General features: G+C 61.2%; 54 protein-coding genes and 1 pseudogene. 36 read left to right on the top strand and 19 right to left on the bottom strand.

The window, feature by feature from the left end; all coding sequences use genetic code 11:
• From DNK89_RS24655 to DNK89_RS00015, 4 genes and pseudogenes are all read left to right on the top strand, one after another.
• Positions 1 to 131, top strand: a pseudogene (locus DNK89_RS24655) (enoyl-CoA hydratase/isomerase family protein); the annotation flags it as partial.
• A 109-nt stretch (positions 132 to 240) separates the two neighbouring features.
• Positions 241 to 1224, top strand: coding sequence for a Bug family tripartite tricarboxylate transporter substrate binding protein (locus DNK89_RS00010; protein ID WP_238990634.1), 984 nt, complete (start codon positions 241 to 243; stop codon positions 1222 to 1224).
• Between the two features lie 107 nt (positions 1225 to 1331).
• Positions 1332 to 1868, top strand: a complete 537-nt coding sequence (locus DNK89_RS24120) for a carboxymuconolactone decarboxylase family protein (RefSeq protein WP_153064223.1) — start codon at positions 1332 to 1334, stop codon at positions 1866 to 1868.
• Positions 1869 to 1961: 93 nt separating this feature from the next.
• Positions 1962 to 2768 carry an MBL fold metallo-hydrolase gene (locus tag DNK89_RS00015; protein WP_110958402.1) on the top strand — a complete coding sequence of 269 codons (807 nt, stop codon included), beginning with the start codon at positions 1962 to 1964 and terminating at the stop codon, positions 2766 to 2768.
• A gap of 57 nt (positions 2769 to 2825) precedes the next feature.
• Here DNK89_RS00015 and DNK89_RS00020 read toward each other — a convergent pair whose 3' ends face one another.
• The 14 genes from DNK89_RS00020 to DNK89_RS00085 all read right to left on the bottom strand — a co-directional run bounded on the left by DNK89_RS00020 (position 2826) and on the right by DNK89_RS00085 (position 15812).
• Positions 2826 to 3662 (bottom strand): LysR substrate-binding domain-containing protein, encoded by an 837-nt coding sequence (locus tag DNK89_RS00020; RefSeq protein ID WP_238990635.1) that lies wholly within the window; start codon positions 3660 to 3662, stop codon positions 2826 to 2828.
• Between the two features lie 138 nt (positions 3663 to 3800).
• Positions 3801 to 5012 carry an iron-containing alcohol dehydrogenase gene (locus DNK89_RS00025; protein WP_238990636.1) on the bottom strand — a complete coding sequence of 404 codons (1212 nt, stop codon included), beginning with the start codon at positions 5010 to 5012 and terminating at the stop codon, positions 3801 to 3803.
• Between the two features lie 48 nt (positions 5013 to 5060).
• Complete coding sequence (locus tag DNK89_RS00030; RefSeq protein ID WP_110959116.1) at positions 5061 to 5783, bottom strand: ABC transporter ATP-binding protein; 723 nt, start codon at positions 5781 to 5783, stop codon at positions 5061 to 5063.
• On the bottom strand, positions 5776 to 6528 hold the full coding sequence (locus DNK89_RS00035) for an ABC transporter ATP-binding protein (protein ID WP_110958404.1): 753 nt from the start codon (positions 6526 to 6528) through the stop codon (positions 5776 to 5778). Before DNK89_RS00035 ends, DNK89_RS00030 begins: the two co-directional genes overlap by 8 nt.
• Entirely contained in the window at positions 6525 to 7538 is a 1014-nt protein-coding gene (locus tag DNK89_RS00040; protein ID WP_110958405.1) for a branched-chain amino acid ABC transporter permease, read from the bottom strand. Before DNK89_RS00040 ends, DNK89_RS00035 begins: the two co-directional genes overlap by 4 nt.
• Entirely contained in the window at positions 7535 to 8404 is an 870-nt protein-coding gene (locus DNK89_RS00045; protein ID WP_110959117.1) for a branched-chain amino acid ABC transporter permease, read from the bottom strand. Before DNK89_RS00045 ends, DNK89_RS00040 begins: the two co-directional genes overlap by 4 nt.
• 14 nt (positions 8405 to 8418) lie before the next feature.
• Complete coding sequence (locus tag DNK89_RS00050) at positions 8419 to 9597, bottom strand: ABC transporter substrate-binding protein (protein ID WP_110958406.1); 1179 nt, start codon at positions 9595 to 9597, stop codon at positions 8419 to 8421.
• Positions 9598 to 9675: 78 nt separating this feature from the next.
• Positions 9676 to 10317: an isochorismatase family protein gene (locus DNK89_RS00055; protein ID WP_110958407.1), complete on the bottom strand. Its 642-nt coding sequence runs from the start codon at positions 10315 to 10317 to the stop codon at positions 9676 to 9678.
• Positions 10314 to 11357: a 2,5-dihydroxypyridine 5,6-dioxygenase gene (locus DNK89_RS00060; protein ID WP_110958408.1), complete on the bottom strand. Its 1044-nt coding sequence runs from the start codon at positions 11355 to 11357 to the stop codon at positions 10314 to 10316. Before DNK89_RS00060 ends, DNK89_RS00055 begins: the two co-directional genes overlap by 4 nt.
• Positions 11358 to 11381: 24 nt before the next feature.
• Positions 11382 to 12377 carry an amidohydrolase family protein gene (locus DNK89_RS00065; protein WP_110959118.1) on the bottom strand — a complete coding sequence of 332 codons (996 nt, stop codon included), beginning with the start codon at positions 12375 to 12377 and terminating at the stop codon, positions 11382 to 11384.
• A 17-nt stretch (positions 12378 to 12394) separates the two neighbouring features.
• Positions 12395 to 12910, bottom strand: coding sequence for a nuclear transport factor 2 family protein (locus tag DNK89_RS00070; protein WP_110958409.1), 516 nt, complete (start codon positions 12908 to 12910; stop codon positions 12395 to 12397).
• Positions 12907 to 14217 (bottom strand): Rieske 2Fe-2S domain-containing protein, encoded by a 1311-nt coding sequence (locus DNK89_RS00075; protein ID WP_110958410.1) that lies wholly within the window; start codon positions 14215 to 14217, stop codon positions 12907 to 12909. The genes DNK89_RS00070 and DNK89_RS00075 overlap by 4 nt, the downstream gene beginning before the upstream one ends.
• A 27-nt stretch (positions 14218 to 14244) precedes the next feature.
• A complete protein-coding gene (locus tag DNK89_RS00080; RefSeq protein WP_110958411.1) occupies positions 14245 to 15498 on the bottom strand; it encodes an NAD(P)/FAD-dependent oxidoreductase in 1254 nt (417 codons plus the stop codon).
• Positions 15495 to 15812 (bottom strand): non-heme iron oxygenase ferredoxin subunit, encoded by a 318-nt coding sequence (locus DNK89_RS00085; protein ID WP_110958412.1) that lies wholly within the window; start codon positions 15810 to 15812, stop codon positions 15495 to 15497. The genes DNK89_RS00080 and DNK89_RS00085 overlap by 4 nt, the downstream gene beginning before the upstream one ends.
• Before the next feature lie 453 nt (positions 15813 to 16265).
• Between DNK89_RS00085 and DNK89_RS00090 the strand changes: the two genes are divergently transcribed.
• The 21 genes from DNK89_RS00090 to DNK89_RS24660 all read left to right on the top strand — a co-directional run bounded on the left by DNK89_RS00090 (position 16266) and on the right by DNK89_RS24660 (position 38250).
• Positions 16266 to 18647 (top strand): xanthine dehydrogenase family protein molybdopterin-binding subunit, encoded by a 2382-nt coding sequence (locus DNK89_RS00090; protein ID WP_110958413.1) that lies wholly within the window; start codon positions 16266 to 16268, stop codon positions 18645 to 18647.
• Positions 18644 to 19495 (top strand): xanthine dehydrogenase family protein subunit M, encoded by an 852-nt coding sequence (locus tag DNK89_RS00095; protein ID WP_110958414.1) that lies wholly within the window; start codon positions 18644 to 18646, stop codon positions 19493 to 19495. The genes DNK89_RS00090 and DNK89_RS00095 overlap by 4 nt, the downstream gene beginning before the upstream one ends.
• A gap of 65 nt (positions 19496 to 19560) precedes the next feature.
• Positions 19561 to 20709, top strand: a complete 1149-nt coding sequence (locus DNK89_RS00100) for a 2Fe-2S iron-sulfur cluster-binding protein (protein WP_238990686.1) — start codon at positions 19561 to 19563, stop codon at positions 20707 to 20709.
• A 129-nt stretch (positions 20710 to 20838) separates the two neighbouring features.
• Positions 20839 to 21645: an alpha/beta fold hydrolase gene (locus tag DNK89_RS00105; protein ID WP_110958416.1), complete on the top strand. Its 807-nt coding sequence runs from the start codon at positions 20839 to 20841 to the stop codon at positions 21643 to 21645.
• A gap of 82 nt (positions 21646 to 21727) precedes the next feature.
• The gene (locus tag DNK89_RS00110) at positions 21728 to 22258 is read left to right on the top strand and encodes a MarR family transcriptional regulator (protein WP_110958417.1); all 531 of its coding nucleotides are present in this window, start codon (positions 21728 to 21730) and stop codon (positions 22256 to 22258) included.
• 126 nt (positions 22259 to 22384) lie between these two features.
• Positions 22385 to 24175 carry an acyl-CoA dehydrogenase gene (locus tag DNK89_RS00115; RefSeq protein ID WP_110958418.1) on the top strand — a complete coding sequence of 597 codons (1791 nt, stop codon included), beginning with the start codon at positions 22385 to 22387 and terminating at the stop codon, positions 24173 to 24175.
• 155 nt (positions 24176 to 24330) lie between these two features.
• Positions 24331 to 25227, top strand: a complete 897-nt coding sequence (locus tag DNK89_RS00120) for a LysR family transcriptional regulator (RefSeq protein WP_238990637.1) — start codon at positions 24331 to 24333, stop codon at positions 25225 to 25227.
• Between the two features lie 348 nt (positions 25228 to 25575).
• Positions 25576 to 27612, top strand: coding sequence for a conjugal transfer protein TraG (locus tag DNK89_RS00125; RefSeq protein ID WP_110958419.1), 2037 nt, complete (start codon positions 25576 to 25578; stop codon positions 27610 to 27612).
• Positions 27609 to 28079: a CopG family transcriptional regulator gene (locus DNK89_RS00130; RefSeq protein ID WP_110958420.1), complete on the top strand. Its 471-nt coding sequence runs from the start codon at positions 27609 to 27611 to the stop codon at positions 28077 to 28079. Before DNK89_RS00125 ends, DNK89_RS00130 begins: the two co-directional genes overlap by 4 nt.
• Positions 28063 to 29112 (top strand): P-type conjugative transfer ATPase TrbB, encoded by a 1050-nt coding sequence (gene trbB / locus DNK89_RS00135; RefSeq protein ID WP_238990638.1) that lies wholly within the window; start codon positions 28063 to 28065, stop codon positions 29110 to 29112. Before DNK89_RS00130 ends, trbB begins: the two co-directional genes overlap by 17 nt.
• Positions 29109 to 29441, top strand: a complete 333-nt coding sequence (locus DNK89_RS00140; protein ID WP_110958421.1) for a TrbC/VirB2 family protein — start codon at positions 29109 to 29111, stop codon at positions 29439 to 29441. Before trbB ends, DNK89_RS00140 begins: the two co-directional genes overlap by 4 nt.
• Positions 29438 to 29716, top strand: coding sequence for a VirB3 family type IV secretion system protein (locus tag DNK89_RS00145; protein ID WP_110958422.1), 279 nt, complete (start codon positions 29438 to 29440; stop codon positions 29714 to 29716). Before DNK89_RS00140 ends, DNK89_RS00145 begins: the two co-directional genes overlap by 4 nt.
• A 22-nt stretch (positions 29717 to 29738) precedes the next feature.
• Entirely contained in the window at positions 29739 to 32165 is a 2427-nt protein-coding gene (trbE, locus tag DNK89_RS00150; RefSeq protein ID WP_110958423.1) for a conjugal transfer protein TrbE, read from the top strand.
• Between the two features lie 23 nt (positions 32166 to 32188).
• Positions 32189 to 32920, top strand: a complete 732-nt coding sequence (gene trbJ / locus DNK89_RS00155; RefSeq protein WP_203422164.1) for a P-type conjugative transfer protein TrbJ — start codon at positions 32189 to 32191, stop codon at positions 32918 to 32920.
• 13 nt (positions 32921 to 32933) lie between these two features.
• On the top strand, positions 32934 to 33224 hold the full coding sequence (locus DNK89_RS00160; RefSeq protein ID WP_110959121.1) for an EexN family lipoprotein: 291 nt from the start codon (positions 32934 to 32936) through the stop codon (positions 33222 to 33224).
• 5 nt (positions 33225 to 33229) lie between these two features.
• Positions 33230 to 34603 carry a P-type conjugative transfer protein TrbL gene (gene trbL, locus DNK89_RS00165; protein ID WP_110958425.1) on the top strand — a complete coding sequence of 458 codons (1374 nt, stop codon included), beginning with the start codon at positions 33230 to 33232 and terminating at the stop codon, positions 34601 to 34603.
• 11 nt (positions 34604 to 34614) lie between these two features.
• Positions 34615 to 35322, top strand: a complete 708-nt coding sequence (gene trbF / locus DNK89_RS00170; protein WP_110958426.1) for a conjugal transfer protein TrbF — start codon at positions 34615 to 34617, stop codon at positions 35320 to 35322.
• The gene (trbG, locus tag DNK89_RS00175; protein ID WP_110958427.1) at positions 35319 to 36329 is read left to right on the top strand and encodes a P-type conjugative transfer protein TrbG; all 1011 of its coding nucleotides are present in this window, start codon (positions 35319 to 35321) and stop codon (positions 36327 to 36329) included. The genes trbF and trbG overlap by 4 nt, the downstream gene beginning before the upstream one ends.
• Before the next feature lies 1 nt (position 36330).
• Entirely contained in the window at positions 36331 to 37590 is a 1260-nt protein-coding gene (locus DNK89_RS00180; RefSeq protein ID WP_110958428.1) for a TrbI/VirB10 family protein, read from the top strand.
• Positions 37587 to 37823 (top strand): DUF2274 domain-containing protein, encoded by a 237-nt coding sequence (locus tag DNK89_RS00185; RefSeq protein WP_110958429.1) that lies wholly within the window; start codon positions 37587 to 37589, stop codon positions 37821 to 37823. The genes DNK89_RS00180 and DNK89_RS00185 overlap by 4 nt, the downstream gene beginning before the upstream one ends.
• A gap of 235 nt (positions 37824 to 38058) precedes the next feature.
• A complete protein-coding gene (locus DNK89_RS24660) occupies positions 38059 to 38250 on the top strand; it encodes a hypothetical protein (RefSeq protein WP_238990639.1) in 192 nt (63 codons plus the stop codon).
• Positions 38251 to 38338: 88 nt separating this feature from the next.
• On the opposite strand, the gene DNK89_RS00200 is transcribed toward DNK89_RS24660, so the two are convergent.
• The 5 genes from DNK89_RS00200 to DNK89_RS00220 form a co-directional block, all read right to left on the bottom strand.
• Positions 38339 to 38755 carry a RidA family protein gene (locus DNK89_RS00200; RefSeq protein WP_110958430.1) on the bottom strand — a complete coding sequence of 139 codons (417 nt, stop codon included), beginning with the start codon at positions 38753 to 38755 and terminating at the stop codon, positions 38339 to 38341.
• A gap of 26 nt (positions 38756 to 38781) precedes the next feature.
• Complete coding sequence (locus DNK89_RS00205) at positions 38782 to 40206, bottom strand: NAD(P)/FAD-dependent oxidoreductase (protein WP_110958431.1); 1425 nt, start codon at positions 40204 to 40206, stop codon at positions 38782 to 38784.
• Positions 40203 to 40541 (bottom strand): (2Fe-2S)-binding protein, encoded by a 339-nt coding sequence (locus DNK89_RS00210; RefSeq protein WP_110958432.1) that lies wholly within the window; start codon positions 40539 to 40541, stop codon positions 40203 to 40205. Before DNK89_RS00210 ends, DNK89_RS00205 begins: the two co-directional genes overlap by 4 nt.
• The gene (locus DNK89_RS00215; protein ID WP_255575816.1) at positions 40525 to 41664 is read right to left on the bottom strand and encodes an FAD-binding oxidoreductase; all 1140 of its coding nucleotides are present in this window, start codon (positions 41662 to 41664) and stop codon (positions 40525 to 40527) included. Before DNK89_RS00215 ends, DNK89_RS00210 begins: the two co-directional genes overlap by 17 nt.
• A 183-nt stretch (positions 41665 to 41847) precedes the next feature.
• Positions 41848 to 42894, bottom strand: coding sequence for a tripartite tricarboxylate transporter substrate binding protein (locus tag DNK89_RS00220; RefSeq protein WP_238990640.1), 1047 nt, complete (start codon positions 42892 to 42894; stop codon positions 41848 to 41850).
• A 109-nt stretch (positions 42895 to 43003) separates the two neighbouring features.
• On the opposite strand from DNK89_RS00220, the gene DNK89_RS00225 reads away from it, so the two are divergent.
• The 11 genes from DNK89_RS00225 to DNK89_RS00275 all read left to right on the top strand — a co-directional run bounded on the left by DNK89_RS00225 (position 43004) and on the right by DNK89_RS00275 (position 56699).
• On the top strand, positions 43004 to 43909 hold the full coding sequence (locus tag DNK89_RS00225) for a LysR family transcriptional regulator (protein WP_238990641.1): 906 nt from the start codon (positions 43004 to 43006) through the stop codon (positions 43907 to 43909).
• Positions 43910 to 43979: 70 nt separating this feature from the next.
• Positions 43980 to 44465 (top strand): LysR substrate-binding domain-containing protein, encoded by a 486-nt coding sequence (locus DNK89_RS00230; RefSeq protein WP_203422165.1) that lies wholly within the window; start codon positions 43980 to 43982, stop codon positions 44463 to 44465.
• 497 nt (positions 44466 to 44962) lie between these two features.
• Positions 44963 to 46996, top strand: coding sequence for a hydantoinase/oxoprolinase family protein (locus tag DNK89_RS00235; protein WP_110959122.1), 2034 nt, complete (start codon positions 44963 to 44965; stop codon positions 46994 to 46996).
• 10 nt (positions 46997 to 47006) lie between these two features.
• Positions 47007 to 48782 carry a hydantoinase B/oxoprolinase family protein gene (locus tag DNK89_RS00240; RefSeq protein WP_110958437.1) on the top strand — a complete coding sequence of 592 codons (1776 nt, stop codon included), beginning with the start codon at positions 47007 to 47009 and terminating at the stop codon, positions 48780 to 48782.
• A 94-nt stretch (positions 48783 to 48876) separates the two neighbouring features.
• A complete protein-coding gene (locus DNK89_RS00245) occupies positions 48877 to 49845 on the top strand; it encodes a tripartite tricarboxylate transporter substrate binding protein (protein ID WP_161958917.1) in 969 nt (322 codons plus the stop codon).
• A 307-nt stretch (positions 49846 to 50152) separates the two neighbouring features.
• A complete protein-coding gene (locus DNK89_RS00250) occupies positions 50153 to 51220 on the top strand; it encodes a porin (RefSeq protein WP_110958439.1) in 1068 nt (355 codons plus the stop codon).
• A 169-nt stretch (positions 51221 to 51389) separates the two neighbouring features.
• A complete protein-coding gene (locus DNK89_RS00255; RefSeq protein WP_110958440.1) occupies positions 51390 to 52301 on the top strand; it encodes a LysR family transcriptional regulator in 912 nt (303 codons plus the stop codon).
• Positions 52302 to 52594: 293 nt separating this feature from the next.
• The gene (locus DNK89_RS00260; protein WP_203422166.1) at positions 52595 to 52957 is read left to right on the top strand and encodes a (2Fe-2S)-binding protein; all 363 of its coding nucleotides are present in this window, start codon (positions 52595 to 52597) and stop codon (positions 52955 to 52957) included.
• Positions 52954 to 54354, top strand: a complete 1401-nt coding sequence (locus DNK89_RS00265; RefSeq protein WP_110958441.1) for an NAD(P)/FAD-dependent oxidoreductase — start codon at positions 52954 to 52956, stop codon at positions 54352 to 54354. The genes DNK89_RS00260 and DNK89_RS00265 overlap by 4 nt, the downstream gene beginning before the upstream one ends.
• Positions 54351 to 55493 carry an FAD-binding oxidoreductase gene (locus DNK89_RS00270; protein ID WP_110958442.1) on the top strand — a complete coding sequence of 381 codons (1143 nt, stop codon included), beginning with the start codon at positions 54351 to 54353 and terminating at the stop codon, positions 55491 to 55493. Before DNK89_RS00265 ends, DNK89_RS00270 begins: the two co-directional genes overlap by 4 nt.
• A 132-nt stretch (positions 55494 to 55625) precedes the next feature.
• Positions 55626 to 56699 carry an NAD/NADP octopine/nopaline dehydrogenase family protein gene (locus tag DNK89_RS00275; protein WP_110958443.1) on the top strand — a complete coding sequence of 358 codons (1074 nt, stop codon included), beginning with the start codon at positions 55626 to 55628 and terminating at the stop codon, positions 56697 to 56699.
• Positions 56700 to 56789: the final 90 nt, after the last annotated feature.

Consider the following 56789-nt stretch of genomic DNA (forward strand, 5'->3'; position numbering starts at 1 on the left):
GGGAATTGCCGCTAGCCGGCGGGCTGGAATTGGAACGCCAAGCCTTCGGTGTGCTGAGGGACAGTGAGGACCGGCTGGAAGGACGCAGGGCCTTCGCTGAGAAGCGCTCTCCGACATTCCGCGGCCGTTGAGTGTTTCGCGTGGGGATTGCCGCGGTATCGACAGCTTTTCCCACGGAATCGTCTCCTCCTCCCCAAGTCAACTTACTTTGAGCGTTGTGCATTTAACATGGAGCAGCCTGTGAACATCAATCGTCCCATCTGGTTAATTAACCTCTTCGTTATACTGGCATCCTTCATCTGCGCGCCTCAAGCTGTTGCACAACCGAGCAGCAGACCCCCGGCGAAAATCTTGGTAGGGTTCTCGCCCGGCGGGACGCTGGACGTGGTGACTCGAGCACTTGCGGATCAGCTAAGTACCCCGCTGAATCGTGCGGTCGTGGTTGAGAACAAGCCAGGCGCCGGCGGGAAGATTGCGATCGATACGTTGCGGGCCGCGCCAGCCGATGGAAGCGTTGCGATGTTGTGTCCGGACTTCCTCGGATCCATTTACCCGTTCGTCTTCAATAAACTCAACTACGACCCTCAAAGGGACATATTGCCGGTATCAACGGTGGTCGAGTTTGCGATGGCGCTGGCGGTACCTGCTTCCTCAACTTCTAAGAGCTTTGCCGAGTACGCTGATTGGGTTAGGAGCCACCCGGAGAAGGCCAATTTCGGTCATGCCGCATCAGGGGGGCCAACGCATTTCCTAGGGTTGCAGATTGCCAAGGCTATTGGTGTTCCGCTACAAGACGTGCCGTTCCAAGGGGCCGCCCCCATGATCTCAAACCTAATGGGAGGCATTGTTGCTGCGGGAACCTCCACCGTTGGAGATTTTGCGCAGCACCACAATGCCGGCAAACTGCGGGTTCTTGCAGTCACTTCTGCGCAGCGTTCCCCACTTCTGCCTGATGTACCGACCTTCAGCGAACTCGGGCGGAAGGATCTCACCGCAGTGGGATTATTGGCCATATGCCTGGCCCCCGGCACACCTGCGCCCGTCATAGCTGAATGGAGCGATGCCGTTCGCAAGGCCGCTGCGACAGAACAGTTCGCGAGCAAGATTCGCACGCTCGGTTTTGTGAACGCAGGGAGCTCGCCAGATGAAGCGCGAGCCAGATTCAAAGACATGCGCAACTTCTGGGAGCCGGTAGTCAAGGCATCGGGATTCAAGGCGGACTAAACACTCTTGAAATGTCCGACATGTCGCCCACTGAGGGCGAACGGTCACTGCCCTTGGGACGCCGCGTCCAGTGCGTTGTTTCATATTTGAATAGTCCACACACAAATATGGCCCATATTGACTATCCCCCAGTTGATTCCCTCCCGCCTGCGCTTCAGGAAGTTCTCCGGAAGAAGAAGTCAAATGTCTTCCGAATGTTGATGCATTCACCGGGGATAGCACCCGGTCTTCTGGCATTTGCGGAGACTGTCAAGAAGGAAAACTCATTGCCTGCGGACTTGATGGAGCTGGCGATTCTGCGCGTGGGCTACGCGTGCGAAGCAACGTATGAAACGTCACGGCATGAGCACTATGGCAGAGCGGCAGGCTTGTCAGGAGCGTCGATCGAAGCAGCAAGATCTAACGAAGGTATCGCCGCGATTCGGTCGATTGACCGCACAGTCATTGCCTTGACCGATGACATTCTGAAAAACGATGGATTGTCTTCAGCAGGGCGCGAGCGTGCTTTGCAAACTTTTGGGACGGGGCAGGTTTCTGACCTTGTCTTAACCGTAGGACTCTACAAATGCGTTTGTTACTTCCTTCGCAGTTTTGGGGTGGACATTGAGTCTTCGAAAGATCGGCCACCTTCACTGATGGGATAAATACGTCAAATTCGCTTCGAAATTTCACACAATTCTTCGCGCGCTTCCGTACGAGGAAGGCATTGTGTCACCACGTGTGTTTAGGAAAATACCATGCAGAAATACATTTGCACGACCTGCGGAACCCAATACGCGGAATCTGAAAAACCGCCACTCCACTGCCCCATATGTGAGGATGATCGTCAGTACGTCGGGTGGGGAGGTCAGAATTGGACCACGCACGATGCCCTGGTGGAGAAGTACAAACTTCGAATCGAGGACGACTGTGGGTTGCTGGGTATTGGTATGCCGAGTGGGTTTGCTATTCCACAGCGGGCGCTTCTCTTGCCGACGGACGACGGTAATGTTCTTTGGGAATGCGTGAGCATGGTTACAGACGAAGCAGTTGCTGAAATCAAGTCGCGCGGGGGTGTCAGAAGGATCGTTATTTCACATCCTCATTTCTACACATCTATGATCGAGTGGAGCGAAGCTCTGGGCGGTGTACCTATCCTGCTGAATGCGGCAGACAAAGCTTGGATTCAGCGACATGCTCCCCAGATCGAGTTCTGGGATGGGGATGTTCACAGACTCTCCGATCAGATGACACTCCTTCGCGTTGGCGGCCATTTCCCAGGGAGCTCTGTGCTTCATTGGAAGCAAGGGCCACGCGCGGGCGGTGCACTTTTCCCGGGTGACGCATTGCAGGTTGTGTACGACCGGCGGCACGTCTCGTTTATGTACAGCTACCCGAATTTTGTGCCGATGAAGACCAGTGACATTAGAGCGATACGCGAGCGGTTAGTTGGCTATGATTTTGCTGACGTTTTCGGATTTACCTGGGGCTTGAATATCATCGGCGGGGGAAGGGCTGCAGTAGATGCCTCCTTTGATCGATTCCTCGCTGCTGTCGAGGGCTAAGAATGGCCTGCTGAGTCCGCGTCCTTGGTCTGGATGCTCAGCCGTTGGACAATCTGTCTAACGGACGGTTCGTATCCAGTCTCGAAACAACCTGACTGTTGGTGTTTTTGCCTTGATAGGGTCGCAGACAAGGTAGTAGCCGAGTTCCGTTTTGGCAACATGTTCCGCAGCGGCGACCAGACGCCCAACGCGCAAGTCTTCCTCTACGTAGGCTCGTTGGGCCATTGCTATCCCAAGACCGTCGGCCGCAGCTTGATAGCACAAAGCGGCATTCGCCAGCGTGAGGCCTCGCTGCTGCGGCGGATTCTCGAAGCCGCTTGATTTAAACCAGAGCGGCCAGGCTTGCGGTCGCAGCATGGAGTGCAGGAGGTTGGCCTGCAGCAGATCCTGAGGTGCACGCACCTGCATAGCTAGGCTGGGCGCACAAACAGGTAGAAACTCATCATCAAACAGGTGATCCAGTTCGACATCGGTCCACTCGCCCATACCATGCCGAATTGCACAATCAGCCCCTTCAAGGCGGATGTCGTCAGCTATCGCAATCGTGGCAATCTCCAGATCCATGTCGGGATGTTGTGCGTAGAAGCCGTGCAGGCGAGGGACGAGCCATCGAATCGCCAGAGTGGGTGTTACTTTCAGGCGCAGCAGTTTCTCCGCCTTTTCGTCGGCCACCTCATCCAACGCGTCGTTCAGGCGATCAAACGCATCCGATACGCGGTAAGCGAGTCGTTCACCAACGGAGGTAAGCTGGATTTCACGCCCAGACTTTTGGAAAAGCTGGGTGCCCAGCCCCGCTTCCAAATGCTTGATCTGTTGACTAACGGCGCCCGGAGTCACATGAAGCACCTCAGCGGCGCGCGAAACGCCCTTGGCACGACAGACGGCATCGAACACCCTTAGTGCGCCCAGAAGTGTACGGAGGCCTTGCATTGATTCGATCTGAAGGCTAGGCGGGCTCCGCTCATGCATGAGTCCGCGGTGTTGATATGGATTTGGTGAAAGAACGACAAGAAAAGACGCTGATGAAGCATTTCAAGTCCGTACAAGACTAAGGACTTCACGCACGTCTGCAGCTGTCGAAATTGGACGAAGGTTGTTCCGCGTGACTTGCGGGTGTTCAAGTGCAGGTTGGATGAAAGACTCCACCTGATCAAAATTCAGACCCAAATCTTGCAGACTTCGAGGCATGTTGAGCTCAGTCAGCAAGTTGAAAAGCACTTCGGAGAAGGGACCGGTACGCCCTAATAGACGTCGCACATTGTCGTGTTGAGGAACTGCGTGGCCTTCCAACCACCGCGCCTGGGCCAGCATCAGGACGCAAGCCGCCTCGCTGTGAGGAACGGATGCGAGAGGCCCGACGATGTGTACCATCCAGTGGCTGAAGCCGTGCGGCACAGACATCTGCCCCATGCCTGTATACCAAGTGGCCAATTGGCAGTTCGAGAATGCCTCAGAGTCTGTACGATATCTCAGGCGCGGTAAGTTCTCGACGTAGAGCTGGATCGCTTTTTCCGCCATCAAACTGGTAAAGGGATGAGGCTGGGTCGAGCATGCCGTGTTGATGGCGTGGTCCAACCCGCGAATGCCCGTAGCCAGTAGCAGCGAAAGAGGCGTGCGAGCCAAAAGATCCGGGTCATAGACAATTCCGCGCGGAGCTCCATCAGTGACCAGGAAGCGTGCCTTCAGATGGGTCTGGTCATCGATGGGCGTGCCAGCTGGGGTCCACTCCGAGGTGGAAAGGGTTGTCGGTACCGCTATTTGCCTGATCCGCGGCGGCTGAGATGACGTGGCGATCATCTCCGTTCCGTCCGCAGACATCCTCATTTGAAGTTTCAGCAGGGCATCGCGGTCGAAAGTCCGTTCGGTGACGCACAACTGGATGACCTTGCACATATCCATAACCGAACCGCCGCCCACAGACACAATGACGTCGGCCTCGCAAGCAACCACCTGACGAGCGCCGGAAAGCACGTTCGACAGCGGCGAATGCTCGCCAACCGCATCGGTGACACCGACACATCGCTTACCCAATGACGCAACAAGTTGGCGAATTGTGTCAGTGCGCTCATTGAGCGTGCGGGAGCAGACAATGAATGCGCGCTGATATCCAAACCAGTCCAGCAGCTCTGGCACGCCCGTGTGTATGGACGTTCGATGCAGGATTCGGTCGTGACCTGAAAAGAGATAGCGCGTGCCCTCCCTTTGCGCCGACTTCGCTTCTGACAGTTCTTCGTCGCTTGTCACACAGAGTCTCCGTTCAGTTCTTTTTCGCAGTTTGCACAGGCATAGTTCTTAGCACTTTTGGATTCCGATGGTGCGGTTGAGGAGCTCCTCTTCGTCGCGCAGCGCCGCTGCTGAACCAGAGTAGGCAGCGATGCCACGCTCCAGGACAATGACGTTAGTAGAAAACTCGAGAACCACGTCCACGTGTTGCTCAACGAGGATACAGCCCACGCCCAACTGATCGCTCATCCGAACAATCGCGTCCATCAACTCCTCCCGCACCATCGGTGCCAGCCCCTCGAGGGGTTCATCGAGTAGAAGAATGCGTGGCTGTCCAACGAGTGCTCTGGCCACGGACAACATCTGCTGCTCGCCGCCAGAAAGCTGAGTGCCCCCATTGCGACGTCGCTCCTTAAGTCGAGGGAAAAGGGCATAGATCGGTGGCAATGCAACGCTTGCCGATCTGCCCTGTAGACCCGATAGTAGGTTTTCCTCCACCGTCAGCGATGGAAAGATATCGCGACTCTGCGGCACATAGCCAAGTCCAGCGCGCGCGCGCGCATACGTGCTAGCGCTGCTGATGTCGCGCCCTCCGAACTCGACGCGTCCCTTCATCAGATCGGCAAGACCCATCGCCGTTGCGAGCGTCGTTGTCTTACCTGCACCATTGCGCCCAATCAGCCCAAGACGTTCGCCTTCGCGGACTTTGAAGCTGAGATTCTCGACGACCGGAATGCTGCCATAGCCTGTCGTAACGTTGTCGAACCGAAGTTCAATAGTTGGCTTAGGCATGACCATCCCGTCCGAAGTAAATTTGTTTGACTTGCTCGTTGGCGGCAACTTCCTTTGGAGAGCCTTCCACCAATATTGCACCTGCAACCAGAACGATGATGTGCGAAGCAAACCTGAAGACCAGGTCCATGTCGTGCTCGATAAGCAGGACAGACAGGTCCTTCGGAAGACTTTCGACAGCGTCCATGATGCGGCCACCTTCGCCTTGCGGAACGCCTGCACCTGGTTCGTCCAAGAGCAGTACTTCGGGTTTCATTGCGAGAGCCAGAGCGATCTCTGCTAACCGCTGCTCGCCGAGAGCCAGCTGCCCTACAACCCGCCGCGCGAAAGGCTGTAGACCCAGCATGCCCAGTGTTTCGAAGACCTCTTCGCGAACTTGCGCGGAGCGCGCGCTCGAGGGCCACCACTGCATCGATGCGCGATGCCGTTGCAGCACGGCGACCTTGACGTTCTCCTCAACCGTGAGATCTTTGAAGAGGCGGCTGATCTGGAATGTACGGACGATGCCGTTGCGGACGCGTGCGTACTGCGGCAGTTGCACGATGGAGCGGCCGTCAAGCAGGATATCTCCTGACTTAGGGCGTAGCGCTCCACTCAGCAAGTTCACCAAGGTCGTTTTGCCGGCGCCATTCGGTCCGATCAATGCAGTGCGTGCCCCTTTGGGAAGCGCGAGCGAGACATTCTGTGTGACGGCCAGTCCACCAAAGGAATGGCTGAGATTCTGAGTTTGTAATCGATAAGTCATTTGGCTGCCCTGTCCGTGCCCAACCGCTTCGCATAAGCCATAGCGCGATCTAGAAGACCGATCAGTCCTTCCGGCAGTACGATGAGTACGACGATCAACATCGATCCAATAAAGAACAGCCAGTGATACGGATTCAAGGTTGAGGCGATGTGGTGAATGGTCATGTATGCGATCGTGCCTAGCACAGCGCCCGACAGGCGACGGGTACCACCCAGTACGATCATGACCACGACACCTGCCGATGTCGAAAAGTCCAGCATGAAAAGATTTGCTACCTTGCTAGTTTGCGCAGTCAATGCACCAGCAAGCCCAGCGACAATTCCGCCGACGGTGTAGATAGCCAGCAGATGCAAGTACACACGGCCCCCTAAGGCCTGTACTCGGCCCGAGTCCTGGCGGATGGCTTTGGCCGTCAGACCAAAAGGAGAATCCACCAGATTTCGGACTAGGAAGTACACAAGAACCAAGGCTCCAAGCGCATAGAAGTAGCCGGTTTGGCCTATGAAATTGAATTCCCATATGCCGAACAGAGGGCCGATATTGAAGCCCGCTAGGCCGTCGTCGCCGCCGGTGAGCCATCTAGCCCAGTTGGCCAGTTCCAACAGCAGTTGAGCCACTGCAATGGTCAGCATGACCAGCGTGAGTTTGGTCGTCCGCAGCATGACGGCACCGCTCAGCAATGCAATCAACCCACCACCCAGCGCACCTAGCAACAGCCCCACAAGGGGATCCGTCGTCAGATACAAAGCAGTCCAGCCAGCTACGTATGCACCGCTGCCATAAAGCGCGGCCTGACCTAGGGTTGCAATGCCTGCTTGGCCAAGCACTAGACTCAACGACAGCGCAAAAATGGACATAGTTGCCATGTTGGTCAGCAATCCGAGATCTTGCGGGAAAAGCACGAAGGCCAGCAATCCCACCAACGTCAGCACGATCTCGACACGCAATTGCCTCCAAGGACTGATTGGGCGCGAATCGACCACCGCCAGAGAGGGAATTACCGCGCTCATGTCTGCCTCCCGAAAAGCCCCTGCGGCCGCACCAGCAGGACGATGATCATCGTCAGAAAAAACGCAGCCGATGCGAGCTGCGGAACCATATATTTCATGGATGTCTCCACAATGCCAAGCAGCAGCGCTGCAAAGAATGAGCCAAAAAGATTTCCGTTGCCCCCAACGGCAACAACCGCCAAGAGGACCACAAGATACTTGGAAGCGTAGGTAGGTTCCATGGGCAACAACTCCGCACCAGCGATACCTCCCAACGCCGCAAGCACTGCGCCGATGGCGAAGGTGGCTGCATAGATCTTCGTCGTGTCGATGCCAATGGACCGTGCGATGGGTGCGTTGTCGACGGCTGCGCGCACGCGAATACCGAAGGACGAGCGATCTACCGTCAGCCAGAGAACAATCACGACGAGCAGACCGCAGGCAACGACGATGAGCCGATGTCTGGGAATTGAACGAAATCCCAGATCGACTGACCCCGTGAATGCTTCGGGTAACGCGACTGATGTCACCGAAGATCCGAACAACAGATTCACTGCGGCAGTCGCTACGAACATCAGACCAATCGTCACCAGCATCTGATCGAGATCGTCGCGCCGGTAGAAGCGTCGCAGAAGAAGGCGCTCAAACACCAAGGCGATGAGTCCGACCAGAAGGATCGCAAGCACGAAGCCTGCGCCGATCGGGATGCCAAGGCGCTGAGGCAGGCTGGCGGCGAGAAAGCCGCCCAGCATTGCGAACGCACCATGGGCGAGATTCACGACCCGCATGAGACCCATGGTCATGGACAGCCCCACGGTGATCATGAACAGGATCATCGCGTAGGTGATCCCATCGATCAGAATGCTGCTAAGAAGAGCAACAGACATGTTGAAGTCCTGGATCACTTGGCCGTGTTCTGGATGCGTCCGTAGTCGGGTTGCATCTCGAAAGTCCGGAATTCTCTGTTCACATAACGGCCGGACGCATCCTTCTCGACGATGCGCATGTAGACGTTTTGCACAAATTCGCGCGAGACGGGGTCGATCTTCACAGGGCCACGTGGGCTTTCCCATGAAAAGCCCTTGGCCGCCGCCATGGCCTTGGGGCCATCACGCTTGCCGTCAGTTGCTTTGACCATGTGATAGATAACATGCAGACCGTCAAAAGCGTTCGCCAACTGGACGGTTGGGATGGCTTTAGGTGCCACTTCACTCAGGGTTTTCGTGACGGATTTGTTCAAGGGCGAGTCGTGTGACGCCGAATAGAACATGCCGGTCTCGATACCCAAAAGATCCGGTCCGATTGCGCGCAGCTGATCTTCATCCGTTTCGCCTGTGCCCAGAAAGCGAATGCCCGCTGCACGCAATCCTGCCTCGTTGTACGCCTTGATCATGGCGTAGGTCGCGGGACCACCTGGGCCAAATACATACAGCGCATCTGGCTTGAGCGCCTTCACGCGCTGCATCAGCGGTCCGAAGTCAGTCGTCTTCAGCGGTGCGCGAATCGCTTCAAGCAGTTTTCCTCCACTACCAACGAACTCAGTGGTGAAACCCTTCTCTGCATCTAGGCCAGGACCGAAATCACTGACTAGCGTAACGACATTCTTAACGTTCTTTTCCTTGGCGTACTTTGCGACCGGGACGGCCATCTGCGGCAACGTGTACGAAGTACGCAGTAGATAGTCCGACTTTTCGAGGAGCGAAGAGGTTGACGCGTTGAAGATGACGACGGGCACCTTAGCCTCCTGTGCGAGTGCGGCGACTGCGAGGGTGTCGGGCGTGAAGTAAAGACCGCCGATGTACTGGGCGCCTTCTTTGATGATCAGTTCCTGTGCAAGTGCTTTGGCCTGCGCAGGGTTGATTTCTGGGAGGTCGCGGAAAATGACTTGGATGGTGTGGCCACCAGATGTCGTGCCGTTCAGCTTTTGATAGGCCTTGATCGATCCTTCCCAAGTTTGACCTACCGCAGAGAACGGTCCTGACATGGGCGCGATAATTCCTACTTTGATAACGTCGGCGAGGACTGGGTTTGCAATTGTTGCAAGTGATACGGCTATTGCGGCGGCGAATTTGAGGATCATTTTTTTCTCCAGGTGGTGGGGGACTGGCGCGGGTTGCGCAGAGGCTGACTGACGTGAAATATGAGTTGGCGACGTGGATCAGGGGAGTGCGGTCGGAGCTTTCTCGGCGGTTGCTTCCAGGGCTTTATCGCGGGGCATCAAGGTTGCATATTTCTGATTCATGTCGAAGAGATTTGCATCGTGCGCATGCAATGAACGATCTCCGACGCAGTCGGTGACCACAAGCGGGCGGAAACCGTGGCACATGGCATCAACGACGCTGGCACGAACGCATCCACTGGTTGTGCAGCCAGCAATCAGCAAGGTTTGTACGCCGCGTTGAGAAAGCCAAGCCGCTAGCGGCGTACCAAAGAATGCCGAGGGATTTGTCTTACGCAGGACATACTCGCCGCCGATAGGTTCAAGTTGCGAGACGATTTGACTTTCTGGCGCTTGCTCGCGCAGGGCGAGCAGGGACGGGACTTTGAGCGCCATGATGGTTGCGTCCGTCCCATCATCTTGGTACACAACTCGCGTATGAACGACCGGCCAGTTGCGATTTCGTGCTGCCGATAAGAGGCCGCGGGTGCATTCAATAGCCGGGCCTATGTTGCCGCCGCCGAACGTGCGCGGGTCAGCAAATCCATTGACGAAATCGACTATCAACAGGCCGAACGGTGCTTTGGGCGCGAGCTCATTGCCGAACCCTTGCCTTTGGTAGATGTCCTGATCGGAGCTCATTGAAAAGCCTCGTCAATCACTTTGCCATCTTGAACCACGACGATGTCGTCGAGCTTCACTGTGCAGTTGCGCAAGGGAATGTCGAGGTGACAAGGTGTTGTGCGAGGTCCACCTGCCTCGTTGTTTGGACCTAATGAGAACAGGAAGTTGCCTTCAAAAGCGCGTGCATCCTGACCTGTTGTCGCCTCCCGGTCCATGAGCGACAGTGTGTGCCAGTAGCACCGTGGCTGCATGCCCCATCCGATGTGCGCGATAGCATAGGCCTCTGGATCCTTGTAGGCCTCCATGAACTCGCGCAGCATGGCGGCATCGACATCACCTTCAATGCTGCGAACGAAGCCGTCGCGCAAATTCAATGTGATCTTGTCAGAGACATAGTTTCTCTGCGGCAGAAGGATGTCCCCGTGATCGACCACGATAGTGCCGTCGCTGCCGCCTTCATTGGCGAAGGTAAAAAGGAATCCGCTTGGCCAGTGATCCCAACGTCCAGGTTCCTCGCAAAACCCATATTCGCAAATGGTTGGGAATTCACCGAGTTTGAAAGTCACGTTCGTGCCGGCCGGAGACGTGACGTACATCTTTTTCGCCTTCTTGAGGAGCTTCGATGCATTCAACACGCGTTTGCGATCGTCCTCGGTCGGAATCGCCCGCACCAGTACTTCGGGTGGCTCCGCGACCAAAAGTATCTTCGTTCCAGACTCCAGAATTTCCAGTTGTTCGGGAGAAAACAACAGCACCATCAGGTCAAGAACAAGATCGCTATTCTTCATTGCCGCAAGTGCGACCGGATTATTCGTTAGGGGTGTTTCGCCCAAATAATTCATGCGGTCGCGGCTAGTTGCTTTCTCCGCGTTGATGGGCTGCAGCTCGATCTTGGTGACGATCGCGCCTGCTGCCTGTGCTGCGATGGTCGCCGTCTGCAGCGTTTGTGGATGGGTGTGGGGACCACACAGGATCGATACTTTTTGTCCACGTTCCACCTTGCTGAGCTTAAGAACTTCGTTCCATGCGTTGATCAATTGATAATCGCTGACTGGCATTTTTTGGTCCTTTGGTTTGGATTGTTAGATCTGCAGGAGCTGGAGCTCCTCCGTGCTGCCCATCTTGAAGAGCCTGCGCGCATTGCCGTGGCAGACCATTGCACGGACACTGTCGGTGAGGGGCGCTTCTTCGATGAAGGTGCAGGCCTCGGCGGTCGACTCATACGGGTAGTCGACTGAGAAGAGAACTGCCTCGGCACCGAGCTCGCCGACTGCGCCCAGCAAGGCGGGTGCAGAGCACACGCCAGAGGTGGTTATGAGAATGTTGCTGCCGATGTACTCGCTAGGCTTACGTGCCAGCTTGATGCCCGATGGGTAGGCGGCAAAGCGGCTGTCAATGCGCCAACGCTGGAAAGGCAAGGCCTCCCCCATGTGACCCAGAATGAGATTCAGACGAGGGAAGCGGTCGAACACTCCTCCGAACAGCAGGCGCAATGCATGGCCTGCCGTTTCTACGCCCCAACCCCACGCGGCGCCCTGAAGCACTGGCATACCCTCTAGTAGCGCCGGCGGCTGGCTGAATGCGTTGGGATGCAGGTAGATGGGTACGCCGAGCGCCTGCGCTCGTTCCCAAAACACGTCAAACTCCGCGGCTTCGTAGTAGCGTCCTAGAGTGTGCCCATTGATCATCGCGCCTTTAAAGCCGTACTCGACGACAGTACGCTCCAATTCGTTGGCTGCGGCGGTGGGATCCTGCAACGCCACATGGGCGAAAGCACCAAAACGTTGCGGGTGGCGTGCCACACGTTCCACCAGGAACTCATTGTTCTCCCGTGCTCGGCGCACAGCGATGTCGCGATCTGTCTCGGCCTGTACGCCGGGCATCGTTTGGGAAAGAACGACGTATTCGATGTTTCCTGCATCCATCTCTTGAAGACGCTGGTCATCGAAATCGGTCAGTTTGGCATCTAGCTTTGCGACGAAATCCGTCGGCAGCGCTCGGGTGTACTTCGCAGAGTACTCATCGAACCCTGGTGCGGAGAAGTGCTCTTCCAGTGCGATCTTTGGGGTTGTTTTCATGTTCGTCATAGGTAGCCTCAAACTGGATACGCCAGGGCGGTATCAAGAATTTCCGTGTCATGGACCACTTGGCGACTAGCGATGAGCAGTTGGTCGCCCTCGCGCACGAAACGGTCGTGATACACACCCGCCAGATGGACCGTAGAAGGGCCTTCGACGAGGGTCTGCATTAGGATGAAAGGTGTCTGCGAACTCACCGTGTTGTCGGCTTCCTTTAGTACACGCGTGATTCCAAGCACATGCAGCATGTGTCGCGGTGCGAACATTTGGGAGTGCGCTATCGCCAAGGCGCGGTCGATGATCATGTCCAAGCCCTCGCAGTACATGAGGCCTACGGGCATGTTCAGCAGCGCGTTGTGGCGCGAGGTGATGCGGTAGGTGGCATCCTTGCTAAAGAATCCAGGCCAGCGTTCGACATCGTTCGCGTCAAGGGCAGCACAGTACTCGACATGGAATGAGTCAATTTCTGCGCGCAACTCGACAGCGCGTTGCGGTGACATCGAGGTCTTGATGTAGGCGAGTTGCTCTTTCATGCTGCCTTCTCCGCGACACGGATGTCCATGACTTCCCGGTAATACTGGTACATGGATCTGATGCAGGACTCCGAGATCAGGTTGCGCGCCGAGCCTTCGTGACCCGCATCGAGTTTGACGACGTTGTTGTCTGTGGACGAGTTGCGCAGCCCCTCTTGCACGAACTTCAATGCTTCGTTGTCCTCGAGGCCGAGGAAGCCAGAGGGCCCCATTAAGTTACCCTGACGCAGGCGGTGCCGTGTCATGTCTGGCGTGTCATCTTCGTAGCCGAACATGGTCCACTGCATCACCATGCTGTTGGGACCGTTCGGAATGATCTGGCGCACGCCCAGGGTGTTCATCTGACGCTGCACGATCATGCTCGGCCACAGAGTCATCATGTTGGCCGACCAAGGCGAATCGAATTCGCGCACGTAATCCAAGAAACGTTCGTCCCGCAACCGAAGGTCATCGCTGAACGACCGCATCTCCGCTTTGTCTTCTGCGGCAACCGTGGCATAGACTTGGTCGGGTTTAGAAGAGGCCATGAAGCCGTGGCGACCGTGAACTTTGTCAGCAACTACGGTCGACTTGATGCCTGGAACCAGCAGGCCGAACACCACGAGAAACGAATGAAGCAGCGTCGCGTGGTAAGGGTCCTTCAGGTTCTCGTGGTACATCTTCCAATTGCACGGAAGTTCGTTGCGGCAATATCCGAGGATCTTGAGCTTCTTGCCCGAGAACGTGACATCGAACTCATCCACGATCTCTTTGGTCATGTACTCCTCCAGCGGTGGGGTCTTGTCGGAGTACGTAGCAAACACCACACCATTCCGTGTTGTCACGCGCAACTGGCGGGTACCATGCTCAGCGTTTTTGAAGTCCGGCGGCATCCCACCCACCTTATTGATACCCCGTTTGAATGGAACGCCTTGAAGGTTCCCCTTGAGGTCATAAGACCACTGGTGATAGGGGCAGACAAACTCCTTCGTGTTACCTTGGCTGGAACGGCAGAACTCAGCTCCACGGTGAGCGCAGCGGTTTTCGAAGACAGATATCGTGTTGTCCTCCGCCCGTGCAATGACGACAGGCGTGGCGCCGACGTAGCCGCGCTTGTAGTCGCCTGGGTTGGGAATCTCCGCTTCCAGAGCTACGAAGTTCCATGTGTCACCGCGAAAGATGCGTTCGATCTCCTGGTCATATATGGCTTGGCTGGTGTAGACCCAGTCGGGAATGTTGTTCATAGCGTCTGCAGGCCAGACACACTGATCCAATGGCGGGTTCTTTCGGGCATTGGTAATGCCGATGACCGCCTGCGATTGATACATGGAAGCTCCTTTGCGATGAGGGGGGGGTTAAACGGTCGGGCTGGCTTGGGCATGCATTTGCTTGACCCATGCGCGTAGGTTGGTTTTTTCTAATGGAAAGTCCTCCCACTGAACGGGCTGGCCGCGTTCGAAAATAGGGCGGATGGCTCGAAGGTCTGAGCCGGCATTGATGGCAACGCCGTGCAGCGGAACACCGTCCCGATGGCCAATCCACATCACTCTGTCGCTGCTCGGGTCGCCGCGGCGGACGTATTCGAGATCGGCAGCGGGCAGGCCTAGAACCTGGATGTTGTGTCGCCCTTGGTCAGTCCAGAACCAGGGAACTGCGGGCATAGGAAGAGGGGCGCCGAGCATCGCTGCCGCAGCAATACGAGCCTGTTCGTTCGCGTTTTGCCAAGACTCCAGTCTCGTTGGAGCCGTGTCACCAGAGCGTCTTTGGCTGGTGCAGTCACCACAAGCGAACACATGTTCGTTGCTAGTACGACAAGATGAGTCGACGAGAATCCCACCTCCTGCTGCTATCTCTAGTCCAGCTCCGCTTGCTAGCGAGTCATTGGGGGAGAGACCAATCGCTACGACTAGTTCGTCCAACTCGAGTTCGCCAGCGTTTGTAGAGAGGCGCATGCGGCCGCTCGACAACACATGGACTTCATTGAGGGAGGCTGCGAGCAATAGCTTCGTACCTGCGTTCCTCATCCAGGCTTCCAGCCAAGCTGACGCCTCGCTCGGCAGAAATCGGTCGAGCAGAGTGGCCGCACGTTCGATAACCGTGACCGATGCACCTGATGAGAGTGCGGAGTTGGCGATCTCCAGCCCGAGAAAGCCGCCACCCAGGACGGCGATCTGGGGCTTTGCAAGCAGAGAAGCACGCAGCCGCCTAGCGTCATCCAGGGTGCGGATGTAGTGCACGCTACCGTCGGCAGCAGGAGGCAACGAAAGTTTTCGTGCATCACCACCCGTGGCAATCAGACACTTTTCATAGTCGAGCACCCGGCCATTCGCCAATCGGACCTGACGACGCGGCAGATCCAGAGCAACCGCTTCATTGTTGCTCAGCAGTTCAATGTCGCTGTGCGTCCAGACATCCTCTGAGAGCACCTCCAGCCTGGGCTCTTCAGCGGCAGTCAGAACTGCCTTTGACAAAGGCGGGCGTTCGTACGGTCGATAGCGTTCGCGACCGATCATAGTGATACTGCCGCGGTAGCCCTTCTCGCGAAGGGCCTGCGCAGCGATGGCCGCAGATTGACCCGCGCCAACGATGACAACGCCAGGCGACGTCATTTGCTCGCGGGCGACAAGACGTAGATGTCGTCGCCTTCTCGCTTAACTGCGTGGACCCGAAGGTCCACAGTAGCCGGCGCGCACATGGCCCTACCGGTGCGGATGTCAAAGCGAGCTTGGTGTAGAGGGCATTCCACACAGCCGTCTTCAACATATCCCTCTGACAGCAATGCCGTGGCATGCGTGCACATGCTGTCTGTTGCGAAGAACTCATCGTCAATCCGGTACAGCGCAACGCCGTGACCAGCCACACTGACAGTCTTGGCTTCGTCGTTGCTGAGTTCCTGCGCCGAAGCGACCTTTATCCAATCCATGGCTCTTTTCCTGAAATTTTTGGCACCGAAAAAATTACTCAGTGAACTGTCATATTAAAGAGATTTTTCGACCTTTTCAAGTGCGGGTTTGTACTGTGCTGCAGTGCACCATTATGAATTGCTTAGTTCTCTCATGTGGTGCAAAAGATGCGGTTTTCATAGGGAAAATGCACCAACATGAGGACCTTCTTAGGTGCTGATCCTTCATCAGCGTTTACCCGCTTCTCAGGTTGTTTGGTTAGACATATACTTGTGCAAGTGAACTTACATAAGTTGAGTTTTTCTAGAGCAAAACTTGATTGAGCGATGGGATGGCTCCAAGGGCGAAACAGCTTCGCGTTTGCGGCCTGAATCTTCTAGAAGGCGTTTCAATGTCGCGTTGGAGATGCCCAGCAAGATGAGCTCACGGGTGCTCGTTCGGCGTATAGACATTGGTGAAGGAAAAGGAAACGTATGGACCAAGCAGACATACCGGCGAGGCTGTTGAAGCGAGAGGGCATTGGCGCCCGAGTACCTCGCAAAGAAGATGCGCGTCATTTGGTGGGCAAGGGCAACTTCGTTGGGGACTTCGTGCTCCCTGGCATGCAAGAGGTGGCATTCCTACGCAGCTCTTTGGCTCACGCCTCCATCACTGGCGTCGAGATTCCGGAAGAGCTCGCAGGGAAGGTGTTCCTGCGCGAGATGATGTCGGACGCAGCGGACATTGGCTCCCCATCTTCTATACCTACCTACCAGTACTCAGCGTTGCCTCCGCTGGCATCAGGCAGAGTTCGCCACGTCGGGGAGGCCATCGCGATGGCTGTGGCCCCTACCCGTGCAGTGGCGGAGGACCTGCTCGAGGATGTGCAGGTTTCGTATGAGGAGTTGCCGGTCTATCACGATGTTGAGTCGGCACTCGGAGCCACCGGAGATTTCATGCACCCAGGGTGGAAGGACAACCGCTTCCTCACGCTGCGAGCCAATCGCGACTTCGATGAATTGGCGGCACAAGCTGAGGTAAAGGTTTCACGTACAGTGGAACTGTCACGCCAATGCATCGTCCCTTTAGAGGGCAAGTCAGTGCTGGCTTATTGGGACTTTCAGACTGATCAACTGGTGGTGGTGAGTGCGACTCAAGTGCCGCACTTGCTACGCGTGGGCATCGCCCAGCACCTCGCGATGAATGAAGAGGCGGTTCGAGTCATTTCGCCAGACGTGGGCGGAGCTTTTGGATACAAGGGGCAGCTCTACCCAGAAGATCTTTGCGTCGCTTGGCTTGCCAAGACGTATCGCACGCCGTTTCGCTATCTCGAAGATCGCCGTGAGCATCTGATAGTTGGAGCTAACACCCGGCAGCATCACTATCAGCTTACGGCGTACGCGGACCGGGCGGGAAAGCTCTTGGCGCTAGATGCCATCATCACCATCGACGGCGGGGCGTATTCCTACTATCCCTTCTTTGTGGGCTTGGAGCCCGGGCAGGCCATCGGAAATCTGCCGGGGCCGTATTCGTTTCGTGGTTACCGTTGCGAAACCCTGTGTGTGGCGACCAACAAGCCAGGGTTCATGGCCTATCGCGGCGTGGCGCGCACCGGTGTCTGTTTCGCGATTGAACTGCTCATGGATGCGGTGGCACGTGAAGTTGGTCGCGAGCCATGGGAAGTTCGGATGGAGAATCTGGTCCCAGCCGCGGCCATGCCCTACGTCAACGTAGCCAACAAGCACTTTGACAGTGGCGATTTTCCTGCGAGCCTCCGACGCGCGGTAGAGATGATCGGTTTGGAGGCTGTCCGCGAGCGCCAGGCGCGTGGCGAGCCCGACGGACGGCGCATCGGCTTTGGCACCGCAACGTACACCGAGCAGTCTGCTCACGGCACCACTGTTTTCGCCAATTGGGGGCTGCCTGTGGTGCCTGGTTTTGACCAGGCGATGGTCAGGATGACCGCGGATGGTGGGCTTGAAGTGCGAGTCGGCGTGCATTCGCATGGGCAAGGCATGGAGACCAGCTTCGCGCAGATTGCCCATGACGTGCTCGGCATTCCTGTCGCCCGCATCCGGGTGGTGCATGGGGATACTGCGCTGACGCCATTCTCATCGGGAACCTATGCCTCTCGTGCGACGGTCATGTCCGGCGGAGCCATCTCAACGGCATGCAAAGAACTGTTGCCACGCATTCAATCAATAGCCGCTTACCTCATGGGCGTAGACCCAAAGGCGGTCGCATTGATCGAAGGGCGAGCAGTCGCAGGGGAGAAATCGATTCCTCTTTCTGAGGTAGGGAGTGTTTGGTACCTGACACCCCAAGACCTGCCTGCTGACGTACATCTGGGTGGATTGGAAGTTTCCCGAGCCTACAAGCCGAAAGTCGATACGGGTACTTTCACGTACGCGACGCACGCCGTAGTGGTTGCAGTCGACCCTGAGACAGGCGAGGTGGAAATCCTGGACTACGTCGTGGTCGAGGACTGCGGGACCATGGTCAACCCGATGATTGTTGAGGGGCAAACCATTGGTGGCATCGCCCAGGGTATCGGCACGGCAATGTATGAGGAGAGCCCATACGATGAGCAAGGACAGCCGTTGGCTTCAACACTGGCCGACTACATCTTGCCGGGCGCTACAGAAGTCCCACGCATTCGTATCGAACACTTCGAGACTCCTTCGCCCCACACGGATTTCGGTGCAAAGGGTGTCGGTGAGGGGGGCGCTATCGCTCCACCTGCCGTGATCTTCAATGCTGTGAACGACGCATTGCGTGGCACCGGTGCTGACGAGGTCCTGATGACGCCCTTGACACCACGACGCTTGCTAAAAGCGCTTGAAAAATCGACGCTTGGACAGGAGCGCGCTCAATGAAAGCTCCTCGTTTTGCATACACGCGCGTTCTTGAAGTGGGCGATGCCTTGGCGGTGCTGGCTGCGGGCGGTGGCGCCGCCAAAGCTATGAGCGGAAGTCAGTCGTTAGGGCCCATGCTTAATCTTAGGTTGGCTCGCCCAGCGCACGTGGTCGACGTTGCTGGCATTTCCGGTCTGCGCACCGTCCGCCGCAAGGAGGGCTGGGTGGAGATCGGCGCTGCCATTACGCACGCTGAGATCGAAGACGGAGTGTACGAGCCGCTGATAGCTCACCCCATGCGGGAGGTCGCTCGCGGCATCGCCTATCGCGCGATCCGCACCCGTGGCACTGTGGGCGGAAGTCTGGCGCACGCCGATCCCGCCGCGGACTGGGTGGTCACGCTTGCGGCACTCGGGGCACGCATCGTAGCCAAGTCGCCGCGCGGTGAGCGCACGATCGAGGCCGATGCGCTGATGCTCGGAGCGTACACGACAGTGCTGGAGAGCGATGAGCTGATCGTCTCTGTAGTCGTACCGTCTGAGACACCTACGTCTTATTGGGGCTATCACAAAGTCTGTCGCAAGCCAGGCGAATTTGCCGAAGCAAGTGCGGCGGTCTATTTCGATTCAACGCACTCGCGCGCGCGGATCGTGTTGGGAGCTGCAGACGGTCCTCCTATTCTGTTGGAAGAACTAGCAGCCGACATCGCGGCCAGGGGGACCGGGGCCGCGGGGCGTGAGCAACTGCGGGCCGCTGTCCGGACAGCTCTGCCCGAACGCGATGCTCTTGATCTGAAGCTTTTCACGGCCTGTGTGGCGCGAGCTCTCGATCAGTGCGGCATCTTTGCCGATCTCAAAAAAGCGGAGTAAGAGACTTGGAACCGATTTCCATTCAAGTAAACGGCCGCAGTTTCCGTCGGGATGCCGAGCCAAGGATGCACTTGGGCGACTTCCTGCGCGACGAATTGCGGTTGACCGGTACCCACCTTGGTTGCGAGCACGGCGTCTGCGGCGCGTGCACAGTGCTGGTCGACGGCCAGCCCACGCGGTCGTGTATCACTTTCGCGGTCGCATGCGATGGCAGAGAGGTCACCACGATCGAGGGCTATGACGACGATGCTGTCATGCGACTTCTCAGGCCGGCGTTCACCCGTCACCATGCGTTGCAGTGCGGCTTCTGCACCCCCGGGATGCTGACCACTGCCCGCGACATCGTGCTCCGCTTGCCCAACGCCGACGAAGCGCAAGTACGCTTAGAACTGTCCGGGAACCTGTGCCGTTGCACTGGATACCAAGGCATCGTGGATGCGATTTTGGACGTGTTGCAGCAGCAGCGTGACGCACCAGACGTGCAAATCGAACAGCTACGTCAGGTTTTGAGTGCGCCGCGAACTGTTGCGATGAAGCCAGTCTCCGCTGCTTTGCCAAAAGACGTGCTTGCGCACGCTCCTGGTAAGACGCCTGCGGTGAGTGGCGCCACTTTGCCTGACTTGGCAGAAGTCGATCCGGTGGCGATGGCCAAGGCCAAAGCCAAGGGCAACGCACTAGAAGTTCATTTCGACGTGCCTCATCCCATGGATCGAGTCTGGGCATTCATGGGTGACTTGCCTGCGGTCGCGTCTTGTCTGCCAGGTGCAATTGTCGATTCGCACGAGGGGGAGAAAGTCCGGGGCAGCATTTCCATTAAGTTTGGACCGATGTCAGCGGCTTTTGTTGGCGCCGCCCGTCTGGAGCGCGACGACACAGCCAAACGCGCAGTCCTTCGTGGCGCGGGCCAAGACAGTCTGAGTAAGTCGCGCACCCAGGGCGACATCACCTATCGACTGGAGGCTCTGTCGGCTGACAGCACGCGGGTCCACGTGGACATGGTGTATGCATTGCAAGGGCCGCTGGCGCAGTTCTCCCGTTCTGGACTCGTGAAGGACTTCGTGCGTCGCATGGTGGCGGACTTTGGCAAGCAGATCACCCGTAGGCTGGGCGGAGACGCCATTGTTTCTAGTGAGCCGCAATCTACGGTATCGGTCGCGGAAATGATGTGGAGCGTCGTCTGGAATCGCATCCGAGGCTGGTTTCGGAAGTCTTAACGAGCCTGACGCCGCGAGTGCCATATGTTGGACGAATCCTTGGTGCGGAAGTCCAACGTTCTTTGGCACGTTTCCAAATGATCGCCTGAAATCAAAAGATCCGTGCGAACGGATCAGCTCGGAGTTTTGATGAGTCTTTTTCTTCATGGGTATCACGTACGCGCCAACGGTGTGCGTCTGCACCTCTTGCGCTATGGCGGGAAGGGTCCCCGTTTTCTGCTACTGCCGGGGATCACGAGCCCTGCAGTCACCTGGGGTTTCGTTGCGGAGAGGTTGGCACGTCACTTTGACGTACATGTGCTTGACTTTCGTGGACGTGGTCTGTCATTCAGCGCACCAGGAATGGACGCAAGTCTCGACACGATGGCGGCCGACGTGCTTGATTTGATGAACGTTCTAGGATGGTCGTCCGTGATAGTGCTAGGGCACTCCATGGGTGCTCGCGTTGCAATTCGCGCTGCGGCTCATGATCCACAACGCATGGATAGGCTGTTGCTAATCGATCCTCCCATGTCGGGTCCAGGCCGGAGGCCTTACCCCGTGCCGCTGTCTTGGTATACAGAATCGATTCAGTTGGCTATCAAGGGAGTCACGGCAGAGGAGCTTCGTCTTTTTGCTCCGACCTGGAAAAATGAGCATCTCCAACTACGTGCGGAATGGCTTCACACGTGTAGTGAAGAGGCTATCGCACAAGCACATTCGGGCTTTCACGAAGACGACATACACGCAGATTTACCCAAGCTGTGGACGCCTGGACTGCTTATGACTGCAGGCAAAGGCGGTGTCGTACTTCCGGAAGACTTAGCCGAGATCGGGACGCTCGCGCCTCACCTGCGGCAATGCACCGCCTCAGCTGCCGGGCACATGATCCCCTGGGACGACGAGGAGGACTTTTATCGACTATTGGGCGAGTACCTGAAAGTCGATCTTCTGTAGCTGACCGTTGAATGCTGTTTGGTTCTCCAGCTTCCCAGGGGAGTCGATAAACTCGCCAACTGACACTATTGGCGATATCGAGATGATAAAAAAGCGTGCACCCGTTCAGAAAAAGACAGTTGACTCCGCAGTTGCGACGAAGCCCCAAGGTTCTGAGATCTTCAGCCCATTGCGCCAGGTCATGTGGCGTCGCCCGGGATTTCTGATCCGTCGTTTGACCCAGATAGGTCAAGCCATTTTTTTCGATCTGTGCAAGTCTGAGAGCATCACCCCTCTACAGGTAGGAATGCTGACAGCGCTTTCGATGAACCCTTGGCTCGATCAGAAGGCTATTGGCCGAGAGCTTTCGTTGGATCGGACGACCACGGCTGAAGTGCTCAAGCGTCTGGTCGACAAAGGGTTGGTCGAAACCAGAGTAAATCCTGATGATCGTCGATCAAGACTTTCAGTCATCACAAAAGAAGGGCTGAACCTGATAAATGACCTGCAAGAGAGCATACATCGCTCTCAGGAACTGCTCGTCGAACCGCTATCTCCTGAAGATCGCGTGGTGTTTATGAGGCTGCTAGCCCAGCTGGTAGACGCACATGAAAAACAAGAAAAGCTGCGCTAAGCAGCCTTCCTTCCGCCTGAAGTTCTGACGTCACGTCTAGACCTTACTTTTAAGCCGGAGAGTTGTGCTGAGATGCCGAGCAGCGTTTCCCTCACTATTTTGGAGTTGCTCTAGAAGCAAATTTGGATGAATTACGTCGCCCCCCTCAAGGACATGTTGTTCGATATGGAGCACCTCGCGCGCATCGACCAGGTTGCGCTAATGCCAGGCTTCGAGGACGCGGGACTGGAAACCGCGCGAGCCGTGCTCGAAGAATGCGCCAAGTTGAACGAGGAAGTAATCGCTCCCTTGAACTTCGAAGGCGACAAGAATCCTTCGTCCTTCAAGGATGGTGTTGTCACCACTACGCCCGGTTTCAAGGATGCGTTCAGGCAGTTCGCCGAGGGCGGCTGGCAGGGCCTGCAGCACCCCGTGGACTTCGGTGGACAGGGCTTGCCCAAGACCATAGGCGCCGCCTGCGGGGAAATGCTCAATAGTGCCAACATGAGCTTCGCTCTATGCCCCCTGCTGACCGATGGTGCTATTGAAGCCTTGATGACGGCAGGGAGCGATGATCTGAAAGCTACTTATCTCGAAAAGCTGGTGACTGGCAAGTGGACCGGCACGATGAACCTCACCGAACCTCAGGCCGGCTCCGACCTCGCGACGGTGCGCAGCCGCGCCGAGCCGCAACCCGACGGCAGCTACAAGGTGTTCGGCACCAAGATCTTCATCACCTACGGCGAGCATGACATGGCCGAGAACATCGTGCACCTGGTGCTCGCGCGCATCTCTGGTGCTCCCGAGGGTGTAAAGGGCATTAGCCTGTTCGTAGTGCCGAAGTTCCTGGTTGACCAAGACGGAGGTCTGGGTGCGCGCAACGACGTGTACTGCGTAAGCATCGAGCACAAGATGGGCATCAAGGCCAGTCCCACCGCGGTGTTGCAATTCGGAGACCATTGCGGTGCTGTTGGTCACCTAGTAGGCCAGGAAAACCGTGGGCTCGAGTACATGTTCGTAATGATGAATGCCGCGCGCTATGCGGTCGGTGTGCAGGGCATCGCGATTGCCGAGCGGGCCTACCAAAAAGCCGTGGGCTATGCGAAGGACCGTGTGCAGAGCCGACCGGTCGACGGTTCGATGAGCGCTGCTGCGCCGATCATCCACCACCCCGATGTGAAGCGCATGCTTATGACAATGCGTGCCCTCACCGAGGCATGCCGAGCTATGGCTAGCGTAGCAGCAGCGGCTTACGACGCTGCGCACAACCATCCGGACGCGGATGTGCGCAAGCAGAACGCGGCCTTTTACGAATTTCTTGTGCCGTTGGTCAAGGGCTATAGCAGCGAGATGAGTCTGGAGGTGACAAACCTGGGGGTCCAGGTGCACGGCGGTATGGGCTATATCGAGGAGACTGGTGCGGCTCAGCACTACCGCGATGCCAAGATCCTGACCATCTACGAAGGAACGACTGCTATCCAGGCAAACGATCTCGTTGGCCGAAAGACCGCGCGCGACGGCGGCACCGGTGCGATAGCAATTGCCGCGGAGATCGAAAAAACCGAGGCCGAGTTGGCCAGGCGCAGCACTGCGAATGCGAAAGCGGTACGCTTGCGGCTGAAGGCTGCACGTGAGGCCTTTGTTGACGTGGTTGATTTCATCGTCGCGAACACGAAGAGTAACCCCAATGCTGCCTTTGCAGGCAGCGTACCCTACCTCTTGCTGGCGGGAAATCTCGTGGCGGGCTGGCAAATGGCTCGCGCGCTAATCGTCGCAGAGGACGAACTTGCTAAAGGCGTGGATACGGGCTTCATGAAGGCCAAGATCACCACCGCACTTTTCTACGCCGATCACATCCTCACTCGCGCCCCAGGCATTCGCGACAGCATCGTGGAAGGTGCTGAGAGCGTAAATGCGTTGCCGATCGAGATGTACTAGCAGGAACCACGCGGCAAATGGTCTCTTGATTCCCAAGTGAGTTTCAAGTTCGCAGGAGCCCAAAACGTGCTGTTTAGTGAGTTGCGGAACGCCATTGTCGAGTCGTATTTGGGAGGCGCTCAGTTGCCAGCATTGTTTTGCAGGAAGCTCGAGTAATGGAGCTGCGCCATCTTCGATACTTCATTGCGGTCGCTGAGGAGTTGAGTTTCCGACGTGCGGCCGAGCGCGTCCACATCGACCCCACTCCACTTTCGCGGTCCATTCGGGATCTGGAGGATCGACTGGGTGTGACGCTTTTCTTGCGTATGCCGCGCAAACTGCGTCTTACACCTGCCGGCGTGCGCTTGCTCAGGGAAGCCAACAATCTCCTCATCCGAATGGAACGTATGCGGCGCGTCGTGCGCGCGACCGATGCTCGCTACCGTATCCCGTTGCGTATTGGGATAGGGGATGGCATTGCCCAACCACGGCTATCAAGTTGCCTCTCCAGCTGGCAAGCGTTAGCGCCAGATACGCCACTTGAGCTGTCGGAGATGACCGCCGAAGAAATGGCGGCAGCGCTGCAGCGTGAAGAGATCGACGCAGGAATTTCCTTCGGCCTGCCCGATGACGATGCAATCATGCAAGTCTCTGCATGGAGCTATCCGTTGATGGCAGTGTTACCAGTTGGGCACGAGTTGGCATCGCTTGACAATGTCGCATTGTCTGACTTGTTGGCTTTTCCACTGATCTCGTGCAGGGCTGACAGACAACCGGGTCTGTTGCAACAGATGCTGGCCATCATGCAGCGTTACAACCCTGCGCCAAAGATAGCCGGCGAAGCCGGTGGGTTGCCAGGCTTCGTTACTCGAATCGCGGCAGGGATGGGTGTGGGGCTGGCAGATGCTGGCCACGCTACTACGCTATACCGCACAGATGTAGTTGCGATTCCGCTGAGAGAACGCGAGCAAATCTTCACGTGTGTGGTGCACAAAAAGCGGCGCGATGGAACGCCCGATGCCGCGCAGCGTTTCATCTCTCACGCCAAAAACCTAAGCGGATCTTCGTACTGAGCCTCATACGGTTCGTTACGGCATCGACGTCCGTGTCGAGCGGGTGCCACTCTATCGGCCATGGACGTTGGGGTCGCTTGCCTTCATGCTCGAGCGCAACACAGGCCGCATGCACGTACTTTTGCTGTCGGAGGAGGGGCGCCGGCAGCATGTTGCACTTCTGACATTCATTTCCGACTGCTTGGTTTGATCGCCATTTGATCGTCATGGGTGCCTGCGTACTCCAGGCCACGCCCTAATGGGTGTGTTTGGCAGCGCTTCCTGTTCAGACTTGTGTCGTCCGTGCCACGGTGGCGCGCTGGCGCAGGAGGGGCACGGCCGACGTGTCCCTGTAGGGAACAGACAGACATGAATTCTCGAGATGGGACGTTTGGCAAACGGGGTGCGTTGTCTGCACACACTGGCATTCTGTTCGGGCAGATCACCGTAGTGTCTGGCGCGGCCGTGGGTGGCGTGTGGATGGCTACTCAGTGGACGGCCCATGCTCTTGGGTACCAGCCTCGGCTCGGCCCCGTCTGGTTCGAAGTATCCGGTTTGCCCATCTACGAGCCTTGGAAGCTTTTTGAGTGGTGGTACTTTTTCGATGCCTATGCGCCGCAAGTCTTCGAGCGCGGCGGTCTCATCGCGGCATCCAGCGGCATGCTCGCTACGGGCGCCGCTATCGCCATGGCGGTTTGGCGCGCCCGCATGGCCAAGCAGGTCACCACCTACGGCTCCGCTCGCTGGGCTGAGCAAGAGGAGATCGCCAAGGCTGGCCTTACAAACCCTGTCGGCGTGTTCCTCGGCAAGGGCGTAGGCAAGCAGGGGGCCTACCTTCGCCACGAAGGTCCGGAACACGTGATGGCTTTCGCCCCCACGCGTTCAGGCAAAGGCGTTGGGCTAGTGGTGCCCACGCTGCTCTCCTGGCCTGGCTCCACCGTGATCCACGACATCAAGGGCGAGAACTGGAATCTCACCGCGGGCTGGCGCGCGCGTTTCTCGCACTGCCTGCTCTTCAATCCTACCGACGCCAGGTCGGCTGCCTACAACCCTTTGCTCGAAGTCCGTCGCGGTGACCATGAAGTCCGTGACGTCCAGAACATCGCTGACATCCTGGTGGATCCCGAGGGGGCGCTGGAGCGCCGCAACCACTGGGAGAAGACCAGCCACGCATTGCTGGTTGGAGCCATCCTTCACGTTCTGTATGCGGGTGAAGACAAGACCCTGCGCGGCGTGGCCAACTTTCTGTCTGATCCAGCTTGCCCTTTTGAAGTGACGCTGCACCGCATGATGACCACACGTCATCTGGCGGAGGATGTTCACCCCGTGGTGGCGTCTGCCGCCCGCGAAGTTCTCAACAAGAGCGAGAACGAACGCTCGGGCGTGCTGTCCACCGCCATGAGTTTCCTGGGCCTGTACCGCGACCCCACAGTGGCCGAGGTGACTTCTCGCTGCGATTGGCGCATTGCCGACCTGATCTCGGCTGAGCACCCGGTCTCGCTGTACCTGGTGGTGCCGCCCTCCGACATCAGCCGCACCAAGCCGCTGATCCGCCTGATCCTCAACCAGGTCGGCCGCCGCCTCACCGAGTCGCTGGATGGCTCGGACGGAATCGAGCGTCGGCACAAGCTGCTGTTGATGCTCGACGAGTTTCCAGCCCTCGGGCGCCTCGACTTCTTCGAATCGGCCCTGGCCTTCATGGCCGGTTACGGCCTGCGAGCCTTCCTGATCGCCCAATCCCTGAACCAGATCGACAAGGCCTACGGACCCAACCACTCGATCCTCGACAACTGCCATGTGCGCATCGCGTTCGCGACCAACGATGAGCGCACGGCCAAGCGGATCTCCGAGGCGCTGGGTACCGCGACCGAGTTGCGCGCCCAGCGAAACTATGCCGGTCACAGGCTCGCTCCTTGGCTGGGCCACCTGATGGTGTCGCGGCAGGAGACGGCACGGCCGCTGCTCACGCCTGGCGAGGTCATGCAGCTCCCACCTGAGGATGAGGTGGTGATGGTCTCCGGCCATCCTCCCATCAAGGCCAAGAAGCTGCGCTATTACCTGGATCGCAATTTCACGGGCAGGGTTTTGAAGGCGCCGGTATTGGTCGCAGGCGCCTATGCAGACCGGCCGCCAGTGCGGGCAGACGACTGGAGTGGCTTGGCTCCGCCCGAGGCAGCCAAAGCGGAGATAGTCGACGGAGAGGGTGGGTTTTCCGACGAAGGCGGGCACCAGCTCAAACCTGTGCTGGAGATAAGCACGGTAGATGAGGACGGGCCGGGCACCGGTGACCTGATGCTGCTGGACGACGATGACGATGTGCCACTGCGGCCCCAAGACGTGGACCGGCAGCTCATGCGCACCGCACGGCTGGCGGCGCTGGATCCGGACGACGGGATTGCGCTATGAGCCGCGCCCGCCTGAACATCTTCATCGAGCCGGCGCACGCCAAGCGGCTGGAACAATTGGCCGTGCACAAAGGCGTGTCTAAGTCAGCAATCGTGGCTGCGGCACTCTCTTCGTTCCTCTCGCCCGATGGCGGCGACCAGCGCGAAGCGGCGATGGCCAAGCGGCTGGACCGACTCTCCCGGCAGCTTGATCGCCTGGAGCGCGACCAGAACATCCTGATCGAGACGGTGGCGCTCTACGTCCGCTACTTCCTCACGGTTTCGATCCCGGTGCCCGAGGGGCACCAGGAGGCGGCCCGGGCCCAGGGGCGAGCGCGTTTCGCACAGTTTATCGAGCAGCTGGCCCGCCATCTGCAGCGCGGTCGCAGCCTGGTGCGGGAGGTCCACGAGGAGATCGAGCCGGCAGGCACTAGTGCGAACCCGGATCCGGAACCTGAACCCGGGAGTGCCGATGGCGCGCAGTCCTGACCAGGAACCGGGCCGCGAGGGCGTCAGCAATGTGGCGGTTTCTCTGGACCGGCGCGTCCGCATGCTGCGCACGGCCTTGGGACCGGAGATCGCTGCAGCCCTCGAAGACCCGGAGGTAGTTGAAGTCATGCTCAACCCGGACGGCTCTTTGTGGGTGGATCGGCTGGGCTCGGGGCGAGAGCCCACTGGCGCTGCGCTGCCCGCACCCTTGGCCGAACGCATCATCCGGCTGGTGGCTGCGCATGTGCGTGCCGAGGTACATGCAGGCTTGCCTATCCTCTCGGCCGAACTGCCAGAGACGGGGGAACGTTTTCTGGGGGTGCTGCCGCCCGTGGTGCGCGCGCCTTCGTTCGCTATACGCAAACGGGCGCTGCGCATCCTGACCCTGGCGGACTACGTGGCCGATGGTGTGATGACCGAGGCCCAGGCGGCCTTCCTGCGCTCCGCAGTGCGCGAGCGACTGAATATCGTCGTGGCGGGTGGCACCAGCACCGGCAAGACCACGCTGGCCAATGCGCTGCTGGACGAGATCGCCCAGACCCGGGACCGGGTGCTGATCCTCGAAGACACGGTGGAGCTGCAGTGCCGATCGGATGACCACGTTGGCATGCGCAGCGAACCAGGGGTGACCACCATGGCCGACCTGGTGCGTGCCACCTTGCGCCTGCGGCCGGACCGCATCGTCGTTGGGGAGGTGCGCGGCGCCGAGGCACTGGACCTGCTCAAGGCCTGGGGCACGGGCCACCCGGGCGGCATCGCCACCGTGCATGCGGGCTCCGCCCTGGGCGCGCTCACGCGTCTGGAGCAATTGGTTCAGGAAGTCTCCGTCACCGTGCCGCGCGCGCTGATTGCCGAGGCGGTGAATGTGATCGTTTTCATTGCGGGGCGGGGGAGGGCTAGGCGCGTGCGCGAGATCGCTCGCGTCACCGGGCACGACAGCCAGGGCTACCAGCTGGACACCACGCTGGGGCCACTGCCTTGGGTTTCCTCTTCCCCTGCTTCCTCTTCCTCAACCCCTGGAGAACAGCCATGACGCATTCCCGCCTGTCCGTAAAACCTCTTTTGCACGCTGCCGCCGAGGCAGCTCTTCTGCTGGCCATTGCCGTTCCCGCGCACGCCGCTGGCTCCAACATGCCGTGGGAGGCGCCACTGCAGTCCATCCTTGAATCGATCCAGGGGCCGGTGGCGCGCATCGTGGCGGTGATCATCATCATTGCCACGGGGCTGACACTGGCGTTTGGCGATACCTCGGGAGGCTTTCGCAAGCTGGTGCAGATCGTGTTTGGGCTGTCTATCGCGTTCGCAGCATCGAGCTTTTTCCTGTCGTTCTTCTCGTTCGCCGGTGGTGCGGTGCTGGCATGAGCGGCGGTCTTGTCTCTGGGGCCATTCCAGGCTTCGAGGTCCCCTTGCACCGGTCCTTGACCGAGCCCATTCTGATGGGCGGTGCACCCCGCACGGTGGCGATCACTAACGGCACGCTGGCCGCCGCGGTGGGCCTGGGCCTGCAACTGTGGATCCCGGGCCTGGTGCTCTGGATCGCCGGGCATTCGCTGGCGGTCTGGGGTGCTCGCATGGACGCGCAGTTCATGCAGGTGTTTGCGCGGCACATCAAGCACCGTGTGCTGCTGGATGTCTGAGGCCAGTTATGGAGAACACCCCATGCTGAACCTCGCTGAGTACCGGCGGCGCCCCGCGTTGCTGTCCGACTGGCTGCCTTGGGCCGGGCTGGTTGCGCCCGGTGTCGTACTCAACAAGGACGGTGCGTTCCAGCGCACGGCGCGGTTCCGGGGGCCGGACCTGGACAGTGCGACGCAAGGCGAACTGATCGCCACCTCGGCGCGCCTGAACAATGCGCTGCGGCGCCTGGGCTCGGGCTGGGCGCTGTTTGTGGAGGCCGAGCGCCGGGAGGCGGGTGACTACCCACAGTCTGTGTTTCCTGAACCGTTGTCCTGGCTGGTCGACGAAGAGCGGCGTTCTGCCTTTGAAGAGGACGCGAGCCACTTCGAGAGCCGCTACCACCTCACGCTGATCTACCTGCCACCGGAAGAGGGCAGGGCACGCGCTGCCAAGCTGCTCTATGAGAACGGCAAGACCGAAGGCGTGGACTGGCGCGAGCGGCTGGAGGCCTTTGTGTCCGAATCGGTGCGCTTTCTGGACCTGCTGGACGGCGTGATGCCGGAGATCGGCTGGCTGGACGATGCGCAGACGCTGACCTACCTGCACGATTGCGTGTCCACGCGCCGGCATCTGGTGGCGGTGCCGGAGGTGCCGATGCACTTGGATGCGCTGCTGGCGGATGAGCCGCTGGTGGGTGGACTGGCGCCGATGCTGGGAGGGATGCATCTGCGCACGCTGTCGGTGCGGGGCTTTCCGACGTCGACGTGGCCGGGTGTGCTGGACGCCCTGAACCGGCTGGGTTTCGCTTACCGCTGGTGCACACGCTTCCTTTGCCTGGACAAGTCCGAAGCAGAGACGGAGCTGACCCGACTTCGCCGCCAGTGGTTTGCCAAGCGCAAGAACATCGTGGCGCTCCTGCGCGAGACCATCTTCCAGCAGGAGAGCCCGCTGGTGGATTCGGACGCTTCCAACAAGGCCGCCGATGCCGATGCAGCGTTGCAGGCCCTGGGCAGCGACCAGGTGGCGTTTGGCTATGTCACCGCGACGGTGACGGTGCTTGATGCGGATGCGACCGCAGCCGACGAGAAGCTGCGCGCGGTGGAGCGGACCATCCAGGGCCGGGGCTTCGTGACCATCCCCGAGACACTGAACGCGGTCGAGGCCTGGCTGTCCTCGATCCCGGGGAATGCCTATGCCAATGTGCGCCAGCCCATCGTCTCGACTTTGAACCTGGCCCACATGATGCCGGTGTCGGCGGTATGGGCGGGGCAAGAGCGCAACAAACATCTTGACGGGCCGCCGCTGATCGTCACGCGCACCGATGGCGCCACGCCGTTCCGGCTGGTCACTCACATCGGCGACGTGGGCCACACCTTGGTGGTCGGCCCCACGGGCATGGGCAAGTCCGTGCTGCTCGCCACCCTGGCGCTGCAGTTCCGGCGCTACCCGAACTCGCGAATCCTGGCCTTCGACATGGGGCGCTCGATGCGGGCCACCGTCCTGGGGCTGGGCGGCGAGCACTATGACCTGAGGCAGGATGGCGAGATCGCTTTTCAGCCGCTGGCGCGCATCGACCAGGAGGGCTACCGCGCATGGGCCTCTGAGTGGGTCGAAGGCCGGTTGATCCACGAGGGTGTGGCTGTGGGGCCCGCCGAGAAGGATGCGGTCTGGTCAGCCCTCAACAGCCTGGCCAGCGCGCCGGTGGAGCAGCGCACGCTCACGGGCCTGTCCGTGCTCCTGCAGTCGAACGCCCTGCGCCAGGCGCTGCAGCCCTATGTGCTGGGTGGTGCCCACGGGAAGCTGCTGGACGCGGATGTGGACCGGCTGGGCTCCTCCTCGGTCCAGTGCTTCGAGATGGAAGAGCTCATGCACAGCAAGGCTGCGACCCTGGCCGTGTTGTCCTACCTGTTCGCGCGCTTCGACGGGCGCTTTGATGGGGCGCCGACTTTTTTGATCCTCGACGAGGCCTGGCTGTTCCTTGACGACCCGGTGTTTGCCACGCGCATTCGCCAGTGGCTCAAGACGCTGCGCAAGAAGAACGTGTCGGTCATCTTCGCGACCCAGTCGCTGGCGGACATCCAGGGTTCCAGCATTGCGCCCGCCATCGTGGAGAGCTGCGCGAGTCGCATCTTTCTACCCAACCCCCAGGCGACCGAGCCGCAGATCCGGGTGATCTACGAAGGCTTCGGCCTCAACGACCGGCAGATCGACATCGTCGCGCAGGCCACGCCCAAGCGCGACTACTACTACCAGTCCCGTTTGGGCAACCGGGTGTTCGACCTTGGGCTGGGGCCCGTGGCGCTGGCGTTTGCGGGGGCTTCGTCCCAGGAGCACCAGCGCGACATCGATGCTGTGGCATCGGTGGCACCCCAGGACTTTGCAGCCGCCTGGCTGCGCCATCGCGGCCTCGATTGGGCTGCGGATCTCATCCCTTCGTTTCCTCCGTTTCCCGCGATCTATACCCATTGAAGGAGGTTTTCATGAACTGCAAGATGAAATTTCAACTGCGGCGCGTGGCACTGGCTGCCGTTGCGGCGCTGGCCCTCGGCGCGACCGTGCCCGCGCAGGCCCAGATGTTTGGGGGCCGCATCGTGTTCGATCCCTCAAACTTCTCCCAGAACATCCTGACCGCAGCGCGCACGCTGGAGCAGATCAACAATCAGATCCGGCAGCTGCAGAACGATGCGCTGAACCTGGCCAAGCTGAATTCGAGCGCGCTGGGCGAGTTGCGGGCGGCGCTGGCGGTGTCCAACCAGCTGATCCGCCAGGCCCAGGGGCTGGCGTTCAACGTGCAGCAGATGGAAGGCGAGTTCCGGCGGCTGTACCCGCAGGCCTACACCGCCTCGATCTCGGGCAACCAGATGGCTCTGGATGCGCGCCAGCGTTGGCAGAACTCGCTGGAGGCGCTGCGTACTGCGACTCAGGTGCAGTCGCAGGCGGTGCAGAACTTCGCGAGCGACGAGCGCACGCTCACGGACCTGGTCAACCGCAGCCAATCGGCCGTAGGCGCCCTGCAGGCGATGCAGGCGACGAACCAGCTGCTGGCCCTGCAGTCGCGCCAGGCCACGCAGGCGCAACAGCTGCAGATCACGCAGGACCGTGCTGTGGCGCTGGAGCAGGCACGCCAGGTGGCGGTGCAGGAACGGGCGCGGGAGGTGCGTCGGCGGTTTCAGGGGGAGGGGACTCCGTACACGGTGGCGCCTGTCAGCTTCTATGGTCAATGAGGAGGAGATGACCATGAAGTTCAAGTACCTCCTGATCATGTCTGTCGCGCTGCTGGTGTCCGCGTGCGACAAGGCTCCTGCCATCGAAAGCGTTGAATCGCTGGTGGCCAACCCCGAGCGGCTCCGGGAGCTGCGCGCCCAGTGCAAGGCCGACCACGCCAAGGTAGGCGATGCGCAATGCAACGCGGTGGCCGAGGCCACACGCCAGCGCTTCATGAGTGGCGGGACAGCGCATATACCGGCTGCACCCCAGCCCGCGTCATCGCCCGCAAGTTCCGCGTCCAGCGATCCCCCGAAGGACTGAGCGCCATGAACGACGTGGCGGTCATCGACCGCTTTCTCGATGTGTTCTCGCGCTACATCGATTCGGGGTTTGGCCTGCTCGGTGGCGAGGTGCGGTTTCTGAGCGCCACGCTGATCGTGATCGACGTGACGCTGGCCGGGCTGTTCTGGGCCATGGGGCACGCCTCGGGGCAGGGCGACGATGTGATCGCCCGGCTGATCAAGAAGGTGCTGTATGCGGGGGCGTTCGCTTTCATCATCGGCAACTTCAACCGGCTGGCCGGGATCGTGTTTCAGTCGTTTGCGGGGCTGGGGCTGACCGCGTCGGGTTCCGGTATGACCCAGGCGCAGTTCCTGCGGCCGGGGCAGTTGGCCAAGGTGGGAATCGATGCGGGCCGGCCGATCATGGCGCAGATCAGCGAGCTGACGGGGTTCCCGGAGGTGTTCGCGAACCTGGACGTGATCACCGTGCTGTTCTTGGCGTGGCTGGTCCTGATCGTGAGCTTCTTCGTGCTGGCGGTGCAGCTCTTCGTGACGCTGATCGAGTTCAAGCTGACCACGCTGGCGGGCTTCGTGCTCGTGCCGTTCGCGCTGTGGAACAAGACGGCCTTCCTGGCGGAGAAGGTGCTGGGCAACGTGATCTCCTCGGGCATCAAGGTGTTGGTGCTGGCCGTTATCGTGGGGATTGGCTCGGGGCTGTTTGCGGAGTTCAGGACACCGGCCGGAGCAGAGCCTTCCATCGACCATGCGCTGGTGATCATGCTGGCGGCGCTGGCCATGCTGGGGCTGGGGATCTTTGGGCCGGGGATTGCGACGGGGCTGGTCTCAGGGGCCCCGCAGCTGGGTGCCGGGGCTGCAGTGGGTACGGCCATTGGGGCCACCGGGCTGGCTGTCGCCGGCGGCGCCGCAGTGGCAGGCGCAGGCTCGGCCATGGCTGCAGGGGCACGCATGGCACCCGGCGCCACCAAGGCGGCCATTGGTGGCGGTGCTTCGGCTGCGCGCTCTGCCAGTGCTCTGGCCAGCGGTGCGAAGTCGGGCTACCAGGCGGGCGTCGCGGCTTCGGGCGGCACTGGCGTCCGGGCTGCTGGCGCTGGCGTGAGGAGCGTCGCAAAGGCTGGAGCCTCTGCCATGGGTCAGCGCGTTGCCTCCAGTGCGAAGGCCGTCAAGGACAGCGTCGCAGGCTTTGTCCGCGAGGCTGCGGCACCCACTTCCACTGCGGCTGCTGACACCGCATTCGAGGCCAGTACATCCCCTCCCACAACCGAACCCGCCTGGGCCCAGCGCATGCGGCGCCGGCAACAGGCCACGCACGCTGCCACCACGGCGGCGCATGCGTTGCGCTCCGGCGACCACGGGGGCAGCGGCTCCGGTCCGAGCCTTCGCGACGACTCGAACTCTTGAGGAGAACCTTCATGCGATTCAAACGACCCAGGGTGCGGTACTCGGAAACGCCCGAGCCCGTCACCCCCTACCAGGCCGCAGGGCAGGTCTGGGACGAGCGTATCGGCAGTGCGCGTGTGCAAGCGAAGAACTGGCGGTTGATGGCCTTTGGTTCTCTGTCATTGGCGCTGCTGATGGCGGGCGGCCTGGTCTGGCGCTCGGCGCAGTCCATCGTGACGCCCTATGTGATCGAGGTGGATCAGGCGGGGCAGGTGCGGGCAGTGGGCGAGGCGGCCACACCGTACCAGCCGGCGGACGCGCAGATTGCGTTTCACCTGGCGCGGTTCATCAGCGGCGTGCGCTCGCTGTCCATCGATCCGATCGTGGTGCGGCAAAGCTGGCTCGAAGCTTATGACTACACCACGGACAAGGGAGCGGCGGTCCTCAACGACTACGCGCGCACCAACGATCCGTTCTCGCGCATCGGACAGCAGTTGGTGGCCGTGCAGGTCAACAGCGTGGTGCGTGCAAGCGATACATCGTTCCAGGTGCGCTGGACCGAGCGGCGCTATGTGAATGGCGAAGCCGCCGGGCTGGACCGCTGGACGGCCGTGCTCTCCATCGTTCTTCAAGCCCCGCGCACCGAAGAGCGGCTGCGCAAGAACCCCCTGGGCATCTACGTTAACGGACTGTCCTGGAGCCGTGAATTGGAAACCTCCGAAGGAGTGAAGAAGCCATGAATGCACAAAGCCGTATTTGCGTAGTGCCGGTCGTTCTGCTGGCAATCCTGGCGGCGGGCTGCGCGTCGCCGCACAGGCCGCCAGAAATTTCGCTCGACGAGCCCAGGCAGGAGAGGGCGGCGAAGTTGCTGCCGGAAGTGCCCAAACCTGTGGAGGCGGTGCCCGTGCCGCAGCCGCTGGCGTTGCCGGGGCAGTTGAAGCCCGTGGGGCGCGAGGCCGATGCGAAGCCGGTGCCGGAGCTGGTCGATGAGAAGGCCAGAGTCTCCAAGGCCAACGAAGAGGCGCGGATTGCACCTTCGCGCGAGGGCTACGTCAATGCGATCCAGGTCTGGCCCTATGCCGATGGAGCGCTGTACCAGGTCTACACAAGCCCGGGCCGGGTCACGGTGATAGCGCTGCAGGCGGGGGAAGAACTGGTGACAGTCTCGGCCGGCGACACCGTGCGCTGGATCGTAGGGGACACGGCCAGTGGATCGGGCGCAGATTTGCGGGTCAATGTTCTGGTCAAGCCCACGCGGGTGGGCCTGAAGACCAATCTGGTGATCACCACCAACCGCCGAATCTATCTGCTGGAACTGTCTTCGACGCCGCAGGCTTGGATGGCCTCCGTGTCCTGGGACTATCCGAAGGACCGGATGCTTGCGCTGCAGAAGCAGGCGCGGGAGGCGCAAGCGGGTGCCCCGGTGGAAACGGGTATGACGTTGGAGCAGATCCGGTTCCGGTATGCGGTGAGCGGGGACTCCCCGCCTTGGAAGCCGCTGCGGGCGTTTGACGATGGGGCGAAGGTCTACATCCAGTTCCCAGGCGGCATTGCGCAGGGAGAGTTGCCGCCGCTGTTTGTGATCGGCCCACAGGGGGAAGGGCAACTGGTGAACTATCGGTACCGGGCTCCTTACTACGTGGTAGACCGGTTGTTTGGAGCGGCCGAGTTACGCCTGGGTGGAGACAAAGCCCAGGTGGTGCGGATCGAGCGCACGGATGGTGTGAGCTCGGCTCGGAGGAACTGACATGGGTACGACCGAGATGCCGGAGGCCCCGCGCGCGGCGACGCCCAAGGCCGATCCGGAAGCCATGGCGCTGCGCGCTTCGCCGCGGCCCGTGACGCGGCTCAACCGGCGCACGCTAGTGGTGCTGGTAGGCGGGCTCAGTGCCGCAGTGCTGGGTGCCACGCTGTGGTCCTTGAGTCCGAGCCGGCGGGACCGGGGAGCGGGTACCGAGTTGTTCAATGTGGACCGGATTGCGCGCACCGAGGATCTGGAGCGACTGCCCAAGGACTATGGGGGGCTGGCCAAGCCGCCCCCGTTGCTGGGGCCGCCGTTGCCAGGCGATCTTGGGCCCGCCATTGTGAAGTCGCAGCAGCCTATGGAGATGCGGGCTCCGGGCGTGGATTCGGATCAGGCCGAGGAGGCGGCGAAGTCGTCGGTATTTTTCCGGAGCAGTGGGCAGGGTGGGGGCGCCAAGCCTGCGGTGGCAGATGCTGTAGCTGGAAACCAGGCAGTAGGTACGGGCAACCAGGGGTTTGATCCGATGGCCGGGGCATCGGTGCAAGCAGCACCGGCAGATTCGACCGCGATGCAGAACCGGCAGGATGCGAAGGAGGCGTTCCTGGCGAAGGCGGGGGAGGGCGGGACGCGCAACCCAAGTAGCTTGCAGATTCCGACTTCGCCGTACCAGGTGATGGCCGGGACGGTCATTCCGGCGGCGCTGGTGACGGGGATCAATTCGGATCTGCCGGGGCAGGTGATTGCCAATGTGACCGAGGCGGTCTATGACACTGCCACGGGTAGGCATCTGCTGATCCCGCAGGGGTCGAGGCTGATGGGGCGCTACGACAGCCAGGTGGCGTTCGGGCAGCGGCGGGTGTTACTGGTGTGGACGCGGTTGATCCTGCCGGATACCTCGTCGGTGGCGCTGGACCGGCTGCCGGGAATTGATCCTGCGGGGTACGCGGGGCTGGAGGATGGCGTGGATTGGCATTGGGACCGCATCCTGGGCGGGGCGGTGCTGTCCACGCTGCTGGGCGTGGGGGCGGAGCTGGCGGCTCCAGAGAGCCGCACCGATGGCAATCGCGTCGTGATTGCAGCCCGCGAAGGGGCGCAGGATGCGGTGAACCAGGTGGGGCAGGAGATCACCAAGCGCAACATGAGCATTCAGCCAACGCTGACGATTCGGCCGGGATTCCCGGTGCGGGTGATGGTGAGCAAGGATTTGGTGTTGCGGCCGTATCAGCCGCTGTTCTTCGACGGTCGCAGGAGAGGGGCACGATGAGCAGTACGAGGAAATTGCGGCTGGGACCGTTACCTAAGACTGAAACCGTCAAGCTGACCTTCACCTGCACGGCCAGTCTCAAGACGGAGTTGGAGCGGTATGCGGTACTCCATGGGCAGACCTATGGTGGGGCGGTGGATGCCATGGCATTGGTTCCGTACATGCTGGAGGCGTTCATGGCGCAGGATAGGGGGTTCAGGAGCGCGAGGAGGCAAGCTAACGAAAAGCGCTAAGTGCATGAGATTTCAATGAAAAATTTGCCGTGCTCGCTGCCGTTGAACCTCCGGCTGCCTATTTGCGAGGCGCTGCTGCGCACCTCGCGGGCGAGCTTCAAGCTGAGTGCGTTTACCGCCGGGAGGATCTCGCACGCCTGTGTACGGCGGTGGATTGGCATCTGCGCGACTTGGTGGCTACCGGAAAGCTGAAGAAGCTGGCCCCAGGCCTGTACCACGCACGCAACAGTCCAGCTTGGGTCAGTTACCACCGGCCGATGAGCAGGCGGTGAGCGGCTTCATGCGCGACAAGGATTTCCTGGTGTTCTCTCCTTCCGCTTACAACGCCGTGGGTCTGGGGACGACCCAGCTTTCCAGCCGCACGCTGGTGTACAGCTACAAGCGCCACTGCGTCTTCAAGCGCCTGGGGGAGTGGGCGGGTGGTTGACTTCCTGTATGAACGAAGGGACTTCGATCGGTTGCTGGCAGTGGTTGCAGGAGAGCGTGGCATGGGTCCCATGCTTGTTGAGAAGGACTCACGTTGCGTGCGGAATCAACAGGTCGGCACGCTGCTGATTCTCTGCTGCCACCACTGACATCTCCACGCGAAGTCCGGTCGTGGCCAAGGCGGCCTGCACCGTGGTGCGCGCTGGCGTAACGGCTTGCTTGTCGGCCAGCCATGCCTCCCACACGGCGTTCATGCCTGCGAAGTCGGCGGCGATGTCGCGCAGGTAGATGGTGGCGGTGAGGATGCGGCTGCGGTTGCTGCCTGCCTCGGCCAGCAGGGCATCAACGCGGGCCAGTACCTCGGCCGTCTGCTCGGCAATGCCGGCGTCGGCGCTGGCGCTGCCCTTGGCGGTCTGGCCGCACAGGTAGACCAGGCCGGCGTGGCGCACGATCTTGCTGAGGCGGGCGTTGCTGTGGGTGCGCTGGATGGTGGTGAAGTCGGTCATGTCGTGGGTTTCTGAGGATGGATCGGTCAAGGTTTGGGTGTGGTGGCGTCGGGTGCCTCGGCCAGGGCGGCCAGCGAGCACAAAGTGATGGGCTTCAGCGGCGCACGGATGCGATAGGCGCCCACCTCGGCGGGCGTGCGCTGCAGTGCCTGGGCCATCACCTGCGTGACAGTGATGCCGCACATACGCCCCTGGCAAGGGCCCATGCCGCATCGGCTGTAGAACTTGGTCTGGTTGGGGCCTTCACAGCCCAGGCGCACCATGGCGCGCACCTGGCCGGCCGTCACCTCCTCGCAGCGGCAGACGATGGTCTCGTCCGCGCAGTCGGTCAGCCACTCCGGCGGGCGGTACAGAGTGTCGAGGAATGGGCGGATGCGCGTCTGTCCCGCCAGGCGCGCACGCCACGGAACGGCCAACTGGTCGGCTCGGGCCGCGTCGATGCGGCCCAGCGCCAAGGCCACGCCGATGGCAGCGATGGCGCCGCTGCACTCGGCCGCCAGCGCGCCGGCAATCGCCGCACCGTCACCGGCCAGGCGCAGGCCTGCCAGGGAGGTTTGGCCCCAGGCGTCGACCTGCGGTTGCCAGGCCAGTTGCACGTCGCTCCAGCGATGCTCCACGCGCAGCAGGCGGCTGACCTGCGTGTTGGGCACCACGCCGTGGTGCAGCAGCACCACATCGGCAGGCAGCCGATGGACCGATCTTTCTGCGGTGAAGGACACGGCCTCGACCTTGTCGCTGCCTTCCAGCCGAACCTCGGTTGCGTTGGCGTACATGGGCACGCCCGCACGGCGCAAGCGCCACAGCATGCGCAGGCCCTTGGCCAGCAGCGCGGGCGCGCCCAGGGCGCCGGCCAGGTGGGGCAGGGCGCGGCGGCGGTTGGCCGCAGGCGAGGTGTCCACGATGGCCGCGACCTGAGCGCCGGCCTGCAGCAACTGGCAGGCCACCAGCAGCAGCAGCGGGCCACCGCCCACCAACACGACGCGGCCGTTGGGCACCTGAGCCGAGGTCTTCATCGCGATCTGCGCAGCCCCGGCGTTGAGCACGCCCGGCAGAGTCCAGCCCGGCATGGGCGAGGGGCGCTCCATGGCACCGCTGGCCACCAGCAGTTGGGGCGCGCGCACCGCGAAGGCGCGGCCCAACTGCTGGGCCATCACAGTAAGGTCCTGTGCCACGTCCCACACCAGCGCACCGTGGCGCACCTCGGCACCGCAGTCTACAAAGCGCTGCGCCAGGCTGGCACCATGGTGATAGTCGGGCCCGAGCAGGCGGGCCACGGTGGGCGGTGCCACCGTCACGTTGCGATATATCTGGCCGCCTGAGCGAGGCTGCTCGTCGAGCACCACGGTGGACAGGCCCAGGGCCTGGGCGGTGATGGCGGCGGACATGCCGGCCGGGCCCGCGCCGATGATGGCCAGGTCGTGCGTGTGCACCGGTTGGGGGGGCGTGCTCATGCTGCACCTCCCGCTGTGCCCGATACCATGGCATCCACGCGGCGCGCCCCAGTGGGCAAGCGCACCTGCATGCCCTGGCGCACCTCGACCATGCACGACTGCACGTTCTGCGCGCCATCTACTTCCACCAGGCAGTCGAAGCACACGCCCATCAGGCATAGCGGCGCCCGTGGAGCGCTCGAAACGGCGGTGCGCCGAAACGGCACCACGCCCGCACCCAGCAGGGCCGTGGCCAGGGTCTGGCCGGCGCGGGCCGTCACGATGCGGCCCTCCACCTCGATGGACAGGGTGGCCGACTGCTCGGCCGCCGGCAAGGCATCAATGGGCTTGAACATGGTCGAAGCGCTCCGCTTTGAAACCCCGGATCTCCGCCGGTTCGGTGCCAGTGCGCATCCAGTCCACAAGGGGACCGGCATGGGCGGGGGCGAGCGTGATGCCGCTGTGGCAGGTGACGACGAAGGCGCCGGGGCACTGTGCCGATTCCTGGTAGATAGGGTAGCCATCCGGAGTCATCACGCGCAGCGCACCCCAGGTGCGCACGATGTTGGCGCTCGCCAGAATGGGAAAGCACCGCACTGCGCGCGCAGCGATGCGCGCCATCTCGGGAACGGTTGTGCCGTCATCCAAGCCCACCTCTTCCTTCGAATCGCCAATCTGCACCGTGCCTTCGCCCGTCTGGCGCACGAAGTGGCAGGGGTGGTGTAGGATTGGCTGCATGCGTTCCGTCACCAGCAACTGGCCGCGCACCGGGCGCACCGGCGCGTTCAGTCCTACCAGGGGCGCCAGTTCTCGGTTGGCCAGGCCGGCGGCCAGCACCACACGGCCGGCCGTCCAGCTGCGGTCGCCGGCATGAACGTGGAATTCGCAGCCGCGGTATTCGATGCGGTCGACCGTGACGCCCGCAATGCGCTGGCCGCCGCGCACCTGGTAGGCGTGCACCAGCGCACGCAGGGTGCGCAGCGGGCTCACGTGGCCGTCCAGCGGGCAGTAAATGGCGCCCACCACATCGGGGCCGATCCCTGGGGTGATCTGGCGCAGGCGGTCGGCGTCAAGGACCTCGTAAGGGTAGGTGATGCCCAGCTCCCGGCCCAGCGCCTCGAGCTTGGCGCTCGACTCCTGCAGCGTCTTCTCGTCGAAGCTCATGCTCAGGCCACCGGGCTGCTGCAGTTCCACGTCCGTGCCGGTCAGCTCCTGCAGTTCGGTGGCCAGGGCCTGCCATGTGCGGGCCGACTGCATGGTCCATTGCGCGTAGGGTGTGCGGCCCAGGCCCTTGTTCTGGACCCATACCAGTCCGAAGTTGCCGCGCGAGGCACGCAGCGCGTCGTCTTCGCCGTCCAGCACGCAGACCCGGTCACCGGCGCGTGCCATGCCGTAGGCGATGGACATGCCCACCACGCCACCGCCCACCACCAGGGTGTCGATGTCGGGGAGAGCATTGCTGGAGGGGATGTTGTTCACTGCGGGTCTCCTGCTGGGGGATGGGGCTTCCCGGGGGTGGGCGCAGTTGCCCATGGCGCCCGCTCAGGGGCGTTGGGATATGTCATGGGATGGTCTTGAAATGAAGCAGGTGGGGAGAGCAATGGCGCCCGGCCCGGGAATCCCAGGCCGGCACGTGCTCGCTGTTGGCTGAGAGCGCTGGGTTCACTCGGCCTTGATATTGCGTTCGCGCACCACCTTGTCGAACTTTTCGGCTTCGCTGCGCACGAACTTCGCCACGTCGGCGGGAGCCATCTTCAGCTCGGGCTCGATGCCGATCTTTACCAGCTTGTCGCGGAAGTCCTGCGTGGCGATGATCTCGCGGATGGTGGTGTTCAGGCGGTTCACGATCTCAGGTGGCGTGCCAGCCGCTACTTGGATCGTTTCCCACGCCACCAGCTCGAAGCCGGACACACCCGATTCAGCGATGGTGGGCACGTCCGGCACGGCCGAGACGCGCTTGGCGCTGGTCACGGCGATCGCGCGCAGTTTGCCTTCCTTGACCAGGGTGACGGACGAGGCCACGGTCGGCATCATCATCGTCACCTGGCCGCCCATTACGTCCACCAGGCCCGGGCCCGTGCCCTTGTAGGGCACATGGATCATGTTGGTGCCGGTCATCGAAAGCAGCAGCTCCGATGCCAGGTGCCCCGCGCTGCCCGAGCCGTAGCTGGCGTAGGGCAGCTTGCCGGGCTGTGCCTTGGCCAGGGCCACCAGGTCCTTGACGGACTTCACTGGCACGTCGTTGGGCGTGACCATCCACAGTGGGATGATTCCCAGGAGCGCCACGGGCGTGAAATCCTTGTAGATGTCGTAGTTGAGCTTTTGCAGCGCCGGGTTGATGGCGAACGAGGACGACACCGACAGCAGGGTGTAGCCGTCGGCAGGCTGGCTGCGCACGAACTGCGTGGCGATGATGCTGTTGGCCCCGGCCTTGTTTTCCACGAAAACCTGCTGGCCGAGCTTGGCGCTCAGCGCAGTGGCCAGCATGCGGGCCGTGGCGTCCGACGACCCCCCTGGCGGAAAGCCCACCACCAGCCGGATGGGCTTGCTGGGCCAGGCCTGGGCGTGCGCAGGGGCGGAGCCTGCAGCACTACCGATGGCGCACAGAGCCAGACCGGCCAAGGCCAGCCCACGGCGCAGGCGCGATGGGGCGGTCACGGTGCTGCACATCGGTGTGTGCGTGGAAGGCATATGGAGAGTCGTGGGCATGGAAGGCATCCTTTGTAGAGGCGTTGCGGCGGTATGGAGCGAATCGTATGCCCCGTTACTGCAAACAACAATTCGATAGATCGCTTCACCTTATGCTCAAATGCTATGCATGAAGCCCACGCTAAATCTGCGCCAGGTCGAGTCGTTCTATTCCGTGATGCGCACCGGGACGGTAGTAGCGGCAGCTCGCCACATGAACGTGACGCAGCCGGTGGTGAGTCGCGCCATCAGCCTGCTTGAATCACGTATTGGCTATAAGCTGTTCGAACGGCGCGGGCGCAAGCTGGTGCCCACGCCAGAAGGCCAGGCTTTCTACCGTGAGGCCGAACCCATCTACGGCAGCCTGGACCGGCTGGCCCAGGTGGCGCAGGACATCCGATTCCAGCGCGCGGGGGAGCTGCGCATCGCCACGCTGCCTTCGCTGTCGCAATCGCTGCTCCCGCGCGCAACGGCGCGCTTTCTGTCAACGCGGCCCAATGTCTCGGTGTTCGTGCAGAGCCTGCCCTCGCGCCAGGTGGCCGACCTGGTAGCCACGCGCCAGTTCGACGTCGGCCTGATCGAGCTGCCCATGGCGCGCCCGTCCATCTCCATCGAGCCGCTGGACCCAGCTCGTTCGGTGGCCGTGATCCCGGCGGGCCACCGGCTCGCGGCAAAAAAGCAGATCTCGGTGAAGGACCTTGCGGGCGAGCGTATGGTGCTGCTTTCGCAGCACAGCTTCCTGCGCTACCAGATCGACGACGCCTTCTCCAAAGCCGACGTGGTGCCCCATGTGGTGATGGAAACCCCGCACTCGCTCATCGCCTGCGGCTTTGCAGCGGCGGGTGCCGGTATCACCCTGGTGTCGCACTGGGCAGCGGAGTCCTTTGCCGGGCCGAACGTGGTGGTGCGGCCCGTGCGAGAGGAGATGAGTTCGCGCTCGGCAGTGATTTTTCCCTTCCCAGGCGCGCGCATGCTGCTGGCCGAGGCTTTCGCCAAGGAGCTCAAGGAAGAGATCCGGCTGACCCGTAAGCGCTAACAGTTTGTGAGGGCTCTGGGGGATTGGACGTCGACCGAAGGCGCTTCATCGCCCAATTTTCGTGGAGCGGGTGTCGACGCGCCAGCTGGACGTGGGCATCGTGGAGCTGCCGCTGTTTCGCTCGGCCATCGCCATCGAGCAGCTCGACCCCGTCCAGTTCACCGCAGTGATGCCGGCCGATCACCGCCTGGCGGGCAAGGAGGTGGTGTCGCTGAAGGACCTGGATGGCGAGCGCATGGTGATGCTGGCGCGCCAAAGCTTCGTGCGCCACCAGATCGACGACCTGCTGGCCACGCTGGGTGTGGCGCCCAACGTTGTGCTGGAGACGCCCAGCTCCTCCATCGCCTGCGCGCTGGTGGCGGCCGGTGCGGGCATCACCCTGGTCGGGCGGTCCACGGCCATGCCGTATGCGGGAAGCCTTGTGGTGCGGCCGATCAAGGAGCCGTTCACCTCGGGCTACGCGCTGATCTTTCCCGACTCCGGACCGCGCATGCAACTGGCGGACGCCTTTGCTAAGGATCTGCGTGAAGAAATTCGAATTGCCGATCAGCCGTGACTTTCATCATTTGAACGGCACCCACCTAGCCCCATTTTTACCATCCTTCATTGATCGAGTTCAGCAGAGATGCGTCGAAGTCATCTCTCTCGCGACAACGAATAGCAGCAACACTCAATCCGGCAGAGAGCTGTCTCAACCTTGAAGTGCAGTTGACAAGAGCCTTAGTCAACCACCTCGGTTGTTCAATGTTTGCTAGGCAGCTTCAATCTAGTGAACAAGATCCGGCAACAGTGCGCCTCTGACTTTGCGCGGTCGGGCAAGTCATCGCAACCTATCTCAATTTCGCATGGATCAGGCTCTCCCAGTGCATTGTTCCTTGGTAGACCGCGTCATAGCATTGATCGCAGTGTGTTGATGCGCGCGGCCTGGAAACCGATCCAGCATGTGCATCGGCTGGTGGTCATGAGGCACTCGGTTGTCGGCTTGGCTGCTGGGGATTGCAGAGCCTGAGCTTTGCCGCCCCACCTAGATTCAACTCGTTGGGAATGAAAAGCATGGTTCGAATTGGAATTGATGTGGGCGGCACATTCACGGACTTCGTGATGGCCGATATGGGCACTGGTGCCTTGTCGTATTTCAAGGTGCCGTCATCGCCCGCGGATCCATCGGTAGCCATTGCGCAGGGCACCCGTGAGATGCTGGAGCGGTTCTCGGTCTCGCCTTCTGAGGTCGACTACTTCGGCCATGGCACGACGGTGGCGACCAACATGGTGATTGAGCGGCGAGGCGTGCCTACGGGCCTCGTCACCACACGTGGATTCCGGGACGTGCTGGCCATTGGGCGCCAGACGCGGCCTTCGCTGTATGACTACAGCGTGCAAAAACCCGCGCCGCTGGTGCAGCGCCATTGCCGCCTCGAGTCTGACGAGCGCCTGGATGCCGAGGGCCAGGTGGTACGTCCGCTGGACGAGGCAGCGCTGGAGCTGCTGGTGCACCAGTTGGTGGCCAGCGGGGTCGAATCGATCGCGGTGGCATTTCTGCACGCCTACCGCAATCCGGCCCATGAGGAGCTGGCACGCCGCGTGATCGAGCGCGTGGCTCCGGGCATGCACGTCAGTGTTTCGCACGAGGTACTGCCCGAGTTCCGCGAGTACGAACGCACCTCGACTACCGTTCTCAACGCCTACGTGGCGCCACGCATGCAGCACTATCTGGAGCGGCTGCGCACTCGGCTGATTGAGGTAGGGGTGACAGTCGAGCCGCTGACCTTCCACTCCAATGGTGGCTTGATGCCCATGGCCACCGTCGAACGCTTTCCCGTTCTGACCTGTCTTTCGGGGCCGGCGGCGGGAGTGGTGGGGTCCACAGTCATTGGCGCTACCGCCGGGCTGTCTGAGATCATCACCTTCGACGTTGGTGGCACCAGTACGGATGTTTCGCTCATCACCGGAGGGCGTCCCAGTTTCACCTCCGACCGGCTGGTGGCAGGCTATCCAGTGAAGATGCCGATGGTCGACATCCATGTGGTCGGGGCAGGTGGCGGCAGCATTGCCCGGCTTGACGATGTGGGCGCACTCAAGGTCGGTCCTGAAAGCGCAGGTGCGGTTCCAGGCCCGGTCGCATTCTGCAAGGGCGGTACCGAACCCACACTGACCGACGCCAACATCGTGCTTGGTCGACTGCACCCAACGACGCTGTTGGATGGGCGTATGACCGTAGACCGCAACAGAGCTGTGGCCGTGATCGAGGAGCGCATTGCGCGTCCGCTTGGGCTCTCGGTGGAGGAGGCGGCCCACGGGATCTTGCGCATTGCCACTGCCAACATGAGCCGGGCAATACGGGCCGTTTCCACCGAACACGGCCATGATCCTTCCGACTTCGTCCTGTTCGCGTTCGGTGGGGCTGGCCCTCTGCATGCGGCGGAGGTGGCGCAGGAGTGCGGCATTGCCAGCGTGCTGGTGCCGCACGAACCAGGCACCCTGTGTGCGCGCGGCATCCTTCTGGCCGATATCAGCCGTGATTTCGTGCGCACCCAACTGGCAACCCTGGACGATGGCAGCTGGCAGGCCGCCGGCCAAGCCATGAAGGCCATGCTGATTGAAGGCGAGGCCTGGCTGGCTGAGGAGCGCGTGCCAGAAGCCGAGCGGCGTTTCCATATGTACATCGACGCCCGATATCGGGGCCAAACGCACGACATCCGGGTTGAGGTGAGTGGCGTGCAGGTGCAGGACCAAGCCCGATTTGTCCAGGCGTTCCACCAGGCCCACAAAGCCCAGCATGGACACGATAACCCGGGTCTCGCAATCGAGATTGTGACCTGCCGCGTGCAAGCCGTGGGGCTGGTTAGCAAGGACGGTGTGCGCATGAAGCCGGCACCGGTCGGCGAGTTGCAGTGGAGCGAGCGCCCCATCTATTTCGGCCCGGGGCATGGCTGGATCGATACGCGGGTGTACCGCCGAGATTCCTTGCCTATAGGCATGGACCTCTCCGGACCGGTGGTAATCGAGGAGATGAGCTCCACCACGGTGGTCTTGCCGGGCCAGCAGGCCGCCATCGACCGTTTCGGCAACATCCGTATCCAAGGCTGAGATTACTTCCATGCGCATCGAAAACACCCACGCCAACCCTACAAGCGCAGGCACGCGCCACTTCGACCCCGTCGCCGTGGAGGTCTTCACCAACCGACTGCTTGCCATCACCGAGTCCATGGCCAGCAACATGATGCGGGCGTCGTTTTCCACCCAGATCAAAGAGCGGAGGGATTTCTCCGTCGGCATGTTCGACCACCGCGGACGTCTTGTGGCCCAGGGCACCCATATTCCTGTGCACTTGGGTTCACTGCTGGGGGCTGTTGAGGGCGTGCTAGCGCGCTATCAGGCCAGCGATATCCGTGAGGGCGATGTCTATGTCTGCAACGACCCCTATGCCGCTGGCGGAACGCACCTGCCCGACATCTCCATCATCACGCCGGTATTCGTGGAGGGTGACCTGGTCGCCTTTGCGGCCAACATCGGCCATCACTCTGACATAGGTGGGGCCACTCCGGGCTCCATCTCTGCACGAGCCGCCAGCATTCACGAAGAAGGTCTGCGCATCCCGGTCATCCGTGTGGCCCGTGCCCACGAAGTGGACGACGACGTCATCGCCCTGATCGCCCTGAACTCGCGGCTCTCGCAGGAGCGCTCGCTCGACCTGCGTGTTCAGATTGCCACCAATGCCAAGGGAGCAGCCGCAGCCATTGCGCTCATCCAGCGCATGGGTGGAGCCGCCGCCTTTCGGCAAGCCGTCGACGACGTACTGACGTACACAGCGCGGCGTATCGAGCACCGCATCGCCGCCCTTGCGCCGGGGCGCCATACCTTCACCACGTGGATGGATGACGATGGCACGGGGGAGGGCGCACGCGTGCCGCTGACCGCTACCATTTTCAAGGAGGGGAGCAATCTCGTGGTGGACTTCGAGGGCAGCGGCGTCCAGTCGCGCGGGGCACTGAACGTGGCCGAAAGTGCCCTGCGAGCCACTGTTTACTACTGCGTCAAGACAATGCTCGATCCGGAGTTGCTAGCCAACAGTGGGTTGTCGGAAGCCATCGTGATCCGAGCTCCCGAGGGGTCCATTGTCAATCCGCGTTCCCCCGCAGCGTGCGGCGCCCGCACCATTACCTGCCAGCGGCTAGCCGGAGCCATCATCGGAGCATTCCGCACTCTGGTTCCGCGCGAACGCCTCATCGCCTCCGGCTGCGACACCATGCCATCGATCTCGTTCTCGGGGCCGCATCCCGCAACGGGAAACCTCTTTCTGTTCGGCGAGACCCTGGGTGGCGGTGGTGGCGCGCGCGATGACGCCGATGGCATGGACGGCATCCACGTCCACATCACCAACTCGCGCAACCTGCCGACCGAAGTGCTGGAAAACGAGTTTCCGCTGCGCGTCGAACACTATGGGCTGATTGCCGATTCCGGCGGCTCAGGACGCCAGCGTGGTGGGCTCGGGATCGTGCGGGAAGTGCGCGCACTGCAGGACGGAACGGTGTACTCGGCCCGATCCGACAGCCATCACCAGGGCGCCGCCGGGGCGGAAGGGGGTGGAGAAGGAGGCCGGGGCCGCATCGTACGCAATGCCGGCGAAGGTGAGCGCGAGCAGGTCCTGTCCTCCAAAGTCACGCGTTTGGTGCTTTCGCGCGGCGAAACCGTACGAATCGAAACACCAGGCGGCGCGGGCTTTGGCTTGCCATCGGAGCGTGCGCTTGAGGCCCTGGCTGCTGACCTGCGTGACGGACTGGTGTCCGTGCAGGCCGCGCAGCATGACTACGGTGCCGAACGCACGCAAGCGGCGCTTGATCTAGCACAGCATCGGTCCGCGCCTGCGGCTTGAGCCAGGTTAGTGCCAGCGCGGGAGCGCTCTCGCGCGTGCCGCAGCAATGTGTTCAATTTCCTTTGCTTTCTCTTCAACTTCAAAAAGGATCCTCATGACTTTAGCCCGTCCTTTGGTATTCGGCCTTGGTGTAGCCCTGTTCGGGCTAGCAGCCTCTGCCCAGGATGCCTATCCCGACAAAGTGGTCAAGATCGTTGTCCCGTTCTCGGCGGGCGGATCTACCGACTTGCTGGCCCGTAGTCTGGCCGACAGACTGGGCGATACCTGGAAGCAGTCTGTGATCGTCGACAACCGGGCCGGCGCAGCGGGCATCATCGGAGCCGATGCAGTCGCCAAGTCCAAGCCCGATGGCTACACCCTGTTGCTGGGCACCGTATCGACGCACGCTGTGGCGCAGACGCTCTATCCCAAACTGCCCTACAACGTCCAACGCGACTTCGTCCCGATCTCGGAGATGGTCACCATCCCCCAATTGTTGTCGGTGCATCCTTCTGTACCGGTCCATACGGTCCAAGAATTCGTGGCGTATGCGAAGGCTCGGCCTGGCGAAATCCCCTACAACGGCAGCGTGGGCACCACGCCGCACATGTCAATGGCATTGTTCGCGGCCCGGGCCGGCTTGAAGATGCTGGCCATCCCGTACCGAGGTTCGGGGCCAGCGATGAACGACCTCGTAGCGGGACAGTTGCTGGCAAGCTTCGACGTGGTGATGACCACGATGCCCTATATGAAGGCCAACAAGCTGCGTGTGCTGGGGGTAACCAGCGCCAAGCGCAGCCCCTTGCTACCGCAGGTGCCCACCATCGCAGAGTCAGGTTACCCAGGGTACGAGTCGGATGTGTGGTTCGGCTTGTTCGCGCCCGCAGGCACTCCAGCGCCCATCGTCAGCAAAATCAGTAACGACATCCGCACCGTGCTTAACGAGCCCAAGATGCGCCAGAAACTTGAGGAAGCAGGGTTTTCCATTGTGGCCAGCAACCCAACTCAGTTTACCGCCCGTGTGCGCGACGACATCCAGAAGTGGCGCAAGGTGATAGTCGATGCTGACATCAAGGTCGAATAGGTAGACGCCCGCAAAGCCGTAGTGTGAAAAGTGCAAATCAACACTGCATGAAAGGACTGCCTATTCGATAGTCCCCACAAGTCCCCACACCCCAGACAGCCCGTATCCAGGCCTTTGCGGTCAGGAGGAGGAAGGGTTTGCCTGTTGCTGCAGAAGCCCTCATTGCGCCTGCCCCGATCAGGGTGGCGCTGTGGCGCAGCCATGCCTGAAAAAAGCCGCAGCGAACGCGGTGGATGGCCACGTTGATGTGGCAGCAAGGCAAGCAATCAATAACCCGCCAGAGCGGGAATTTTATCGGAGAAGTTCAGTGAACAAACATCTATTGTGGAGCCTTGCGATTACCGCTTGCGGCGCGGCCAGCGCGCAATCATCAGTCACCCTGTTCGGGGTCGTCGACACTTACCTGCAAGTGGGCTCGGGCAGCGTGGCTGACCGATCGCAACTGGCATCTGGTGGCACCGGAGGATCGCGCCTGGGCTTTCGCGGAGTGGAGGATTTGGGCGGCGGCCTTTCGGCAGGTTTCTGGCTCGAAGCGGGTCTGCTCACCGACAACGGTAGCGGCGGCACGACCAGCACCAACAACCAAACAGGCGGTAGCGCTGGGGGCGGCGGGCTCACCTTCAGCAGGCGCTCCACTGTGAGCCTGTCCAACCGGCTGGGTGAACTGCGCCTGGGGCGCGACTACTCGGTGGCATATTACAACCGCTTTGAGTTCGATCCCTTTGGCAACAGCGGTGTCGCCGCATCACAGGCGTACACCAGTGCGCTCACAGGGCCGATTCCCACACGGGTGTCCAACGGCATCATGTACTTCCTGCCTTCCAACCTCGGCGGCGTGTACGGCGTGGTGCAGTATTACCTGGGTGAAAACCCGCGCAATGCAGCGGCCACCGAAAAGGACGGCAATGGCGGCGGCCTGCGTCTGGGCTACAAGGCAGGGCCCCTGAACGTTGCTTTCTCCACCACGCGCACGCAGTACGCCCCCACCGCAGCCACGGGTGACATCACGTCCACCAATCTGGGCGGCCGCTACGACATAGGTGCGTTCACCGCCATGGGCGGGTACTACCGCGAGAAGGTTGGCACTCTCGCGGGCCTGACCGGCAAGGGCTATCAACTGGGAGGGATCTACCGGGTGGGTGCCGGTGAAATCAAGGCCCAGTGGTCCACATATAAAACTACTGCTGCGGGAACACCCCAGTCCGACAAGGTATCGCTGGGCTATGTGCACTACCTGTCCAAGCGCACCTCGTTATATGGCGCCTACGGTCACGTCAAGAACCGAGGCGGTGCCGCAGCCGCACTCAATGGCGCAGTGACGGGTGCCAATCAGGCCTCCTCTGGCTTCGACCTCGGGGTGCGCCACACATTCTGATCTTTCTGGCATCGTCCACCACAGCGCGAATCTCTCCAAGGTGATTTGGGGCCGGCGAAGCAAGCGCTGGCCCCTTTTTTTCGCTCGTGTAAAGCTAGGAGGAACCTGGGATGAGACCATTGGTCCGCCTCTTGCGAGCCCTACACTGCAAGCTATCGAGGAGGGCGCCATGCCGACGCAGTTGTTGACACACCAGATGATTGAGGCGTTCCGGGCCGCTGTTATGAAGGGCGGTATCGGCGCCGCAGCCGATGCGTTGGGTACCTCCCAGTCGGCAGTGAGCCGAACCATATCCGAGCTGCAGCGGGTCGTGGGATTTCAGCTGTTCGCGAAGCACGGCCGGACGGTCAAGCCAACGGAAGAGGCGCTAGCACTCATGGCCAAGGTGCAGCAGTCCTTTTTGGGGCTAGAGGATATCGCCCGCTTCTCCGAGCAACTTCGTAAGCAGCGCATGGGCCGCCTATCTATCTGTGCCATTCCCGCTTTGGGGCACTCGGTCATGCCGGATGCGATCGCGTTCCTTCGGCGCCAGCATCCAAACGTCGTGGTGAGTCTGGACATTGTTTCCTCCATCGAGGTTGTGCGCAGCGTGCGCAATCGGCAGGCAGACATCGGCTTCGGAGCACACCGTTTGGCTGTCGGCGAGGTCGAGAACGTGGCGGAGTTCACTGCGGATTGCGTCTGCATCGCCGGGCCTGCTGAGTGGCCGGAGAGCCATCGTCCGGTGGATATGCAGCAGCTTATGGGCCGTCCCTTCGTGGCCTTAACGGGGGCAATTCAAAAGCGACTGGAAATCCTGCTCAAGGAAGCGGGAGGGGAATTGGACATCCTGTCAGAGACGTCGCAGTCCCTCACTGCCAGCGAACTTGTGATGCGTGGTTTGGGCATCTCGGTGGTTGATCCGTTCACCGGAGCCATGCATCGCAGAAAAGGAGGCTCGGCCGTGCCGTTGCGACCCGGTCTGCCCTTCAGCGTGCAGGCAATGGCATTGGGGGACACGCGGCTCAACGCACCGGCCAAAGATCTACTGCAGTACATGGCCACAGCCACCGAAAAGACACGCGACACTTGTGCTGTGTGAATGGATTAGCGCTTTGCGTGGGATAGATGAATTCAATGTCGCGCCCTAGCATGACTGGACATCCACCAATGCCGGTACATGGTCCTGGTCCGTCTCTCCATTCATTGCTGCCCAGCTGTCAGGGACTGCAGTCGCCACGGGCGATCTGAGTTTCGCAGCAGCGAGCAGATGTATTGCGCCCAGCCGTGGCGCGGTTGGAGCGTTGGCAGCGTTGTACCGGAGTTCTGTTCAACGCTCGTTTGCGGCTGCATGGCCGCATGCGGACTACCAATGCTGCTTGCAGCCCCGCTCCCATGACCGCCTCCCTGTTTCGAAAGTTACCCGATGACCGGGTCCGTGCTCATCTGCTGGACCTGACTGTCGACGGACAAGCCATCACCGCTGAACCTGGTGACTCGGTCGCCTCGGTGCTGCTGCGGCTTGATCCCCCGATGTCAAGGACTACTCCAGTTACCGGCAGCCCGCGTGCACCTTATTGCCTGATGGGTGTGTGCTTTGAATGCCTGGCCATCGTGGATGGAGTGGCCTCCACACAGACCTGCCTCGTGGAGGTCGGTGAGGGCATGTGTGTGCAGCGTCAGAGCGGCCGCCGCGAACTGGCAATCGAAGTGCCAGCTTGCGGGGCCATGGCAACCGGTAGTGAGGTGTCGCAATGAACCGCAGCGTGGATCTCTTGATCATCGGAGCCGGACCCGCTGGCATGTCCGCCGCAGTGCAGGCGCGGCAACTGGGCTTGGAAGTGCTGGTGGTGGATGAGCAGCCCGCCCCGGGCGGGCAGATCTGGCGTGCGGTGGAAGCACGCGCAGAGTCTGGCATGGCCTCGCTGCTGGGTGAGGAGTATGCGGCCGGCCTGCCGCTGGCGCGGGCTTTCCGTGCCAGCGGTGCGTTGTACGAACCCGCAACGCAGGTCTGGCAGATCGAACCGGGATGGAAGGTTTTCATGAGCCACGCCCAGACGGCCGAATGCGTGCAGGCGGCAAGCGTGCTGTTGGCGACTGGCGCGCAGGAGCGGCCAGCGCCGTTCCCAGGCTGGACCTTGCCTGGCGTGCTCACGGTTGGTGCTGCACAGATCCTGATGAAAAATGCCCGGGAGATCCCGCAGGTGGCCCCCTGGATAGCCGGCAGCGGACCGTTGGTATTGCTGTACATGGTGCAACTCCTGCGCGCTGGTGGGCGCCTAGCGGGTTGGCTAGACACGACCCCCCCGGGCGCCTGGCGGCGGGGTATCGCGCATGCCGCTGGCGCTCTCGCAGCGTGGAAGGACCTAGCAAAGGGCGTAGCCTGGATGCGCGAAGTTCGCCGTGCAGGGTTTCCCATAGTGCGGGGCGTAACCCAGTTGCGCGCACGTGGCTCGCAGCAGTTGGAGCAGCTTTCATACAAGACGGCTTCTGGGAAGGAAGGCGCAGTGGATCTGCAACTGTTGCTTGTGCACGAGGGGGTGGTCCCCTCTGTGCACATGACGCACGCGCTTGCGTGTGAGCATGCGTGGAGCGAGTCGCAGAAGAGCCTGGTGCCTCTGCTGGACCCATGGGGAATGACCAGTAAACCCGGCATCTTCATGGCCGGAGACGGCGCTGGCATTGGCGGTGCCCGCGCGGCATGCACTCGGGGAACGCTGTCCGCTGTCGGTGCCGCACTGAACATGGGGCGGCTGGATGCGGATGCCGCCAACCGGCTGGCCACGCCGCTGCGCAGGCACCTTGCGCGGGAGATGGCGATGCGTCCTCTGCTAGATGCGATGTACCCGCCCCGAGCTGAACTGTTCTCTCCGCCAGACGACACAGTGGTCTGCCGCTGCGAAGAGCTGACGGCAGGAGATATCCGAGCAACAGTGGCCGGCGGGCGGCCGGACCCCAATCAGGTGAAGTCGCTGACGCGTGCGGGAATGGGGCCGTGCCAGGGTCGGCATTGCGGCTACACGGTGGCCCACATCCTTGCGCAGGCGCACGGCAAAACGGTGCAGGAGGTTGGGTTCCATCGCATACGTCCGCCGTTTAAGCAGCTGACACTGGGCGAGTTGGCATCGCTGGACAACGGACAGGAGGCACCATGAGCGCGCGTGTCTTCGATGTGGCTGTAATCGGCGGCGGCCTGCACGGCCTGTCTGCGGCCTTGCACCTGTGCCGGGCCGGAAAGCGTGTGGTGGTGCTGGAGAAGTCCTGGGTGGGGCGCCATGCGTCGGGCGCGACGGCCGCTGGCGTGCGCACGCTCAATCGGGATGTCGGAGAGCTCGACCTGGCTCTGGAGTCCATGGAAATGTGGCATCGCATTTCGGCGCTCGTGGGTGACGACTGCGGTTTTCATCCCAACGGCCAGATCTGCGTGGCTGACCGCCCCGAGCACTTGGCCAAACTGGAGCAGCGTGTTGCCAGCCTGGCCGCCGCGGGCTACCAACATGAAGAGATCATTGACGCCCAGGAGTTGCGGAGACTGGTGCCCGCCATCAACCCCCAATGCCTGGGCGCTTCCATTTCACGCATTGATGGTGCGGCAGATCCGCACCGAACGCTTGCAGCCTTCCGCCGCAGTGCCGAATTGGCAGGTGCCGTCATCCGGCAGGGGTGTGGAGTCACAGGCATCGAACAGCGTGGACAGGACTGGGCGCTGTCGCTGCAAGGTCCTGCGGTTGAGGTGGATGGAGAATCCATCGTGGTCCCCTTCATCGTGAACGCCGCAGGCGCCTGGGCGGGACGTATCGCTGCCATGGTGGGCGACGAGATTCCCCTTGGGACCAAGGCGTCGATGATGATCGTTACCGAGCGGCTGGCACCCCTGGTCAAACCCGTGGTTTCGATCATGGGCCGCTCGCTGTCCTTCAAGCAGTCCGACCAAGGCACGTTGGTGATCGGTGGCGGCCTGCAAGGCGTCGCGGACCTGGATGCCGAGACCGCCTCGGTGCGGATGGGCGTGCTCTCGAAGGGCGCCCGGGCTGCGACGGATGTGTTCCCAAGCGTGCGCAATGTGCGCGTGGTGCGGGTCTGGTCGGGCTTGGAGGCGAAGACAGCGGACCTGCTGCCGGTGGTGTGTCCCGCAGTAAATGCTCCAGGTGTATTCCATGCATTCGGGTATTCGGGGCACGGCTTCGAGCTGGTGCCCGTGGTGGGTGCCACGCTGACCGATCTGATCACTCAGGGTCGCACACGGCGCCCCATAGCTGCGCTCGATGCGCGCAGGCTGATGGCTGCGGCCTGAACGCTGACCTGCGCTGCTTTCTCCCTTACCCCGGCAGGCTTCATGAGCGGCTGGTCTGCCGTAACTGCGGGCGCTGAATGCCGTACACCGTTCAACTGATTTTTTACATAACCTGAAAAGGAAAAAATTGCCATGCGAGTAAGTATCGTAGGGGCAGGTGCCATCGCCTTCGGCATGGCAGCCCTGCTGGAGGCGGCAGGCCATGAGGCCATGCTCTGGTCGCCCTCAGGCCAGCGCACTCAGGAACTAGGCGGCGGCCGCACGCTGACTACCACGGGAGCCATCAGCGGTAGCTTCGCCCCGCACGTGGCACCGTCATGCGCGCAGGCCATGGCATGGGCTCAGGTCGTGGTGTTTGCACTACCTGCCACTGGGCATCGATTCGCCTTCGACACATGCGTGCCCCACGTGCGGCCGGGGCTGCCGCTCATCATCAGCTCACACCTGTCGTTCGGCGCCTTGTACCTGAATCGGCAATTGTCCAGCCGCGGCATTTCCGCACCCATCATCGCGCTGGCCAGCACTGTCTGCACCGCACGGCAGCGCAGTTCCAATGCTGTGCATGTGGGCACCATCCGCAGCAGGGTTGATATGGCGACGCTGCCGGCCCGTAGCGGGGAAGCTGGCCACCAACTATGTACCGAGCTGTTCGGTGATCGGTTTACGCGGCGCGACGGCCTGCTCGCTGTTTCCCTGGGCAATGTCAATCCGCAGAACCATCTAGCGATCGCGCTGCTCAACCTGACACGCATGGAGCATGCGCAGGCATGGAACCAGGCCGAGAACGTGACACCTGCCGTGGGCAGGCTGATCGAGTCGCTGGACGCGGAGCGTCTGGCCATCGCCAGGGCATTGGGAGTTCAGGTGAAGGCTGTGCAGGAGCACATCGCTCAGTCCTACCAGTTGCCGCAGGCAAGCGTGGCACAGATGAACCAAGAGCGCTATCGTCAAGGCCTGGGTGTGATGGGGCCGACAACCGCTGACAGCCGCTATGTGCTTGAGGATGTGCCTTTTGGTCTGGTGCCCACGGTGCGACTTGGCAGGGCTGCCGGCGTCGAGACACGTCTGCACGAGGCCGGTGTGGCGCTGCTGTGCGCTGCCTACGGGCGCGATTTCACGAAGGAGAACGACCTTCTCGTCGGGCTGGAACTCGAGCAGTTAGGCGTTCAGGCATTGCGTCGACTCGCGCGGGATGGCTATTGCTGATGTGGGGAGATGGACGGCAGCCGTGGTGGCTGCCGCTCAAGATTGCATGCTGTGTGCGGCAGCACGGGCAGCGCAGGGGCTGCCGGTAAG

The sequence above is a fragment of the Acidovorax sp. ST3 genome (genome assembly GCF_003231145.1).
In the GTDB taxonomy this organism is placed as follows: domain Bacteria; phylum Pseudomonadota; class Gammaproteobacteria; order Burkholderiales; family Burkholderiaceae_C; genus Acidovorax.

Coding starts and splice junctions, on each gene's coding strand:
- DNK89_RS24120 (WP_153064223.1), top strand. CDS start 1,332: ATGGCCCATATTGACTATCCCCCAGTTGATTCCCTCCCGCCTGCGCTT.
- DNK89_RS00015 (WP_110958402.1), top strand. CDS start 1,962: ATGCAGAAATACATTTGCACGACCTGCGGAACCCAATACGCGGAATCT.
- DNK89_RS00030 (WP_110959116.1), bottom strand. CDS start 5,783: ATGCCTAAGCCAACTATTGAACTTCGGTTCGACAACGTTACGACAGGC.
- DNK89_RS00035 (WP_110958404.1), bottom strand. CDS start 6,528: ATGACTTATCGATTACAAACTCAGAATCTCAGCCATTCCTTTGGTGGA.
- DNK89_RS00040 (WP_110958405.1), bottom strand. CDS start 7,538: ATGAGCGCGGTAATTCCCTCTCTGGCGGTGGTCGATTCGCGCCCAATC.
- DNK89_RS00045 (WP_110959117.1), bottom strand. CDS start 8,404: ATGTCTGTTGCTCTTCTTAGCAGCATTCTGATCGATGGGATCACCTAC.
- DNK89_RS00050 (WP_110958406.1), bottom strand. CDS start 9,597: ATGATCCTCAAATTCGCCGCCGCAATAGCCGTATCACTTGCAACAATT.
- DNK89_RS00055 (WP_110958407.1), bottom strand. CDS start 10,317: ATGAGCTCCGATCAGGACATCTACCAAAGGCAAGGGTTCGGCAATGAG.
- DNK89_RS00060 (WP_110958408.1), bottom strand. CDS start 11,357: ATGCCAGTCAGCGATTATCAATTGATCAACGCATGGAACGAAGTTCTT.
- DNK89_RS00065 (WP_110959118.1), bottom strand. CDS start 12,377: ATGAAAACAACCCCAAAGATCGCACTGGAAGAGCACTTCTCCGCACCA.
- DNK89_RS00070 (WP_110958409.1), bottom strand. CDS start 12,910: ATGAAAGAGCAACTCGCCTACATCAAGACCTCGATGTCACCGCAACGC.
- DNK89_RS00075 (WP_110958410.1), bottom strand. CDS start 14,217: ATGTATCAATCGCAGGCGGTCATCGGCATTACCAATGCCCGAAAGAAC.
- DNK89_RS00080 (WP_110958411.1), bottom strand. CDS start 15,498: ATGACGTCGCCTGGCGTTGTCATCGTTGGCGCGGGTCAATCTGCGGCC.
- DNK89_RS00085 (WP_110958412.1), bottom strand. CDS start 15,812: ATGGATTGGATAAAGGTCGCTTCGGCGCAGGAACTCAGCAACGACGAA.
- DNK89_RS00090 (WP_110958413.1), top strand. CDS start 16,266: ATGGACCAAGCAGACATACCGGCGAGGCTGTTGAAGCGAGAGGGCATT.
- DNK89_RS00095 (WP_110958414.1), top strand. CDS start 18,644: ATGAAAGCTCCTCGTTTTGCATACACGCGCGTTCTTGAAGTGGGCGAT.
- DNK89_RS00100 (WP_238990686.1), top strand. CDS start 19,561: ATGCACTTGGGCGACTTCCTGCGCGACGAATTGCGGTTGACCGGTACC.
- DNK89_RS00105 (WP_110958416.1), top strand. CDS start 20,839: ATGAGTCTTTTTCTTCATGGGTATCACGTACGCGCCAACGGTGTGCGT.
- DNK89_RS00110 (WP_110958417.1), top strand. CDS start 21,728: ATGATAAAAAAGCGTGCACCCGTTCAGAAAAAGACAGTTGACTCCGCA.
- DNK89_RS00115 (WP_110958418.1), top strand. CDS start 22,385: ATGAATTACGTCGCCCCCCTCAAGGACATGTTGTTCGATATGGAGCAC.
- DNK89_RS00120 (WP_238990637.1), top strand. CDS start 24,331: ATGGAGCTGCGCCATCTTCGATACTTCATTGCGGTCGCTGAGGAGTTG.
- DNK89_RS00125 (WP_110958419.1), top strand. CDS start 25,576: ATGAATTCTCGAGATGGGACGTTTGGCAAACGGGGTGCGTTGTCTGCA.
- DNK89_RS00130 (WP_110958420.1), top strand. CDS start 27,609: ATGAGCCGCGCCCGCCTGAACATCTTCATCGAGCCGGCGCACGCCAAG.
- trbB (WP_238990638.1), top strand. CDS start 28,063: ATGGCGCGCAGTCCTGACCAGGAACCGGGCCGCGAGGGCGTCAGCAAT.
- DNK89_RS00140 (WP_110958421.1), top strand. CDS start 29,109: ATGACGCATTCCCGCCTGTCCGTAAAACCTCTTTTGCACGCTGCCGCC.
- DNK89_RS00145 (WP_110958422.1), top strand. CDS start 29,438: ATGAGCGGCGGTCTTGTCTCTGGGGCCATTCCAGGCTTCGAGGTCCCC.
- trbE (WP_110958423.1), top strand. CDS start 29,739: ATGCTGAACCTCGCTGAGTACCGGCGGCGCCCCGCGTTGCTGTCCGAC.
- trbJ (WP_203422164.1), top strand. CDS start 32,189: ATGAAATTTCAACTGCGGCGCGTGGCACTGGCTGCCGTTGCGGCGCTG.
- DNK89_RS00160 (WP_110959121.1), top strand. CDS start 32,934: ATGAAGTTCAAGTACCTCCTGATCATGTCTGTCGCGCTGCTGGTGTCC.
- trbL (WP_110958425.1), top strand. CDS start 33,230: ATGAACGACGTGGCGGTCATCGACCGCTTTCTCGATGTGTTCTCGCGC.
- trbF (WP_110958426.1), top strand. CDS start 34,615: ATGCGATTCAAACGACCCAGGGTGCGGTACTCGGAAACGCCCGAGCCC.
- trbG (WP_110958427.1), top strand. CDS start 35,319: ATGAATGCACAAAGCCGTATTTGCGTAGTGCCGGTCGTTCTGCTGGCA.
- DNK89_RS00180 (WP_110958428.1), top strand. CDS start 36,331: ATGGGTACGACCGAGATGCCGGAGGCCCCGCGCGCGGCGACGCCCAAG.
- DNK89_RS00185 (WP_110958429.1), top strand. CDS start 37,587: ATGAGCAGTACGAGGAAATTGCGGCTGGGACCGTTACCTAAGACTGAA.
- DNK89_RS00200 (WP_110958430.1), bottom strand. CDS start 38,755: ATGACCGACTTCACCACCATCCAGCGCACCCACAGCAACGCCCGCCTC.
- DNK89_RS00205 (WP_110958431.1), bottom strand. CDS start 40,206: ATGAGCACGCCCCCCCAACCGGTGCACACGCACGACCTGGCCATCATC.
- DNK89_RS00210 (WP_110958432.1), bottom strand. CDS start 40,541: ATGTTCAAGCCCATTGATGCCTTGCCGGCGGCCGAGCAGTCGGCCACC.
- DNK89_RS00220 (WP_238990640.1), bottom strand. CDS start 42,894: ATGCCCACGACTCTCCATATGCCTTCCACGCACACACCGATGTGCAGC.
- DNK89_RS00225 (WP_238990641.1), top strand. CDS start 43,004: ATGAAGCCCACGCTAAATCTGCGCCAGGTCGAGTCGTTCTATTCCGTG.
- DNK89_RS00235 (WP_110959122.1), top strand. CDS start 44,963: ATGGTTCGAATTGGAATTGATGTGGGCGGCACATTCACGGACTTCGTG.
- DNK89_RS00240 (WP_110958437.1), top strand. CDS start 47,007: ATGCGCATCGAAAACACCCACGCCAACCCTACAAGCGCAGGCACGCGC.
- DNK89_RS00245 (WP_161958917.1), top strand. CDS start 48,877: ATGACTTTAGCCCGTCCTTTGGTATTCGGCCTTGGTGTAGCCCTGTTC.
- DNK89_RS00255 (WP_110958440.1), top strand. CDS start 51,390: ATGCCGACGCAGTTGTTGACACACCAGATGATTGAGGCGTTCCGGGCC.
- DNK89_RS00260 (WP_203422166.1), top strand. CDS start 52,595: ATGACCGCCTCCCTGTTTCGAAAGTTACCCGATGACCGGGTCCGTGCT.
- DNK89_RS00265 (WP_110958441.1), top strand. CDS start 52,954: ATGAACCGCAGCGTGGATCTCTTGATCATCGGAGCCGGACCCGCTGGC.
- DNK89_RS00270 (WP_110958442.1), top strand. CDS start 54,351: ATGAGCGCGCGTGTCTTCGATGTGGCTGTAATCGGCGGCGGCCTGCAC.
- DNK89_RS00275 (WP_110958443.1), top strand. CDS start 55,626: ATGCGAGTAAGTATCGTAGGGGCAGGTGCCATCGCCTTCGGCATGGCA.